We start from the raw sequence: 52,871 nt of genomic DNA, 5'->3' as shown, positions 1-52,871 counted from the left end.
GCCCATCAGGCCGGTGCCACCCTGCTCAACCTCATCACCCACCGCTTCCAGCCCCAGGGCGTCACCGGGCTGGCCCTGCTGGCCGAATCCCACATCTCCATCCACACCTGGCCCGAGTCGGGCTATGCCGCCGTGGATGTGTTCACCTGTGGCGATCACACCATGCCCGAGCGCGCCTGCGCCGTGCTCGCCGCTGAACTCGGGGCCGGCCGCCACCGGCTCACCAGCTTCCGCCGCGAAACCCCCAGCGCCATCGCCGGCGCCGAACGCACACCGGCGCTCAGATCTCGCGGTTGAGCTTGCCGCTCACCAGACCCTCCAGATCGAGGGCCACGGCACTGAAGCCCAGATTCAGGAAGGCGGCCACCAGTTCGGTCCTGGTTCCGGGCTCGGCCCAGCGGGTCAGGGCTTCCCCCAACTGGGCAGCGGGGAGCTCAATCCGGGCGGTCTGTCCCTGGCTGCGCACCCGCACCTCCGGCCAGCCCTGAGCCAGCAACCAGGCTTCGGCCGCCGCCACCAGCTGCAGTCGTTCCGCCGTGATCGGCTCGCCGTAGGGAACGCGGGAGGCCAGGCAGGGTTGGGCGGGCTTATCCCACCAGGGCAGCCCCAGGGCCCGCGAGAGCTGGCGAACGCCGGCCTTGTCGATGCCCAGCTCCGCCAGGGGCGAACGCACGCCAAACTCCCGGGCGGCCCGGATCCCCGGCCTGTGGTCCCCCAGATCGTCCTGGTTGACACCATCGAGCACCACCGCACCGGCGGCAGCCGCGGCGATCGGCGCCAGCAGGCTGTGCAGCTCGCGCTTGCAGGCATAGCAGCGCTCCTGGGGGTTGCTGGCGTAGGCCGGGTCGGCCAGCTCGGCCGTGGGAATCTCCCGGTGGCGGATGCCGAGCCAGCGAGCCTGCTGAACCGCCTCCCGGCGCAGGTGGGGCGCCAGGGCCGGAGACACGCCGGTGATGGCTTCGGCGGCCGGACCCCGCTGTTCCATGGCGATGGCCGCCACCAGGGCACTGTCCACACCGCCGGAATAGGCCACCAATACCCTGGGCAGCTGGGCGATCAGGGCGCGCAATTGATCCAGTCCACGCGCGAGGGGGGCGGACAGGGGGTCGAGCAGGGTGAAAGCCATCGGCGCTTCCGGCAGCAGCCGAGGCGATCCTGGCAGGGTGAGGGGAAGCCCTGCGGGGTGCTGGATCACCGGCCAGGCTGGGTAGCATCGGGGTCATCGATGCCGCGCCATGAGCTCCAGCAGCACCGGCACGCCGCAGCGGAGCAGCGTTCGCGGCACCGGTGGCGGGATCGGCATCCGCACAGCCGCCCGCAGCGACGAGCGCTCCCACGGCCAGCTGCACGTGTACGACGGTGACGGCAAGGGCAAGAGCCAGGCCGCGCTCGGTGTGGTGCTGCGCACCATCGGCCTGGGGATCTGCGAGCGGAAGCACACCCGGGTGCTGTTGCTGCGCTTCCTCAAGGGGCCCGGCCGTGCCTACGACGAAGACGGCGCCATCGAGGCTCTGCAGCAGGGGTTTCCCCATCTCATCGACCAGGTGCGCACCGGCCGCGGCGACTTCTTCACCGCCGAGGAGGTGACGCGCTTCGATCGCCAGGAGGCCCAGCGGGGCTGGGACATCGCCAAGGGAGCGATCGCCTCCGATCTCTACTCGGTGGTGGTGCTCGATGAACTCAACCCGGTGCTTGATCTGGGCCTGCTGGATGTCGAGGAGGTGTGTCGCACCCTGGCTGCCAAGCCAGGGGCGATGGAGGTGATCTGCACCGGCCGCGGGGCTCCGGCCCAACTGATCCAACTGGCCGATCTGCACTCGGAGATGAAGGGGCACCGGCGCCGGCTCGGGAACGGCGAGCGAGAGGCGGAGGGCAGCAGCGGGCTGCGCCTGGGGCTGGAGGGCATCGAGATCTACACGGGGGAGGGCAAGGGCAAGAGCACCAGTGCCCTGGGCAAGGCTCTGCAGGCCATCGGCCGCGGGATCAGCCAGGACAAGAGCCACCGGGTGCTGATTCTGCAGTGGCTCAAGGGCGGCAGCGGCTACACCGAAGACGCCGCCATCGCCGCCTTGCGCGAGAGCTATCCGCACCTGGTGGATCATCTGCGCTCCGGGCGCGACGCCATCGTGTGGCGGGGCCAGCAGCTGCCGATCGACTACGTGGAGGCGGAGCGCGCCTGGGAGATCGCCCGGGCGGCCATCGCCAGCGGTCTCTACAAGACCGTGATCCTCGATGAGATCAATCCCACCGTGGACCTTGAGCTGCTGCCGGTGGAGCCGATCGTGCAGACGCTGCTGCGCAAACCGGCGGACACCGAGGTGATCCTCACGGGCCGTTGCAAGAACCGTCCGGCCTATTTCGACCTGGCTGCGGTGCACTCGGAAATGGTGTGCCACAAGCACTACGCCGAGCGCGGCGTGGATCTCAAGCGCGGCGTGGATTACTGAGACAGCGGCCGTCAGCCCCTGCTCAGTAGCGCGGCACCTGCGGGTCCACGTGCTGACTCCAGGCATCGATACCGCCGCTCACATTCACGCCCTCGATGCCATGGCGCCCCAGGGCGATCAGGGCCTTGGCGCTGCGGCCCCCCAGCTTGCAGTGCACATAGAGCTGCTTGCCGGCGGCCAACTGGCGCACATCCTCGATCGCCTCGCCGCTCTCGATGCGATCCAGGGGCATCAGCACCGCACCCGGAATCACGGCGATGTCGGCCTCCTGGGGGTTGCGCACATCCAGCAGCAGGATGTCCTCAATCTCACCGTCGATCACCGTTTTCAGCTCGGCCACGGTGATGCTGGGCACAGAACCAGCCTCCTCCTGGCCCGGGGCGGTGCCACCCACACCGCAGAACTCCTGGTAATCGATGAGTTTCTCGATCACCGGCCGCTCGGGGCTGGGCCGCAGCTTGAGCTCGCGGAACTTCATGCCCAGGGCATCGAACAGCAGCAGCCGGCCGCTGAGGGTGGTGCCGATGCCGGTGATGATCTTCACCGCCTCGGTGGCCTGGATCACGCCGATGATGCCGGGCAGCACGCCCACCACACCCCCCTCCGCGCAGGAGGGCACCATGCCCGGCGGCGGCGGCTCGGGGAACAGGTCGCGGTAGTTGGGGCTGCCTGCATCGAGGTTGAACACCGTGGCCTGGCCCTCGAAGCGGAAGATCGAGCCGTACACGTTGGGCTTGCCCAGCAGCACGCAGGCGTCGTTCACCAGGTAGCGGGTGGGGAAGTTGTCGGTGCCGTCGCACACCAGGTCGTAGGGCTCGATGATCGCCAGGGCGTTCTCGCTGGTGAGCGCCGTCTCGTAGAGGTCCACCTGGCAGTGGGGGTTGATCTCGTGAATGCGGGCCTTCGCCGATTCGATCTTGGGCTTGCCCACCCAGCTGGTGCCGTGGATCACCTGGCGCTGCAGGTTGGAGTGATCCACCACATCGAAATCGACGATGCCGATGCGACCCACGCCGGCGGCGGCCAGGTAGAGCAGCAGGGGCGAGCCCAGCCCGCCTGTACCCACGCACAGCACCGAAGCGGCCTTGAGCCGCTTCTGGCCCTCCATGCCCACCTCCGGCAGGATCAGATGGCGGGAGAAGCGGGCCACCTCATCGGGGCTGAGCTGAACGCCGCTGGTGTCGAGAGCAAGCATGGTGGCAGTAGGGGAATGCCGTGGCCGCGGGCGCCGCGGGCCGGATCATCCGTCCATTCTCCACGGCACGGGCAGAACTGAAGGGCTGTCGTCGGCCAGCCACCAGAGGCGCTGCTCGCCCCGGGGGCCCTGGATCAGCATCAGCGCCGGCGTCACGCACAGACGCCGGTCGGTGGCCGAGGGCTCGGGAAGGCTGTGGGGGTGGCTGTGGGCATGGCCCAGCACCTCCAGGCCACGGGTCCGGCCCCAGCGCTGGGCCAGCAGCTGCTCGCGTGGATCGATCGCAAAGCGCCGTTGCCGCTCGGCCGGCTGAGGCCAGTCGTTGAGGCAGGGCCACAGCCCACGGAGCCGCCAGAGCCCTTCCGCCTCGGGCCTCTCGCCCAGGAGCAGAGCGCAACCCTCATCGGGAGCGGCCAGCGACAACAACCGCTGCAGCTGGTCACGCAGACCTGGCGGCGAGGCCACAGCAGTTGGCGCAAAGCGGGCCACCCCGATACCTTATGAACCATTGTCCAGTTCTGTGCGATCCGGGCCCATGAGCGACACCCCCTCCACCGCGGCCGAAAGCGCTGCCGAAACCGCTGCCGAAAGCAGTGTCGTCAGTGATGCGGCCGCCGCCGTGGAGGCCAGTCTCAGCCCCGGGCCCGGTGCGGATGCCGGTGCTGGCTTCAGCGAGCGCTACAGCGAAATCCTCGGCCGTGTGAACGAGCTGCTCGATCAGGTGGACTGGAGCCAGATGGGCCGCATCGGCAAGGTTCTGGGCATCCTGGTGGTGGTGATCGTGGCCCAGGTGCTGATCAAGGGCGTGCTCGACACCATCAACCTGCTGCCGATCGTGCCCGGGCTGCTGGAGTTGCTCGGTCTGGTGGTGGTGGGCCAGTGGAGCTGGAAGAATCTCACCACCGGCGAGAAGCGCCAGGCCGTGATGTCCCGCATCCAGAACCTGCGCTCTGACTATCTGGGCTGAACGCACGATTCGGGCTGAACGTCAACAGCACGCCCCACACGCCGCCGCTCAACCCGGCGGCCCTGCTCGCAGCAGGGCATCGAGGCTGGCCTGGCTCTGGCTCCAGTAGCTGCCCCCGAACAGATTGGCGTGGTTGAGCAGGTGGTAGAGGTTGTACAGGGGCAACCGCTGTGCGGCCCCGTGCGGCAGCGTCCAGACGTCCTCGTAGCCGGCGAAGAAAGCCTGCGGAAAGCCGCCGAACAGGCGAACCATGGCCAGGTCCACCTCGCGGTCGGCCCAGTGGCTGGCGGGATCAAACAGGGCGCCCCCGCCGCCTCCGGCCAGCAGGGCGGCGTTGCCGCTCCAGAGATCCCCGTGCACCAGCACAGGCTCACAGGCATGGCTGCCCAGCCAGGCCGGCAGCTCGGCCAGCAGCTGGGCAGCGCCGCGCAGGGGGCGACCCGCCGCGGCCGCGCGGCTGAACTGGGGAGCGAGGCGGCACGCGGCGAAGAACGGGGCCCACTCGGCGTGCCAGGCATTGGCCTGGGGCGCCGAGCCGATGAAGTTGTCGGCCTCGAATCCAAAGCCACGGTTCTGGCCCCCACGGCTGCACCGGTGCAGCTCCGCCAGAGCGCGCCCCAGCTGCCGCCAGTCGTCGGAGTGATCGCCAGCGCCGCCTTGGAGCTCCAGCCAGGGGAGCACCAGCACCGCCAGCGAGCCGGCCAGGCCAACGGCCAGGGGCATGGGCACCTGCAGGGGAGGCTGGGCCCAGCGGGCCAGGGCCCTCAGCCCGGCGGCCTCGGCCTCGAACATCGGCAGAGCTGAGGCCTGGTTGGTCTTGGCGAACAGCCTCTCACCGCCATCCAGCCGCAGACACCAGGCGCGATGGATGCAACCACCGCTCACAGTCGCGATGCCCTGGAGCGTCAGACCCAGCCGCTCGGCGAGCCAGGGGGCCAGCAGGTCGTGGGTGGAGGCAGTCACGACGCGCCCGCGGCGGAGGGCTTGCCAGCATGGCGGGATGCACAGATCAGTCTGCCCGTCGCCGCAGAGGCCAGGGGAGCGATGAGCGAGCTCCGCAATGGCGACCCCCGCGATGTGGTGGTGGTGGGAGCAGGCATCGGCGGCCTCACGGCGGCGGCGTTGCTGGCCCGCTCAGGCCTGGCGGTGGAGCTGCTGGAGGCCCACCACCAGAGCGGCGGTTGCGCCGGCACCTTCCGCCGCGGCCCCTACACCTTTGATGTGGGGGCCACCCAGGTGGCGGGGCTGGAGCCCGGGGGCAGCCACGCCCGCCTGTTCCGGCATCTGGGGGTGGCGCTGCCCTCCGCCACCCCCCTGGATCCAGCCTGCGTGGTGCACCTCGACGACGGCAGCGAGCCCGTGCATCTCTGGCGAGATCCCCGCCGCTGGCAGGAGGAGCGCCAGAAGCATTTTCCCGGCAGCGAACCGTTCTGGCGCCTCTGCGCCGCCCTGCACCGGGCCAACTGGCACTTTGCCGCCGGCGATCCGGTGCTGCCGCCCCGCACCCCCTGGGACCTGGCGCGGACGCTGAGGGCCCTGGGGCCGGCCAACCTGGCTTCGGGAGTGCTGGCCGCCGCCACCGTGGCCGACCTGCTGCACCTGTGCGGCTGCGCCGGCGACCGGCGGCTACGGCGCTTTCTGGATCTGCAGCTGCGGCTCTACTCCCAGGAACCGGCGGATCGCACCGCCGCCCTGTACGGCGCCACGGTGCTGGCCGTGGCCCAGGAGCCCCTGGGGCTGTGGCATCTGCACGGCTCGATGCAGGCCCTCAGCGATCAACTGGAGGTGGCGCTGGAACAGGCCGGAGGCCGGCTGCGGCTGCGGCACCGGCTCACCGGTCTGCGCCGGATCGCCTCCGGCCTCTGGGAACTGGCGGTGAACAGCGACCGCAACCGCCCCCCCAGCCGCCTCATCGCCCGCGACGTGGTGCTGGCCATCCCGCCCCAGAGCCTGCCGGAGCTGCTCGGCGAGGCCCTGCCTGAGGGCTACCGCCGCCGCCTGCAGGGGCTGGGGGATCCCTCCGGTGCCCTGGTGCTCTACGGGGCGGTGCCGCGGCCGGCGCTGCCGGACTCCGTGCCCACCCACCTGCAGTTCGACGGCACCAGTCCGGGCTCCCTGTTCGTGTCGGTGAGTCAGGAGGGTGACGGCCGGGCCCCGGCCGGCCAGGCCACGGTGATCGCCAGCGTGTTCACGCCAGCGCGGCCCTGGTTCGCCCACGAGCCCAGCGCCTACGACGCCGCCAAGGCCGAAGCCCGGCGCTCGATCCAGGCTGGTCTGGAGCGCGGCCTGGGCCTGCCTCCAGAGGCCTGGCTGCATGCCGAGCTGGCTACGCCACGGGGCTTTGCCCGCTGGACCAGCCGGCCCTTCGGCTTCGTGGGCGGACTGGGCCAGCGGCCGCGCTGCTTCGGCCCCTTCGGCCTGGCCAGCCGCACTCCCCTGGCGGGCCTGTGGCTCTGCGGCGATGCCATCTACCCCGGGGAGGGCACGGCGGGGGTGAGTCTCTCGGCCCTCACCGCCTGCCGCCAGCTGCTGGCGAGCCGGGGCCTGGAGCTGGAGCTGCGGCCCTGACCGCTAGCCCTCAGAGGAATTCCGGCCGCAGTTGCCGGCAGCGGCCGAGCTCCTCCTCCAGCCCTGGCCAGTCCTCCGCGGTCAGCAGCTGCTCGAGCCCATCAAGGCAGTGGCGGTAGCCGGCCAGGGCCTCGGCCACCGCCTCGCGGTTGCAGCGGGCCATCAGCACACCGAGTTCCGGGTTCCCTCCGCCCACCCGGGTGGTGTCGGCAAAGCCGCTGGAGGCCAGGGCACGCGCCAGCGCGGGAAGGTGCCACTCCGGCGGCCCGCCGGCGGCCCCCCGTTCGGCCGCCAGCAACAGAGCTGCACTGGCCAGCACCGGCAGATGGGAGATCAGGGCCACCGCCCGGTCGTGGGCAGCGGCATCACAGGTGAGCCAGCAGGCGCCCACCGCCTCGGCCAGCGCTTGAACGGCGGCCAGGGCGGCGAGATCGCCCCCGGCCTCCGGCGTAGCCACCCAGGGGCGCCCCCGGAACAGATCCGCCCGGCCAGCCTCCACCCCGGCCTCGGCGCTGCCGGCCATCGGGTGGCTGGCCACAAAGCGGGGATGCAGGCCGCGCCAGCGCTGCAGCACCGGCGCCTTCACCGAGCCCACGTCGGTCACCACCGCCTCGGGCGGCAGGGCGGCCAGCAGGCTGGGGGAGGGATCCAGCAGGCGGTCGAGGGGCAACGCCAGCACCACCAGCCGGCAGCCGGCCAGCACCGCGGCGTCGGTGTCCACCACCTGGGCCAGGCCGCGCTGCCGCGCCCGCTCGGCCGTGCCGGCACGGTGCACCAGGGCATGCACCTCGAGGCCGCAGCGCTGCAGATCAAGCCCCAGGGAACCGCCGATCAGGCCCAGGCCCACCAGGCCGATCGGGCCCTCCAGGCCAGCCAGGGCAAGGGACTGGGGGCCAGCCTGGGGAGGGGGTGTTGTCATCACTGCTGCAGTGCCCTGCGGCCAGCTTCCTACGATTCCCTCTCACCGGCTGACGGCGGATGCTCGAAGCCCGCGCCCACCACCAGCTCAAGGCCCTGCTGCAGCGGGAAGGATGCGAGCGCTGGCCCCATCACCTCACCCTCAGCCGCCTGGTGGGCCGCAGCCTGCGCCGCGGCGACCACACCCTGGTGCGCCTGGCCCCGGGCACTGATCCGAGCTGGCTGATCAGCCTGCTGGTGCCCCTGGCCCTCAGCGACAGCCGCCTGGCGGTGGTGGTGAGCGAACCCCTGCGCCAGCGGCTGCTGCAGCTGGAGCTGCCGCGGCTGATGGCAGCCGACCCAGGGCTGGCCCTGCCCTGCCTGGAGGGAGACGAACCCGGTGAGGCCAGGGTCTGGCTGCTCAGCCACCGCCAGCTGGTGGCGGCCTGGCAGCAACGGATCCTCGCGGACCGGCAGCTGGTGATCCCCGAGGTCGAGCAGCTCGATGGGCGACTCCGGGAGGCACTGGCGATCCGGCTGGAGCCCAACCACTGGGACCAGCTGCAGCGCGCCCAGCCGAGCGCGGCCGCCGCAGTGCTGGAGCTCCACACCAGGCTCAGTCGCCAGGTCCTGCGGCATCCGCCCAGCCCCGGCGGCCTGGTGCCCCTGGCGGAGGAGGACGAAGCCCCCCTGCGGCAGCTGCTGGCCCTGCTGGGGCCCCTGCCCCAGCCCTGGCCCCGCTGGCTGGCCAGCGGCAACCGGCGCTGGACCAGCTGGGCCCAGCGCGATTCCCGGCTGCTGCAGTGGACCCTGCATCGTCAGCCCCTGGAACCCCTGCAGGTGCTCCAGGGGCTGCTCGAGCACCGCGGCGCTGTGGTGATCGGCCAGCTCGGCCCGGCCCGCCAGGCGGGTCAGGAGCTAGGACTCAGCCCCCAGGTGTGTGTGGATCTGGGGGATCCGCCCCTGGCCGACCCCCTGCCCCTGTTCGCCCCGCTGAGGCAGCCGCTGCCCAACAGCCCCCACTTCGGCCAGCACCTTCTCGAGCAGTGCCGGCGTCTGGTGCTGGGACAGGCGGGACTGACCGTGATCCTGCTCGACGACGGGGCACTGCGCCGGGCCCTCACCAGTGGCCTGGCCGCCGAATTCGGCAGCCGGGTGGTGCAGGAGAGCACCGCACCGGAGGCCAACGGCGTGCTCTGCTGCCGCTGGAGCTGGTGGCTGGAGCAGCAGCAGCGTCTGCCCCTGCCCTGCCAGGTGGTGGTGGCCCTGTTACCGATTGCCAGCCTGGAGGATCCGCTCACGGCCGCCCAGGTGCAGGCCCTGCGGCGCCAGGGTCGCGACTGGTTCCGGGAGCGCCTGCTGCCCGATGGCCTCACCCGGCTGCAGCTGGCCGTGGCGGGTCTGCGCCGCGCAGGGGGGCGCCTGGCCATCCTCGATGGACGGCTGCGCGGCAGGAGCTGGGGCCGGCAGGTGCTCACCGCCCTTGATCCCTGGCTGAAGCTGAGCCGGCTGCTGCCGCACTGACAGCCCTAGGGCCGGACGCGCCAGGAGCCGCCCAGGAGGCTGACTAGCCTGCTCGCAGAGCACACGCGAATCCGATGGGCGAAGCCAGGCGGCGCAACATTCAGGGACTCCCCCCACGGCAGAGCCGCCCGAGCGCGGCGGCCAAGGTGGACGACTCCCCGCGGGTCGCCCCCTGGCTGCCGCTCACCCGCAACCAGGCTGATCGCTTCGTGGCCATCACCACCCGGGGGGCCTGGATCGGCATCGCCGCCCTGGCGATCTTCTGGGTCACGGTGCGGTTCATCGGTCCCGCGGTCGGATTGTGGACACTCGCCGACGGCTGAGCCAGCGCTGCGGCAGCCGAGAGCTCCCGCTCCCGATCGGCCGACATGGAACAGCCCGGTGTGGGGATGGGTATTTACACCCACAAGAATCTGAAGAAAAGCTTATTCTTCGGGAATATTCTGGCTTGATGCCCATGTTTCCTCGCCTGGCGGAGCAATACCGCTGTCTCGTTCACGATCTGGTGCTCAGTCTTGAAGCGCTGGCCGGCAGCCTCCAGAAGCGTGGCCTGGCCGCTACGTGCTACAGCTGCGGCGAGGGGCTCGAGGGATCTGGTGCCTCATTTGTGGCCAACCTGGGGACCAACCACATGGTTCGCTTCCTGGTGTCCGACTTCGGCATCAGCTGGGTGGAATCCCGCGATGGTCATGAGTTGGTGAAGCTTGAAGGCGCTGACGCCATTCAGGAACTTCAGCGCGTTGCCCAGGTGCTGCAGGAGCCCGCCCCGGCCTCCGCGGAGGCCCAGGGCGGCGTCGACAGCGTGGCGCACTCAGCCAAACCCCAGTCCTGAGACCGCCGTCCGGGATCAGTCGGCGGCGGCGGCCCGCACCTCGCCTGAACGGGCAGCAGCCACCAGTGGCTTCATCGAGTTGGCCGACACCTCAGAGCCCTCGGTGAGCTTCTGACGGGTGAGTTGCTCCACAACCGTGCACTGCTGCGGGTTCTGCTCCAGCCAGGTGATGGTGTTGTCCCGTCCCTGACCGATGTTGTCTCCGTCGTAGCTGTACCAGGCACCTTTACGCACCACCACTCCGGTTTCCTCGGCGAGGTCGAGCAGGCAGCCCAGCGTGCTGATGCCACGGCCGAAGAGGATGTCGAACTCAGCGATGCGGAAGGGCGGTGCCACTTTGTTCTTGGCCACCTTCACCTTGGCGCGGATGCCGTATTCCTCAGTGCCACGCTTGAGTGTCTGAATGCGGCGGATATCCAGACGCACCGAGGCGTAGAACTTCAGGGCGTTGCCGCCGGTGGTGGTTTCCGGGTTCCCGTAGGTCACGCCGATCTTCTGGCGCAGCTGGTTGAGGAAGATCACCGTGCAACCTGATTTGCCGATGTTGCCGGTGATCTTGCGCATCGCCTGGCTCATCAGACGGGCCTGGCTACCCACCGCCAGATCGCCCATCTCTCCTTCGATCTCCGCCCGCGGCGTGAGGGCGGCCACCGAATCGATCACAACGATGTCGACGGCGGCGGAACGCACCAGCTGGTCGACGATCTCCAGGGCCATCTCACCGGTGTCGGGCTGGGAGACCAGCAGGTTCTCGATGTCGACCCCGAGGGCCGCGGCGTACAACGGGTCGAGGGCATGCTCGGCGTCCACGAAGGCAGCGACACCGCCCCGGCGCTGCACCTCGGCGATGGCGTGCAGGGTGAGGGTGGTCTTACCGGAGCTCTCAGGCCCGTAGACCTCCACCACCCGGCCCTTGGGATAGCCCCCGCCCAGGGCCAGATCGAGGGTGAGGGCGCCGGTGGAGATGGTCTCCACCCGCATGCGGGAGGCGTCCCCCAGCCGCATGATCGAGCCCTTGCCGAAGTTGCGCTCGATCTGATTGAGCACCAGGCCCAGGGCCTTGTCGCGCTCGGCCGCGACCCGGGCATCGGCGGGGCTGCCAGCAGCGGCGGCGCTCCCGGCAGCTGCCGAAGAAGCTGCAGCGGCACTGGCGGTGTTACCGGTGGGGGCCATGGCGGAGTGGGGGGAGGGGTGGCGGTGGTGCGAACGGGGATCGCTGGAGCTGGCGGCCGTCGGGTCGGCGGGCATGGAGATGGCGCGATGGAACGGACCGCGGGCTGATCCTGCCGGAGCCAAGGAGGCCGGCACGGACCTGACGGTCCCAGCAAGCAAGTGCCACCGAAGGGGGCCTGCGTCTCAGCGGCGCTTAGTACACACGTACTTTATCTGATCCTGGCCACTGCGCCAGGGGCTGCTGGAACTGCGCCGGCTCCAGCCACTGGATCCTCTCCGGCAGGTCCTGGGCGTCCCCGGGTGCCAGGTATCCCCAGCTCACCAGAAAGCAGCGCACGGCCTGGAGCTGCGGTCGCTCGAGCACCTGCTCGAGCGTCGGCCGCCGGTCCTCCAGAAACCACAGCGGCCTGCCCTCGGCCAGCAAGCGCTCCAGCACCTCGGGCTTGCTGCCCTGCTCATGGCCGTAGACGGTGCGTGGCTCCAGCTCCGCCGCCTCAAGAATCCGGCGGGCGAAGGCACCTCCCTTGGTGGTGAGCACCAGCCACTCACTGTGCTCGCCGGCCAGCCGGCGCAGCCGCTCCACCACGCCGGGGAAGAAGCGATGCAGGGCCAGCCAGCCCGGCAGGTCGTGGGCCAGGGCCTGCCGGCGCACATCTTCGAGCGCAGTCTGGAGTTGCTCCGAGCCCCAGCCCCAGTCCTTGAGCACCCGGGGCAGGGCATCGTCGTAGGCGGCCAGCAGGCCCTCCAGATCCAGATCGGAGCGGGAGAGTTCCGCCGCCATCAGCACCATTTCCCAGCCCTGGTGCATCAGGGGCCGCAGACGGGCGAAGCCGGGGGGGGCCTGCTCGGGGAGAGCCAGGCCGGGCTGCAGCTGCAGGACCGCGCGACGGGCCGACCACCAGTACTCCGGCATGCCGTCCACGAGCACGCCGTCGAAGTCGCACACCAGCAACGGGGTGTCCGGCATGGTGTGGAAGCTCGAAAAACTGGGCCGCTAGGATTCGAACCTAGGAATGGCGGGACCAAAACCCGCTGCCTTACCACTTGGCGACGGCCCAACGGGGACACGCGGAACCGGGGTTCTCGCGGCCACTCCAGCACCGGCAGCACCGGATGCCTAGCCAGTTACCCACAGCGGCCTGCCCTTCGTCAACGGCCACCTGTCAGGCGGCCAATCCTCAGGCCGGGAACACCCGCAGGCGCTGCTGCTCCCCCCGGCCGAACACGGCTGTGCGCAGGTGGTAACGGCCGGCCAGCTCCGCCTGCATGCGGCGGATCTCCTCGCTGCGAGGCAACAACTCCACCGGCTGCCCCGTGGCCAGCACCACCTGCTCCACGGCCAGCCGGCACTCCTCCATGGCGCCGTGGGGATCGTCGCCGGCCAGGGGCTCAGAGACCGGCGGCGCGCCGTCGCGGCGGTGGCGCTCCAACAGCCGCTCAAGGGCGCGCTGCAGCTGGGGCAGCGCCGTGCTCTTGATCACCAGGATCGGCAGCCCCAACTCCTGGGCCTGGCGCCGCACCTGGGGATCGCGGCCCAGCTGCTGTCGCGCACTCAGCACCACATCGGCCTCCTCCAGGCTGGCCACCACCTGGGCGGGCAAGGAGCGGGAGCGCACCACCTGCTCCAGCAGGCGGGGGGCGATGCCGGCCCCGTACACCCGCAGGGGGGAGGGCTGCCGTGCGGGAATCTCCGGCGCTGCCGGCGCCCTTGCGAGCCGCTCAACGGCCGGAGTGAGGAAAGCCCCCTGACGGTGGGCCGGGGGGTGGGGCGCCGGCCGGGGGCGCGCCGGGGCAGGGGGCGCGGCGGCTGCAGAGGCAGAGACAGAGAGAGTGGCAGTGGCAGTGGGCGGGCGGCTGTCCGGGAAGTGCACGCGTCCGTCCTCGGCCAGTTCCCGCACCTGGGGCCGTGCCGCCTGGCCGCGCAGGAGGGCGTCCACCGTGGCCGCCACGTCGGCGTGCACCAGCCAGCGACGGCGACTGTGCATCTCCACCGCCAGGGGAAAGGTGGGCTCGGCCGCCCGCTCCAGCACCGTCTTCTGGGTGCGCCGGCGGCGGGCCTCGTCATCCCCCAGAGTCACCGATTGGATGCCCCCCACCAGATCGCTGAGGGTGGGGTTCTTGATCAGGTTGTCGAGCGCGTTGCCATGGGCGGTGGCCACCAGCACCACGCCCCGCTCGGCGATGGTGCGGGCTGCCAGGGCCTCCAGCTCGGTTCCGATCTCATCGATCACGATGACCTCGGGCATGTGGTTCTCCACGGCCTCGATCATCACCTGGTGCTGCAGCTCCGGCCGGGCCACCTGCATGCGCCTGGCGCGGCCGATCGCGGGATGGGGAATGTCGCCGTCGCCGGCGATTTCATTGCTGGTGTCGATCACCACCACCCGCTTGCCCAGCTCATCGGCCAGCACCCGGGCGATCTCACGCAGGGCCGTGGTCTTGCCCACCCCGGGCCGGCCCATCAGCAGCAGCGACTGGCCGGCATCAAGCAGGTCGCGCACCATCGCCACGGTGCCGAACACGGCCCGACCCACCCGGCAGGTGAGGCCCACGATCTCACCGGCGCGGTTGCGGATGGCGCTGATGCGGTGCAGCGTGCGCTCGATACCGGCCCGGTTGTCGCCGCCGAAGGCGCCCAGGCGTTCCACCACCGCGGCCAGGTCGCCGCGCTCGATGGGCCGATCACCCAGCTCCACCGCCCGGCCGGGGTAACGGGCTTCGGGCACCCGGCCCAGATCCAGCACCACCTCCAGCAGCTGGTCACGCTCCTGGCCGCTGGGCAGGGCCGCCGCCACCGCAGCCGGGAGCACCGCCAGCAGCCGATCGAGATCGTCGGTGATGCGCTGGGGTGACTGCTGCGTTGACACCGGGGGAACCCCTGGGTGGATCAGGTCCGTTCTAGCCAGGGCCGCAGCAGCGACCGTGCCAGTTCCAGGGCCCGGGGCTGCAGCTCGGAATCGTGGCGCAACGTCCCCCCGCGGTTCTGGCCCTGCAGCAGCAGCGGCTGCAGCAGGCGGCGCGCCACCCCACCGAAGGCCACGCCGGCGCAGGCACGGGCCAGGGCCGGCGTGGCCTCCAGCAGCGGCAGGCTGCGGGCGTTGGTGCCCCCGGCCAGCTGCAGCGGTCCTGGCGGCATGCGCTGCCGGCGCCGGGCCAGCAGGGCCACCGCCGCCCGGGCGGTGCCATCGCCCACATCTCCACTCATCGGCCTCCCGTCCAGCTGCCACAGCGGGCGCAAGCCGCGCGCGCGCAGGGCGGCAAAGCGCTGCCAGAGCTCCGCTGTGGACACCTCGGCGCCGGCGCTCACGGCCACCCGTCGCAGGGACAGGCCGCTGGCCAGCAGCTGATCAAGGCGCTGCTCGAAGGCCCGCTGGCGGCCAGGCCTGGTGTGCAGCTCCACCGCCTCGGGCCTCAGCTCGGCCAGCAGCGGAGCCACCGCCTCGGGTTCCAGCACCCGCGAGCGCTCCTCAATCAACCCCAGCGGGCAGGCGGGCAGGCAGCGGCCGCAGCCGTAGCAGCGCTCCGCCAACACCCCCGGCGCCCCGGCGGCCTGCTCACCGATGGCCAGGGCCGGACAGACCCGCTCACAGGGCCGCGGACAGCTGGGTGGACAGCGGGACGGATCGAACCAGGCCTTGCGGAAGTGGGGATCCTCGCCATCGCTGAGGCTCACCATCAGCCAGGGCCGCGCTGCCCCGTGGACCACAGCCCAGGCCACCCCCCGCCGCGCCGCCGCCACCGCCGCCGCATCGGCGGCCAGATCCAGACAGTGGGCGCCGGCGAGGGCATAGATCCCAGCCAGATCTTCGATTGCCGCCAGATCCTGGTTGCTGGCACCGGCAATCCACTTCACCCAGCGACCGCTGGCCAGGGCGGCCTCCGGTGGCAGCGGAGGGGCCGGAATCCGGCCCGGCAAGATCAAATCAGCTCGCTGAGGGGCTGCCAGCGCAAAGACCGGGCACCTCCCATTTCCACAACCACCCGCAGCCTGGGTTCCCGGCGGGTGAGGGCCACCAGCGAGGCCAGCTCAGCGGAGGAGAGCACCTGCCCCTCCAGCAGCCAGAGCAGCATCGGCTGATTGCCCTCCAGCAGGGCGCCGAGCTGGGGCATCACCCGGTAGGCCTCGCCCACGGCGGCACCGCGGCCCACGCTCTGGTGCCCCAGGTGGGGGGGACGCACCCCGTGCAGCTGAAACAGGAAGGCCTCCGGATCACCCAGCCCGCGGGCGGAGGTGAGCTGGGCCCGGTAGCCAGCGGCGCGCAAACGCCGCATCAGGCGGGTTTCGGCGCCGCCCTCAAGGGGGGCGAACAGGGCCAGGGCGCCGGCGCGCTCGAGCTCCTGGCGAAAGCCCCGGCCGGAGAGCAGCAGCGGCATCGTGTGCTGGATGGCTGGGTGAAGTCTGACAGCAGCAGCGCCAAGGCGAGCGAGGGGAGGGTGTACCCCCCATGGGGTACATTTATTCGCTGTGCCAGACATCTGTGCCCGTCCGCTAGCCGGGCCTCCAGATCCTGACACCAGATCACCAGTGGTGGTGATCTTCTCCGGCTACACGGGTTGGGCCTTCACTCGCCCCGTCGGGAAACTTCTTGAACGCGCCGCGTCCAGCGGTCCGGTCCAGGAAAGTCCCAGCCGCCGCTGAACGGGTCCTGATCCGTCTCGCTAGCTCCCTGGATTGCGCATCGGGCCTGACTGGTCAGTCCCATGCGGCCACCAAGGCCAAGCTCGACCATCACGACTGCTGCAGCCCTCCGGCTTCCCCCCGGAGCCCGGACCCGTCCGGGATTCGGGAACCACCGGATGTCCAGCTGGCGCTTCACCTCCCTCCCATGTCCATCGGCATTCTTGGGAAGAAACTGGGCATGTCCCAGTTCTTCGACGACGAGGGCAGGTCCATCCCGGTCACCCTGATCGAGGCGGGTCCCTGCCGCGTCACCCAGCTCAAATCCAGCAGCACCGACGGCTACACCGCCGTGCAACTTGGCTTCGGCGAAGTGCGCGAGAAGCTCGTCAACAAGCCCTCCCGCGGCCACCTGGCCAAGTCGGGCGATGAACTCCTGCGCCACTTCAAGGAGTATCGGGTCGAGAGCCTCGACGGTCTCGAGCTAGGCGCCCCCGTGACGGTGGGCGCGTTCGAGCCCGGCCAGAAGGTGGATGTGAGCGGCGACAGCATGGGTCGGGGTTTCTCCGGCTATCAGAAGCGCCACGGGTTCAGCCGCGGTCCGATGAGCCACGGCTCCAAGAACCACCGACTGCCGGGCTCCACCGGGGCCGGCACGACCCCCGGCCGCGTGTATCCCGGCAAGCGCATGGCCGGCCGCTATGGCGGCAAGCAGATCACCACCCGCGGCCTCACCATTCTCAAGGTGGATCCCGAGCGCAATCTGCTGGTGGTGAAGGGCTCGGTGCCCGGCAAGCCCGGCGCCCTGCTCAACATCTGCCCGGCAAACCGGGTGGGCGCCAAGAGCGGCAACTGAGGAGCAAAACCATGGCTACTTGTGACATCCGCGACTGGCAGGGCAAAGAGGCCGGCAAGACCGACCTCACCCTCAAAGTCGCCAAGGAGAGCTCCGCCGCCGACCTGGTGCAGCGGGCTGTTGTGCGGCAGCTGGCCAACGCCCGCCAGGGCACGGCCAGCACCCTCACCCGGGCGGAGGTGGCCGGCGGCGGCCGCAAGCCCTACAAACAGAAGGGCACCGGCCGCGCCCGCCAGGGCTCGATCCGCACACCCCTGCGGCCCGGCGGCGGGGTGATCTTCGGGCCCAAGCCGCGCGATTACAGCCTGGCGATGAACCGCAAGGAGCGTCGCCTGGCCCTGCGCACGGCCCTGATGAGCCGCGTCGACGCCATCACGGTGGTGAAGGACTTCGGCGCGTCCCTCGACAGCCCCAAAACCAAGGAAATCACCGCCGCCCTGGCCCGCTTCGGCATCGAAGCCGGCGCCAAGGTGCTGCTGGTGCTCGACAGTCCCAGCGAGGTGGTGCGCCGCTCGGTGCGCAACCTCGAGAAGGTGAAGTTGATCGCCGCTGATCAACTCAACGTGTTCGATCTGCTGCACGCCAACCACCTTGTGGTGAGCGAGCAGGCACTCGCGAAGATTCAGGAGGTCTACGGCGATGAGTGAGCGTTTTGCAGGGCGTCTCGCGGATGTCATCCGTCGGCCGCTGATCACCGAGAAGGCCACCCAGGCCCTCGAGCTCAACCAGTACACCTTCGAGGTAGACCACCGGGCCGCCAAGCCCGACATCAAGGCAGCCATCGAAGAACTCTTCGAGGTCAAGGTGGTGGGCGTCAGCACCATGAATCCACCGCGCCGCACCCGCCGCGTCGGCCGTTTCGCCGGCAAGCGCGCCCAGGTGAAAAAGGCCGTGGTGCGCCTGGCAGAAGGCGACGCCATCCAGCTGTTCCCCGAGTCCTGAGGGATCTGACATCACATGGCAATCCGCAACTACCGCCCCATCACCCCAGGCACCCGCACCCGCGTGGCCAGCAACTTTGCTGAGATCACCGGCCGCGATCGCGTCAAGGGTCTGGTGGTGGCCAAGCACCGCCGCAAGGGCCGCAACAACCGCGGCGTGATCACCTGCCGCCACCGCGGCGGCGGCCACAAGCGCCTCTACCGGGTGGTTGATTTCCGTCGCGACAAGCACGGCGTCGTGGCCAAGGTGGCCGCCATCCACTACGACCCCCACCGCAACGCGCGGCTGGCCCTGCTCTTCTACGGAGACGGCGAGAAGCGTTACATCCTCGCGCCTGCTGGCGTGGAGATCGGCCAGCAGGTGGTGGCCGGGCCCGAGGCGCCGATCGAAACCGGCAATGCCCTGCCGCTCTCGGCCATCCCCCTCGGTTCCAGTGTTCACAACGTGGAGCTCTACGCCGGTCGGGGTGGACAGATGGTGCGCACCGCCGGCGCCAGTGCCCAGGTGATGGCCAAGGAGGGCGACTACGTGGCCCTCAAGCTGCCGTCCACCGAGGTGCGTCTGGTGCGCCGGGAGTGCTACGCCACCCTCGGAGCAGTCGGCAACGCCGAAGTGCGCAACACCAGCCTCGGCAAGGCGGGCCGCAAGCGCTGGCTTGGCCGTCGTCCGGAGGTGCGCGGATCGGTGATGAACCCCTGCGACCACCCCCACGGTGGCGGTGAGGGCCGCGCCCCCATCGGCCGCTCCGGCCCGGTGACCCCCTGGGGCAAGCCGGCCCTCGGCCTCAAAACCCGCAAGCGGAACAAGCCCAGCAACCGTTTTGTGCTGCGCAAACGTCGCCGCACCTCCAAGCGGAGCCGTGGCGGACGCGATTCCTGATGACCCACACCGCTCTGCTCACCGCTTAATCCGCCATGGGACGTTCACTCAAAAAAGGTCCATTTGTTGCTGACAGCCTGCTGCGCAAGGTTGAAAAGCAGAATGTCGCCGACGACAAGTCGGTGATCAAGACTTGGTCACGAGCCTCCACCATCCTGCCGATGATGATCGGCCACACGATCGCTGTGCACAACGGCAGATCCCACGTTCCGGTTTACGTAACCGAGCAGATGGTGGGCCATAAATTAGGGGAATTCGCCCCCACGCGCACCTTCAAGGGCCACATCAAAGACAAAAAAGGAGGTCGCTGAATTCATGGCCAACATCACCCCCAGTCAGGCTGTGGCCCATGGCCGCTTCATCCGCGGCTCCGCCTCCAAGGTGCGCCGGGTGCTCGATCAGATCCGGGGCCGGAGCTACCGCGACGCCCTGATCCTGCTGGAGTTCATGCCCTATCGCTCCACCGGACCGATCACCAAGGTGCTGCGCAGTGCCGTGGCCAACGCCGAGCACAACCTCGGACTCGATCCGGCCACCTTGATGATCAGCCAGGCCCATGCCGACATGGGTCCGTCGCTGAAGCGCTTCCGGCCCCGCGCCCAGGGACGCGCCTACGCAATCAAGAAACAGACCTGCCACATCAGCATCGCTGTGGCTCCCACCACCTGAACCCCGAGGACACCGACCGATGGGACACAAGATCCATCCAACCGGCCTGCGCCTGGGGATCACCCAGGACCACCGCTCCCGCTGGTACGCCCCAAGCAAGACCTACCCGACCCTCCTTCAGGAGGACGATCGCATCCGCAAGTTCATCCACAAGAAATACGGTTCCGCCGGCATTTCCGATGTGCTGATCGCCCGCAAGGCCGACCAGCTCGAAGTGGAACTCAAAACCGCCCGTCCCGGGGTGCTGGTTGGCCGACAGGGCAGCGGCATCGAGGAGTTGCGCGCCGGAATTCAGAAGACCGTGGGCGACGCCCAGCGCCAGGTGCGCATCAATGTGGTGGAGGTGGAGCGTGTCGACGCCGATGCCTTCCTGCTGGGCGAGTACATCGCCCAGCAGCTGGAGAAGCGCGTGGCCTTCCGCCGCGTGATCCGCATGGCCGTGCAGCGCGCCCAGCGGGCTGGCGTGCTCGGCCTGAAAATCCAGGTGAGCGGACGGCTCAACGGCGCCGAGATCGCCCGCACAGAATGGACCCGGGAAGGCCGGGTGCCGCTGCACACCCTGCGGGCCGACATCGATTACGCCACCCGCGTGGCCACCACCACCTACGGGGTGCTGGGCATCAAGGTGTGGGTGTTCAAGGGCGAGGTGCTGCCTGGTCAGCAGGACCAGGCCCCCATGGGTGCCGCCCCCCGCCGCCGGGCAAGCCGGCAGCCCCAACAGTTCGAAGACCGCTCCAACCGCGAGTGATCAGGAGGCCTGAACCATGCTGAGTCCACGACGCGTCAAATTCCGCAAGCAACAGCGCGGCCGCATGCGCGGTATCGCCACCCGCGGCAACACCATTGCCTTCGGGCAATACGCCCTCCAGGCCCAGGAGTGCGGCTGGATCACCTCGCGCCAGATCGAGGCCTCCCGCCGCGCCATGACCCGCTATGTCAAGCGGGGCGGCAAGATCTGGATTCGGATTTTCCCCGACAAGCCCGTCACCATGCGCCCGGCCGAAACCCGCATGGGTTCCGGTAAGGGCAACCCCGAATTCTGGGTGGCCGTGATCAAGCCTGGCCGGATCCTGTTTGAGATGGGTGGGGTCGACATCACCCCCGAAATCGCCCAGGAGGCCATGCGACTGGCCCAGTACAAACTGCCGGTCAAGACCAAGTTCCTCACCCTGGCCGACCAAGAGGCCGCAGCCGCGGTCACCGCGTCCGAGGCCAGCGGCTCTGAGGCTGCCGCGCCCGCCGTTTCCCTGGAGTCCTGACCATGGCCCGTCCCGAGATCACCGATGTGCGCCAGCTCGCCGACAGCGAGCTCGATGAACGAATCAACGCCACCCGGCGTGAACTGTTCGATCTGCGCTTCCAGCAGGCGATACGCCGGCTGGAACATCCCCACCGCTTCAAGGCAGCCCGCATCAAGCTGGCCCACCTGCTGACGGTGCGCAACGAGCGTCAACGCTCCGGCAGCACCACTGCCACCTCGGCAGAAATCGCCTCCTGATTCCCCCCTCGATTCCCATGGCAACCAAGGAACGGGTCGGCACCGTCGTCAGCGACAAGATGGACAAGACGGTGGTGGTCGCGGTGGAAAACCGCTTCCCCCACCCCATCTACAAAAAGACGGTGAGCCGCACCAAGCGCTACAAAGTTCACGATGAAACCAACGGCTGCAAGGTTGGTGATCGGGTTCGCATCACCGAAACCCGTCCGCTCAGCCGCACCAAGCGGTGGACCGTGGCCGAGGTGATCACCACCACCAACGCCAACTGAGGAGGACCGAACAATGATTCAACAGGAAACGTTCCTCAACGTCGCCGACAACAGCGGCGCCAAGCGCATCCAGTGCATCCGCGTGCTGGGTAGCAACCGCCGTTACGCCCACGTTGGTGATGTGATCGTGGCCGCGGTCAAGGACGCCATGCCCAACATGGGCGTGAAGAAGTCCGATGTGGTCAAGGCCGTGGTGGTGCGCACGCGCGCCACCCTGCGACGCGAAACGGGCAATGCGATCCGTTTCGATGACAACGCCGCAGTGATTCTCGGCACCGAGAACAACCCCAAGGGCACCCGCGTCTTCGGGCCGGTTGCCCGGGAGCTGCGCGAGCGCAACTTCACCAAGATCGTGTCCCTCGCCCCGGAGGTGATCTGAGATGGCAACAGCAACCCCGAGGGCCAAAGCGGCCGTGCGCATCAAGCTGCGCATCAAGAAGGGCGACACCGTGCAGGTGATCGCCGGCAAGGACAAGGGCAAGACCGGTGAGGTCCTGCGCACCCTGCCCTATGAAAACCGGGTGGTGGTGCAGGGCATCAACCTGCGCACCCGCCATGTGAAGCCCACCCAGGAAGGCGAAACCGGTCGCATCGTCACCGAAGAGGCCTCACTGCATGCCTCCAACGTGATGCTCTACTCCACCACCAACAAGGTGGTCAGCCGAGTGGAGATCGTGGTCGACCAGGACGGCATGAAAAAGCGCCGCCTCAAGAAAACGGGAGAAGTGTTGGATTGAGCGCCGCCTCCGGCCTCCCCTCCAGCCCTCGTCCTCTGTCCTCCTCTTCGATCTCCGCCCGCCTTCTGACCCCGACCAGAAGCGCATCCCCCCTCCCCCGTCATGTCCCTGAAACAGCGCTATCGGGAGACGATTCAGCCCAAACTCCTCAAGGATCTGAATCTCTCCAACATCCACGAGGTCCCCAAGGTGGTGAAAGTCACCGTCAATCGTGGTCTCGGCGAAGCGGCGCAGAACGCCAAGGCCCTCGAGGCCTCCATCGTGGAACTCGCCACCATCACCGGACAGAAGGTGGTGGTGACCCGGGCCAAAAAGGCGATCGCCGGTTTCAAGATCCGCCAGGGCATGCCGATCGGGGTCGTCACCACCCTGCGAGGTGAGCGCATGTACGCCTTCCTGGAGCGCCTGATCCACCTGGCTCTGCCCCGCATCCGCGACTTCCGCGGTGTGAGCCCCAAGAGCTTCGATGGACGCGGCAACTACACCCTGGGAATCCGCGAACAGATCATCTTCCCTGAAATCTCCTTCGACAAGATCGATGCGATTCGTGGCATGGACGTCACGATCGTGACCACTGCCCGTAACGACGAAGAGGGCCGGGCCCTCCTCCGCGAGATGGGAATGCCGTTCCGCAGCAACTGAGCCCTCTTCGGACCTGATCCATGGCCAATCACGACCCCATTTCCGACATGCTCACCCGCATCCGCAATGCGAGTGAGAAGCGGCACGAAACAACCAGCATCCCCGCCTCTAGGCTGCTCCGCAGTATCGCCGATGTGCTCCAGCAGGAGGGCTTCATCGCTGGCATCAGCGAGGAAGGCGAAGGCATCCGGCGCCAGATGGTGCTTGAGCTGAAGTACAGCGGCAAGCACCGCCAGCCCACCATCCGCTCGGTGCAGCGCGTCAGCAAGCCCGGCCTGCGCATCTACAAGAACAACCGCCAGCTGCCGAAGGTGCTCGGCGGCCTCGGAGTGGCGATCATCTCCACCTCCAGGGGTGTGATGAGCGACCGCGACGCCCGCAAGCAGCGCGTGGGCGGTGAAGTGCTGTGCTACGTCTACTGATCAGGAGAACGATCCATGTCACGTATCGGTAAAGCACCCATCCCTGTCCCCGACAAGGTGAGCGTCAGCCTCAACGGCCTCGACGTCACTGTCAAGGGGCCCAAAGGGGAACTCAGCCGCACCCTGCCCGAGGGGGTGAGCATCAGCCATGAGGGCACCACCCTGGTGGTGGCACCGGTCAGCAGCAGCCGCCGCTGCCGCGAGCGCCACGGTCTCTGCCGCACCCTGGTGGCCAACATGGTCGAAGGGGTGAGCCAGGGCTTCAGCCGCAAGCTCGAGATCACCGGTGTGGGCTACCGGGCCGCCGTGCAGGGCAAGAAGCTGGTGGTGAGCGCCGGCTACAGCCATCCGGTGGAACTCACCCCGCCCGATGGCATCAGCTTCGCGGTGGAGGGCAACACCACCGTGGTGGTGTCGGGTGCCAACAAGGAACTCGTGGGCAATGAGGCCGCCAAGGTACGGGCGATCCGCCCGCCCGAGCCCTACAAGGGCAAGGGCATCAAGTACGAGGGCGAACGCATCCTGCGCAAGGCCGGTAAGACCGGCAAGAAATGAGGTCTGTCTGAGCGCCTTTACCCTGTTTTCCCATGTCTTCCCTTTCCCGCAAACAGCAGACCCAGAAACGTCATCGCCGGCTGCGCCGCCATCTCGGCGGCACCGCCGTGCGTCCACGTCTGGCCGTGTTTCGCTCCAACAACCACATCTATGCCCAGGTGATCGACGACGACGCCCAGAGCACCCTCTGCTCGGCATCCACCGTCGACAAGGAGCTCCGCTCCAACCTCAAGGGCCCTGCCAGCTGCGATGCATCGCTGGCCGTGGGCCAGCTGGTGGCGCAGCGAGCCCTCGCCAAGGGCATCTCCCAGGTGGTCTTCGATCGCGGCGGCAACCTGTACCACGGCCGGGTCAAGGCCCTGGCTGATGCCGCCCGGGAAGCGGGCCTTCAGTTCTGATCCCTGCTCTCACCATGACCGAAACCAACGATCAAGTTCAGACCAGCAACGTCCCGGCGGCAGCCGATGTGCCGGCGGCAGCTGGTGGCCAGCAGGAGCGCCGCGGACGCAGTGAAGGCCGGGGCGGCGGCGACCGCCGCGGCGGTCGTGGACGCGATGGCCGCCGCGGCCAGGAGCGCGATTCCGAATGGCAGGAGCGGGTGGTGCAGATCCGTCGCGTCTCCAAGACGGTGAAGGGCGGCAAGAAGATGAGCTTCCGGGCCATCGTCGTCGTGGGCAATGAAAAGGGCCAGGTGGGCGTCGGCGTCGGCAAGGCCGGCGATGTGATCGGCGCCGTGCGCAAGGGCGTGGCCGATGGCAAGAAGCACCTGGTGAAGGTGCCCCTCACCCGTCACAGCTCCATCCCCACCCTCAGCAATGGTCACGACGGTGCCGCCAGTGTGCTGATCCGCCCCGCCGCACCGGGCACCGGGGTGATCGCCGGCGGTTCGATCCGCACGGTGCTGGAGCTGGCCGGCATCAAGAACGTCCTGGCCAAGCGTCTGGGCTCCAAGACCCCCCTCAACAACGCCCGCGCAGCCATCGACGCCCTGGGATTGCTGCGCACCCACAAGGAGACCGCCCAGGAGCGGGGCATCTCCCTCGAGCAGATCTATTCCTGAGGCCTCGCCATGAGCATCACTCTCCAGTCCCTCAAATCCAACCCCGGGGCCCGGCGTCGCAAGCTGCGCAAGGGTCGCGGCATCGCCGCCGGTCAGGGCGCCAGCTGCGGCTTCGGCATGCGCGGCCAGAAGTCCCGCTCCGGCCGTCCCACCCGTCCCGGGTTCGAGGGTGGTCAGATGCCCCTCTACCGGCGCATCCCCAAGCTCAAGCACTTTGAGCTGGTGAACCCCAAGTCCTTCACCGTCCTCAATGTGGGCAAGCTCGCCGACTGCCCGGCGGGCAGCACGGTGACGCTCGAGTCCCTGGTCGAGGCCGGCATTGTCACCAGCCCCAAGCACCCTCTGAAAATCCTCGGTGATGGCGAGCTGACGGCGACGCTCACGGTGCAGGCAGCCGCCTTCACGGCCAGTGCCCGCACCAAGATCGAGGCCGCCGGCGGCAGCTGCGAGCTGATCTGAGTGCACGTCCTGCCTGAGGTCCTCCCCCGAGGCCCTAGGGTCTGAGCCGTCCGACCGGTCGTCCGGCGGGCGGCTTTTTGCGAACCACCGTTCCTCCCACACGCCCCAGTCACCATGCTCGTCAGTCGGGGACGCAATCCCAGTGCCGGCGAAATTCTCGGCCAGCTGATCCAGTCCAAGGGACTGCGCGACCGGGTGCTCACCACCCTCGGCCTGCTTCTGGTGGTGCGTCTGGGCATCTACATCCCGGTGCCCGGAATCGACCGGGTGGCCTTTCAGGAGTTCCTGGCCCGCGGCGGTCAGCTGATCGGCTTCCTCGACATCTTCACCGGCGGGGGCCTCTCCACCCTGGGCGTGTTCGCGCTGGGGATCCTGCCGTTCATCAACGCCTCGATCATCATCCAGCTGCTCACGGCGGCCATTCCCCAGCTTGAGGACCTGCAGAAGAACGAGGGTGAGGCCGGCCGGCGCAAGATCGCCCAGATCACCCGCTACGTGGCCCTGGGCTGGGGGATTCTGCAGAGCATCGTCTTCGCCCTGATCCTGCGCCAGTACGCCACCCAGGGGTTGTCGGAACCCGTGTTCGTGATCCAGACCGCCCTGGCGCTGGTGACCGGCTCGATGGTGGTGATGTGGATCAGCGAAGTGATCACCGAGCGGGGGATCGGTCAGGGCGCCTCGCTGGTGATCTTCGTGAACATCGTGGCCACCCTGCCCAGAGCCCTGGGTTCCACCATCGAGCTGGCCCAGAGCGGGGATCGCAGCACCGTGGGCGGCATCGTCGTGCTGGTGCTGGTGTTCCTGGTCACGATCGTGGGCATCATCTTCGTGCAGGAGGGCAACCGCCGCATCCCGATCGTGAGTGCCAAGCGCCAGGTGGGTGGGGCCGGGGTGCTGGCCGCTCGCCAGAGCTACCTGCCCCTGAAGCTCAACGCCGGCGGGGTGATGCCGATCATCTTTGCCTCGGCTGTGGTGTTCCTGCCGCTCACCATCGCCAACCTCACCGGAGCCCCCTGGCTGATCCAGCTGGCTGGCTACCTCAACCCCAACAGCAGCACCCCCTGGCTGTACGCCCTGCTGTTCTTCGCCCTGATCTGCGGCTTTTCCTTCTTCTACGCCTCCCTCACGGTCAACCCCGTGGACATCGCCACCAACCTCAAGCGGGGCGGCGTGGCCATCCCCGGGGTGCGGCCGGGGTCCGCCACCGCCAACTACCTCAGTGGAGTGCAGAATCGGCTCACCCTGCTCGGTGGTCTGTTCCTCGGGGCTGTGGCAATCATTCCCTCCGCCGTGGAGGGAGCCACCCAGGTGCGCACCTTCCAGGGCCTCGGCGCCACCTCGCTGCTGATCCTGGTGGGCGTGGCCATCGACACGGCCAAGCAGGTGCAGACCTACGTGATCTCCCAGCGCTATGAGGGCATGGTGCGTCAGTGATCGGGGAGGCTTGCCTTCAGGTCCCGCAACCACCCACCCACGTTTTCAGGCTCCGCCCGCGATGAAGCACCGTCTCCTGTTCCTCGGCCCTCCCGGCGCCGGCAAAGGCACCCAGGCCCAGCTGCTGGCCAGCACCCATGGCTTGCTGCACCTCTCCACCGGCGACCTGCTGCGGGCCGAAGTGGCCGCCGGCAGCCCCCTGGGCCAGGAGGCCGAAGCGGTGATGGCCCGCGGTGAACTGGTGAGCGATGCCCTGGTGTTGGCCATCGTGCGGCAGCGGCTCCAGGGGCAGGCCGAAGGTGGCGGCTGGCTGCTCGATGGTTTCCCGCGCAACCTGCCCCAGGCGGAGGCCCTGGCGGCCCTGCTCGCTGAGCTGGGCCAGCCGATCGAGCTGGTGGTGCTCCTGGAACTCGACGATGCGGTGCTGATCCAGCGCCTGCTCAGCCGTGGCCGTGCCGACGACAACGAGGATGTCATCCGCCACCGTCTGGAGGTGTACCGCGAGCAGACCGCGCCTCTGATCCACTACTACCGGGAGCAAGGCCTGCTCAAGCCGGTGGAAGCCCACGGAACCGTGGAGCAGATCGGCGCGCGCATCACCGCCCTGCTGGAGTGAGATGGCAGGGTTGACCGCTGTGATAGGTTGTCGGTTTGCAAAATTGGAGAGCACACTGCCATGAAGGTGCGTGCCTCAGTCAAGAAGATGTGCGATAAGTGCCGGGTGATCCGTCGCCACGGCCGGGTAATGGTGATCTGCACCAACCCCAAGCACAAGCAGCGCCAGGGCTGAGAGCTCTGGCCCATGGCCCCCAGGGGCCACCCTTGCCCACCCTTGCGGTGTGCTTTTTCTGCCCTTCACTTGTTTGCCCGTGGCTCGGATTGCCGGCGTCGATATCCCCCGCGACAAGCGGGTTGAGATTGCCCTCACCTATGTGTATGGGATCGGTCTCACCCGCGCCCAGAAGATTCTCGCCAAAGCCGGCGTGAACCCGGACATCCGGGTGAAGGATCTCAGCGACGGCGACGTGCAGAAGCTGCGCGGTGCCGCCGACAGCTTCACGCTCGAGGGAGACCTCCGCCGCCAGGAGGGCATGGCCCTCAAGCGCCTGCAGGACATCGGCTGCCTGCGCGGCCGTCGCCATCGCCTCGGGCTGCCCGTGCGCGGCCAGCGCACCCGCACCAATGCCCGCACCCGCCGCGGGGCGCGCAAGACCGTGGCGGGCAAGAAGAAGTAACCCCACGGCCCCCACGCGCTGGGGCCTCCCCCCACCACCCCCGGGCTCTGCCGGCCATCCCCTGCTTGGGGCTCTCGGTCTGCTGATGGTCCCGATTCCTCAACCGACCGCAAGACCCCACCGCTGTGGGTATCCGTTTGCGGGTGGGCCATGGATCGGGCCTCCAGTTGTCACCGCCGCGCCGTCACCAGAACCTCCGTCTCTACCCGAACACCTCCCTGCACCAGCAGGTTTCTCCCATGGCCAAGCCTCCCCAGAAGTCCGGTCCCAAGAAGACCAAGCGCAACGTTCCCAACGGCGTGGCCCACATCCAGAGCACCTTCAACAACACGATCGTGTCGATCACCGACACGGCCGGTGAAGTGATCGCCTGGAGTTCAGCCGGTGCCAGCGGCTTCAAGGGAGCCCGCAAGGGCACCCCCTTCGCCGCCCAGACCGCCGCTGAAGCCGCCGCCCGCCGGGCCCTCGACCAGGGCATGCGCCAGATCGAGGTGCTGGTACGTGGCCCGGGCTCCGGCAGGGAAACAGCCATCCGCGCCCTCCAGGTGGCAGGCCTGGAAATCACCCTGATCCGCGACGTCACGCCGCTGCCCCACAACGGCTGCCGCCGTGCCAAGCGTCGTCGCGTCTGAGCCTCCCCTCCCCCTCTGCGGGACGCCCACCAACCCTCCGAGCCTTCAGCCGTGCTGCACTACCAAATTGACCGGATCGAGCATCAGGTCGACGACGACCGCTCGCAGACCGGGGTCTTCCTGATTGGTCCGCTCGACCGCGGACAGGCCACCACCCTCGGCAATGCCCTGCGTCGGGTGCTGATCGGTGCCCTCGAGGGCAGCGCCATCACCGCTGTGCGCATCGCCGGGGTGAACCATGAGTACGCCACCGTTCCGGGGGTGCGCGAGGACGTGCTCGACATCCTGCTGAACTGCAAGCAGATCGCCGTCAACAGCCGCAGCCGCGAGCTGGAGATCGGCCGTCTGGTGGCCACGGGGCCAGCCACCGTCACCGCTGCTGATCTGCAGTTCTCCTCCCAGGTCCAGGTGATCGATTCCAGCCGCCTGATCGCCACGGTGGCCGATGGTCACAGCCTGGAACTGGAGGTGCATGTGGAGCGGGGTGTGGGCTACAGGCCCGTCGACCGCCACACCGAGGACACCAGCGCCATCGATCTGCTTCAGATCGACGCCGTCTTCAAGCCCGTCCAGAGGGTGAACTACACGGTGGATGAAACCGCGGTGGGTGAGGGTGGCTCAGCGCGCGAGCGGCTGCGGCTGGAGATCGAGACCGACGGCAGCCTCAGCCCCGATGACGCCATGGCCCAGGCGGCCAATCAACTGATCGCCCTGTTCCAGCCCCTGGCCAGCCTCACCGCCGAGGAAGAGCCTGGCCAGGAACCGGAGCCTTCAGCCGAAGCCCAGATCCCCCTGGAAGAACTCAATCTTTCGGTGCGCGCCTACAACTGTCTCAAGCGCGCCCAGGTGAACTCGGTGAGCGACTTGATGGGCTTCAGCTATGAAGATCTGCTCGAGATCAAGAACTTCGGCTCCAAGTCAGCCGATGAAGTGATCGAAGCGCTTGAGCGCATCGGCATCACCCTGCCCCAGAGCCGCACCAGCGCCTGATCGGCGGCCTTCGACCCCCTCCCGACCCAAGCACCATGCGACACCAATGCCGAGTCCCCCAGCTGGGACGCCCCGCCGACCAACGCAAGGCCATGCTGCGCGGCCTCACCACGCAGCTGATCCGCGAAGGGCGGGTCACCACCACCAAGGCCCGCGCCAAGGCTCTGCGGGATGAGGCCGAGCGCATGATCACCCTGGCCAAGGACGGCAGCCTCGCCGCCCGCCGCCGCGCCATTGGCTACATCTACGACAAACAGCTCGTGCACGCCCTGTTCGACAAGGCCCAAGACCGCTACGGCGACCGCAGCGGTGGCTACACCCGCATCCTGCGCACGGTGCCGCGCCGTGGCGACAACGCCGAGATGGCGATCATCGAACTGGTCTGAGACCCACCAGGCACCTTTCCAGGTGCCCCAGCAGCACCATGCTGCCCTGATGTCCAGCCCCGGGCTGCGTCGCGTCGCGCTCTGCCTGCAATACGACGGCAGCGCCTTCCATGGCTGGCAGCGCCAGCAGAACGCCTCCAGCGTGCAGGCCACGCTGGAGGATGCGCTCGCTGCACTCGATCCCCAGGGATCGGGTCGCTGTGTGGCTGCGGGTCGCACCGACACGGGGGTCCATGCTGCCGCCCAGGTGGTGCACTTCGATTGCGCCGGACCGATCCCGGCTCAGCGCTGGCCCAAGGCGCTCAATGGCCGGTTGCCGCAGACCGTGCGCGTGCGCGCCGCCACCACGGTGCCGCCCGACTGGCATGCGCGCTTCTCGGCCAGCTATCGCCGCTACCGCTACACCATCTACAACGGCGCCCGGCCCAACCTGTTCCTGGCGCCGTGGAGCTGGCACCGCTACCAACGGCCGATCGCCGAGGCCGCCATGGACGCGGCCCTGGCGCCGATGCTGGGCGAGCACGACTTCGCGGCCTTCCAGCGCTCCGGCAGTCGCCGCCGTCACAGCCGCACCTGCCTCCAGGACGCTCGGGTGCTGCGCCAGGGAGATCTGATCACCGTGGAACTGCAGGCCAGCGGCTTCCTCTACGGCATGGTGCGGCTGCTGATGGGGCAGTTGGTGGCCCTGGGGGAGGGGCGGCTGCAGGCCGACGACTTTGAGCGGCGCTGGCGCCAGGGGCAGCGGGCGGCGGTGAAGGAAGCCGCTCCCCCCCAGGGACTGTGCCTGCTGCGCGTGGGCTATCCGCAGCCCGTGTTCCCACAGGCCGCCTGGTATGATTGCCAGCCGCGGTATCAGCTGGATCCATGTGATCCACCGGGCTGCGATCCACTGGCCTGTGGGCCGTCAGGTCTCCGGCCACCGGAACACCTCCGGGATCCCGGCACATCAGGCCCAAGCCTGGATGCCGAGCCAGTTGATCCGCCCCGCTGACACTCTCCACACCGGAGATGCCCACCAGCTGTGGCTGCTGCATCGCAGCCCTGCTGCCCCAACCGCCGAGCCGCAGAGCCCCCAGGGGCCAAGCGGTAGGTTGAGGACAACGCGAGCAACGCCGCTCCGCCCCCTACGGCCTGCCGGTGCCCGACCAGGCGCTATGAACAAAACTCCCCTCCCCTCCATCGATTCGATTGACCGCCAGTGGTATCTGGTGGACGCAGCGGATCAGACGCTCGGCCGTCTGGCCAGCGAGGTGGCCTCCGTGCTCCGGGGCAAGACCAAGCCCTGCTACACCCCCCACCTCGACACCGGCGATTTCGTCGTGATCATCAATGCCGAGCGGATCCGGGTGAGCGGCAACAAGCCCACCCAGAAGCTGTATCGGCGTCACTCCGGCCGCCCCGGGGGCATGAAGACCGAAACCTTCGCCCACCTCCAGGCCCGGATTCCCGAGCGCATCGTGGAGAAGGCCGTGAAGGGCATGCTCCCCCACAACACCCTGGGCCGCCAGCTGTTCCGCAAGCTGAAGGTCTACAAGGGCAGCGACCATCCCCACGCTGCCCAGAATCCCCAGGTTCTCGCCCTCGATCCCGCCGCTGCTGCCCGATGAGCTCCTCCAACGTCGTCTACTGGGGTACCGGTCGCCGCAAGACCGCCGTGGCCCGCGTGCGGGTGGTGCCTGGCAGTGGATCGGTCACCATCAACGGTCGCCCCGGGGACAACTACCTCAACTACAACCCCGTCTATCTGGCGGCCGTCAAGGCCCCCCTGCAGACCCTGGGTCTGGAGGGCGCGTACGACCTGCTGGTGAACGTGCGCGGAGGCGGCCTCACCGGTCAGGCAGACGCCATCAAGCAGGGGGCGGCCCGTGCCCTGTGTGACCTCTCCCCTGAGAACCGTGGCCCCCTCAAAACCGAGGGCCATCTCAGTCGCGACCCCCGCGCCAAGGAACGTCGCAAGTACGGTTTGAAGAAAGCCCGCAAAGCTCCCCAGTTCTCCAAGCGCTGACCATGCCCAAGGCCGATATCCATCCCACCTGGTATCCCGACGCCAAGGTGATCTGCAATGGGGAGGTGGTGATGACCACCGGCTCCACCCATCCCGAAATCCACGTCGACGTGTGGAGTGGGAACCATCCCTTCTATACCGGCACCCAGAAGATCCTCGATACCGAAGGTCGGGTGGATCGCTTCATGCGCAAATACGGCATGGCCGGCCCCAGCAGCGCCAGCCCAGAGGCCAAGCCCAGCGAGGGCAACGCTTCGAAGGCCAGCTCCTCCGAGGCCAACCCCTCTGAGGCCGAGGCCTGAGCGCAACTTTCTGAGCGCCACTGCCTGAGTCGCCTCGCCCTTGGGGGCTGTCAACGGCCGGATGCCACCAGGTATCCGGCTTTGTGCTGATCTGCCGCAGCGGACGCTGCCAGGATCCCGATATGGACCCTTCCCTGCTGCACGAGCGCCTGGAGACGGCCCGCCGCACCTTCGCAACGCTGGAGCGGCAGCTGGCCGATCCCGATGTGGCCTCAAACCCGGCCCAGTTGCAGCGGATTGCCCGCGAGCGCTCCCGGCTTGAACCCCTGGTGCTCGACCAGCAGCGCCTGCAGCAACTGGAGCAGGAGCACCGCCAGGCCGGCGACCTGCTGCGTGAGCAGCGCGACGACGCGGCCATGGCCGCCCTGGCCGCTGAGGAACTGATCCAGCTGGATCGGGAGATTGCAGCGCTGCGGCAGCGACTCACCCTCGCCCTGCTGCCCAGCGACCCCCGCGACGCCCGCAGCGTGATGCTGGAGATCCGTGCCGGGGCGGGGGGAGATGAGGCGGCGATCTGGGCCGGCGACCTGGCCCGCATGTACGAGCGCTTCGCCCAGAGCACGGGCTGGCGGGTGGATCCGGTGAGCGCTTCGGAGGCCGAGCTGGGGGGCTACCGGGAGTTGATCCTGGCCGTTCGGGGCGAGGGGGTGTTCAGCCAGCTCAAGTTCGAGGCCGGCGTCCATCGGGTGCAGCGGGTGCCGGCCACCGAATCCCAGGGCCGGGTGCACACCTCCACGGCCACGGTGGCGGTGATGCCCGAGGCCGATCCGGTGGAGGTGCGGATCGAGCCCGGCGATCTGGAGATCAGCACCGCCCGCTCCGGCGGCGCAGGCGGCCAGAACGTGAACAAGGTGGAGACGGCCGTGGACCTGTTCCACCGCCCCAGCGGCATCCGCATCTTCTGCACCCAGCAGCGCTCCCAGCTGCAGAACCGCGAGCTGGCCCTGGAGATCCTGCGGGCCAAGCTCTACGAGCGCGAGCTGGCCCAGGCCCATGCCCGCGAACGCTCAGCCCGCCTGGCCCAGGTGGGCAGCGGCGACCGCAGCGAGAAGATCCGCACCTACAACTACAAGGACAACCGGGTCACTGACCACAGGCTGGGCCGCAATTTCACCCTCGAGCCAGTGCTCAACGGCGAGCTGAGTGACTTAATCGGCGCCTGCATCGCCGCCGACCAGGCGCAGCAGCTGGAGGAGCTGACCGCCACCTAGGCCACCAGGCGGATGCCGTCTCCGGTGTCGGCGTCAAGCACCTCAAGGCCGATCACATATTTGGCCCACTCACGATGCAACCCGGCGCGCACCAGCCGGGAGGCCTCAAAGCCGGGGCCACTGAGGGGGCGGTGGGGGCGCCGCGCCAGGGCCATGGCTGCCTCGCGGGGCGTGCGATTGCCCTTGCGCACGTTGCAGGGAAGGCAGGCAGTGGTCACGTTCTCCCAGCTGTCGGGTCCGCCACGGCTGCGGGGAAGGATGTGGTCAATCGAAAGCCGTTCACCGCTGTAGCCGCAGTACTGGCAGCGATGACCATCGCGCTGGAAGAGATTGCGGCGCGTCAGCGGCAGCGGTTTGTAGGGCACACGCACAAACTGACGCAGGCGAATCACCGTGGGCAGCAGCAGGTCTTCACGAATCACCCGGGCCGGATCGTGCTCGAGGCCTTCGGCCTTGCCCTTGAGCAACATCACCATGGCGCGCCGCCAGCTGGTGATATTCAGCGGTTCGTAGGACGCATTCAGGACGAGAACATGGCCCATCTCAGCACCGGCCCACGCCAGGGAGGCAGCTAGGGGCGATGCTAGATGGAATCCAGATGCCACTCCGTGACCCAGGCCACCAAGCCAGGCCGGCTGGCCGGCAGCGAGCCGTCACCCCAGCCGCCGGAGACCTCCGGGCTGGAGCGCCAACGCGCCTGGGTAGAGGTGGATGCGGCGGCGATCGAGGCCAACGCCAGGTCCCTGCGTCGCCATCTCGCCACCAGTGAACTGATGGCTGTGGTCAAGGCCGATGGCTATGGCCATGGGGCCCTCACCGTGGCCCGCGCGGCGCTTGCCGGCGGGGCCTCCAGTTTGGGGGTGGCCACTCTGGCCGAGGGCATCGAACTGCGCCGCTCCGGCATCGAGGCTCCGGTGCTCGTGCTCGGCGGTCTCTGCCATGAGCAGGAACTGCGCTCCTGCCTGCACTGGCGCCTGATGCCCACCATCAGCGGCCGGCGGGAGGCCCTGCTCTGCCACAACCTGGCCAGCGGCCAGGGCCGCCGGATGGCGCTGCAGCTGAAGCTGGACACGGGCATGGCGCGCCTGGGGGTGGACTGGGAGCAGGGCCCCCAGCTGGTGGCGGCGATCGCGGAGCTCGAGGCGGTGCAGCTGGCCGGCGTATACACCCACCTGGCCAGCGCCGATCTCCCCCCCGGCGAGGACGATGGCCTCACCAGGCAGCAACAACAGCGCTTTGAGACCGTACTCACCAGCCTTCAGCAGCAGGGCCTCGATCCGGTGTGCCGCCATCTGGCCAATTCCGCCGGCGCCCTCAGCAACCCCGGCCTGCACTACGACCTGGCGCGGGTGGGGCTGGCCCTCTACGGGCACCCGCCGGCGACCCACCTGAGCGGGGTGGTGGCGCTTCAGCCGGCGATGCGCCTGCGTGCCCGCGTCAGCCTCATCCGTGAGCTGGCGGCGGGGGTGGGGGTGAGCTACGGCCACCGCTTCCGCACCCAGCGGCCGAGCCGACTGGCCGTGCTGGCGATCGGCTACGCCGATGGGGTGCCGCGGGCCCTGAGCAACCAGCTGGAGGTGCTGTTCCGCGGGCAGCGGCTGCCCCAGGTGGGTGCGATCACGATGGATCAGCTGATCGTGGATGCCACCGATTGCCCGGCCCTGGAGGTGGGAGCGGTGGTCACCCTGCTCGGCGGCGATGGTGACCAGGAGATCACCCCGAGTGAGTGGAGCGCTCGCTGCGACACCATCCCCTGGGAGATCCTCTGCGGCTTCAAGCACCGGCTGCCCAGGCTGGCCTGCGGCGGTGGATCCACGGCGCGCTGATAAGCTCTTCGAGCCCCTGGAGAGGTGGCTGAGTGGTTGAAAGCGGCTCCCTGCTAAGGAGTTACAGGAGGCAACTTCTGTCGAGGGTTCGAATCCCTCCCTCTCCGTTGTTACTCACGCGATCCTGCAGGCGGCGCTGAGCCTGCGGCCGATCTCGGGCAGCAGGGTGGTGTCGGCCGCACAGGCCTCACCTTCGCTGAATGCCACCAGCACAAAAGGGGCATGGCCATCCACCTCCACATAGGCCGCATCGTGGCGCGCCTGGCTCATCCAGCCGGCCTTGCTCCACAACCGCGCCCCCGGCGGCAGCCCCTCGCCGAGAAAACCATCCACCTGGTTCTCCGGATCGGCCGCCCGCTGCCCGGGGTCGAGGCTGCGGGCCAGCAGGGCCTGCATCCGCCCACAGGCCGGGGGCGACACCAGCGCTGAAGCCATCACCGCCTGCAGCAGCCTGGCGGTGACATCGCTGCTGAGGCGGTTGCGGTTCTCCAGGCTGGACCCGTAGAACTCCCGCTCCCGACCGAAGGGCCCGTCGCCCCAGGTTTTCTGGCAGGCATTCACGCCCTCGAGCTCAGGCCAGCCCAGCGCGGCCAGCCACTGGTTCACCAGTTGCCGCTGCTCGATCCAGCTGGCCATCGCCGCCGCCGGCAGCGCCGGCCCGCTGGTGGTGCCACTGAGCAGATCCACCACCAGCCCGGTGGCGTCGTTGCTGGAGTCCTGGATCATGGCCGCCAGGGCACGGCGCAGCTCGGGGTCGTCCACCAGCAGATCGTCCTGCAGCCAGGCCTCGGCGGCGATCAGATACACCAACTTCACCACGCTGGCCGGGTAGAGCTGACGGTTGCCGCCCCAGCTCGCCCCCTGGGCCGCAGCAGGGGGGGTAGCGAGGCCGTCGGCAGCTCCGCAAGCCAGCAGGGAGGCCGGATAGCGCACCCAGGTGATCGAGAGCCTCTGGGCCAGGCCGGAGCGACCCTGCAGTTCCAGCGCCCGCACCAGATCTGCCAGGGTCTGGCCCATGGCCGCACTGGAGCTGTAGAACGCCATCACTTCCGGCAACCGTTGCGGCGAGATTAGGCATGCCCTCCCTGCCCCTCGAGTCAGCCGATACAGCGCCGGGCGCCGGCACGCCGGTGGCGGGAGAGCTGCTGCGGCCCGGCAGCATCTGGGAATTGCGCGCCGCCCTCAACCTGCATGCCCGGCCCAGCGGCGACGGCCTGGCGACCCAGGCCGCCCGAGGGCGGCGGCTGCAGGTGCTCAGCCCAGGGCCGGCCTGCGGCCCGCTGGTGGAGCCGAGGCGGCTGCGGGTGCGGCTGCTGGAGGATGGCTACCCAGGCTGGGTGAACCCGGCGGCGCTGCTTGGAATCGCCGTGGCCTCCACCAGACCCCGGCCGCGGCTGCTGCAGCGCTGCGCCATTCAGCCATTGCTGCCCCAGGTGCTCGCCTGGGCCCTGGCGGCGGCGGAGCGCCCCAACATCTATCAATGGGGGGGCACCGTGGGCCCAAACTTCGACTGCTCCGGAGTGGTGCAGGCCGCCTTCGCCAGCGTGGGCATCTGGCTTCCCCGCGACGCCTACCTGCAGGAGCGCTTCTGCCAGCCGGTGGCCGTGCGTCCCGGCCAGAGCCAACTGCTGGAGCCGGGTGATCTGATCTTCTTCGGCAGCCCGCAGCGCTGCACCCATGTGGGGCTGCATCTGGGCGGGGGGCGCTATCTGCACAGCTCGGGTCGTGCCCACGGCCGCAACGGTCTCGGGATCGACAACCTCAGCCCCCGCAACGCGCACCCGGTGGCTCAGCACTACCGCCGGGAACTGCGCGGTGCCGGGCGGGTGATGCGCTGCCACGATGGCAGCCCCCTGCCCGCGTAGGTTCCCCCCAGCTGCGGCGGCGCCTTGGAACTCTCGGTGGTGGTACCGCTCTACAACGAAGCGCAGAGCCTGCCGCTGCTGGTGAGCGCCCTGCTCAGCGCCCTGCGTCCCCTGGGACTGGGCTTCGAGCTGGTGCTGGTGGATGACGGCTCGGGCGATGGCACGCCGGCAGTGCTGCGGCAGCTGCAGGCTGCCACTCCGGAGCTGGTGGCGGTGCTGCTCCGCCGCAACTACGGCCAGACGGCCGCCATGGCCGCCGGCTTCGACACCAGCCGGGGGGATGTGATCGTCACCCTCGACGGCGATCTGCAGAACGACCCCCGCGACATCCCCCTGTTGCTGCGGCGCCTTGAAGAGGGTTACGACCTGGTGAGCGGCTGGCGCCACCAGCGCCAGGACGCTGCCCTCAGCCGCCTGCTGCCCAGCACACTCGCCAATCGCCTGATCGGGCGCGTCACCGGCCTGCGTCTGCACGACTACGGCTGCTCCCTGAAGGCCTACCGACGCGAGGTGATCGCCGACCTCAACCTCTACGGCGAGCTGCATCGCTTCCTGCCCGCCCTGGCGGCGATCGAGGGAGCCCGCATCGCCGAGGTGCAGGTGAACCACCAGCCCCGCCGCTTCGGCAGCAGCAACTACGGCATCGATCGCACCTACCGGGTGCTGATGGACCTGCTCACGGTGTGGTTCATGAAGCGCTTCCTCACCCGACCCATGCACGTGTTCGGCGGGGGCGGGCTGGCGGCGATGGGCGCGGGGCTGCTGATCAGCCTCTGGCTGGTGGGCGAGAAGCTGATTCTGGGGGTTGATCTGGGGGATCGGCCACTGCTGCTGATGGCCCTGATCAGCTTCCTCACCGGCGTGCAGCTGTTCTGCTTCGGCTTGCTGGCCGAGCTGCAGATGCGCACGTATCACGAGAGCCAGGGTCGACCGATCTACCGCGTGCGCGAGACGTTGCGGGGCAGCGGCAGCTGAGGGCGCGCGCGGGCGGCGGAGCAGGGGCAGCAGCGGAAGCGCTCCAGGCCGCGAGCCGCCTCCCGCACAACCCGGGGATCCACATCGCGCAGGCCCCGGCGCAGCACCGACAGCACGTCCGGCTGTCCCCAGCGCCGAGCGATGCCCATGGCCTGCAGGCGCTGCTGGCCATCCCCGCGCAGCTGCTGCTCGAGGCGGGCCTTGAGCTGGGCGCGCTGGCGCGCGTCGGCGGTGGGCGGAATGACGCCATCGGCGATCTCATTGGCAGTCCGTTGAGCCGCAACGCCAGCCGAGGGGGCGGTGCCGGTGGCCTGCGCTCCGTCGCTGCGGCCGGGGCCAGTACGCAGCAGGGTGATCTGGGCCCGGTTGAGGGCGGCGATGGCGCTGGCGTCGGTGGAGCGCAGCAGCGCCGGCGGGGTGCGGCGACGCAAACTCCAGGTGAGGAACAGCAACAGGGCAGCGGCCCCAGCAAGGATCGACGGTGCCATGGGTTGAACTTTTATGTCGCCAGCGGGGCGGCCAAAAGGCGCACCCAACGGCGATCTTTACAGTACAGATGGTAAGTATCGGCCATTGTCATGACTGGAGATTTCGCTGCCGCCTGGATGCCTTCCGTGCTGGTTCCCCTCGTGGGCATCCTCGGCGCAGCTGTGGCCATGGCCCTGCTGTTCAACGTGATCGAAGCCACCGAGTGAGGCAGCCCCTCCATCCAGCCCTACTCAGTCCAGCCCTTTTCCACCACCCCATGACTGTGACCCCCGTGGCCGACCCCTGCGTCGGCAATCTGGCCACTCCTGTGAACAGCAGCTACTTCAGCAAGGCCTTTCTGAACGCGCTGCCCGCCTATCGCCCCTCCCTGTCACCGAACCGCCGGGGCCTTGAGGTGGGCATGGCCCATGGCTACCTGCTGTATGGGCCGTTCGCCTTCACCGGCCCCCTGCGCATGACCGACTACGCGAGCACCGCCGGCCTGTTGGGCGCGATCGGGCTGGTGTCGATCCTCACCGTCTGCCTGTCGATCTACAGCACTGCGGGGAGCGGTCCCAACGTGCAACCCGCCGATGCCACCATCGACAATCCTCCCGCCGACCTGTTCACCAAGGCCGGCTGGGCTGAATTCGCCAGCGGCTTCTGGCTCGGTGGCTGCGGCGGCGCCGCCTTCGCCTGGTTCCTGGCCAGCATTGCCCTCTCCAGCCCCCTGGCTCACCTGGGCGGCGTCTGGAGCGCAGGCTGAGGGCTCCGCAACCCCAGCCAATCCATCACTCCCACCCATCACCAGCCCCGCTCAGCGGGGCTTTTTTCATGCACACTCCAGAGCTGATCCGCCAACGCTGCAACGACAGCCCTAACAACCACAGCCCTCACCACCACAGTCTTCGCCAGCACAAGCAAGGCAGGCAGCGGCGCTGGGCGGGAGCCTGCCTGGGCGGCCTGCTCCCGCTCGGCGTGGCGTTGGCCGGCTGCGACGCCAGGTTCAACGAAGCCCTGATGCGCCAGGGGCATCAGGCCATGGTGGAGTGCCAGCACGGCGAGCGGGCCATCACCGATGGCGATGAGCTGCGCTGCGAAGACTGGGGCTACGTGCGCAGCAACTATCTGGAGGCGAGCAAAAGCCAGCCCCAGGAGCCAGGGGCTGGAAGCTGAGGCACGAACGGGGGCCAAGCATGAAAAAACCCCGGCCTTGGCCGGGGTGGCGTTGTCCCTCGAGGGGGTGGTCAGGGTCGGGTGAAGGTCAGCCGAACTTGCCAGCCGTTGAGGCGATCAGGAAGGCGGCATAGGTGAGGAAGTAGCCCACCGTGAAGTGAGCCAGACCCACCACACGGGCCTGAACGATCGAGAGAGCCACGGGCTTGTCACGCCAGCCCACCAGGTTGGCGAGCGGAGTGCGCTGGTGCGCCCAGACGATGGTTTCGATCAGTTCCTGCCAGTAGCCCCGCCAGGAGATCAGGAACATGAAGCCGGTAGCCCACACCAGGTGACCGAACAGGAACATCCAGGCCCAGACGGCCAGGTTGTTGGTGCCGGCCGGGTTGTAGCCGTTGATCAGCTGGGAACTGTTGAGCCAGAGGTAGTCGCGGAACCAGCCCATCAGATAGGTGCTGGATTCGTTGAACTGGGCCACGTTGCCCTGCCAGATGGCGAGGTGCTTCCAGTGCCAGTAGAAGGTGACCCAACCCACGGTGTTCAGGGCCCAGAAGACAGCCAGATAGAAGGCGTCCCAGGCGCTGATGTCGCAGGTGCCGCCACGGCCGGGGCCGTCGCAGGGGAAGGAGTAGCCGAAGTCCTTCTTGTCGGGCATCAGCTTCGAACCCCTGGCATCCAGGGCACCCTTCACCAGGATCAGGGTGGTGGTGTGGAGACCCAGCGCGATGGCGTGGTGCACCAGGAAGTCACCAGGACCGATCTGGAGGAACAGGGAGTTGGTGCCGGAGTTGATGCTGTCCAGCCAACCGGGCAGCCAGACGGCGCCGGCCGTGGAGGAGATGCTCTCTGAGTTGGAGAGCAGCACGTCCATGCCGTAGAGGGCCTTACCGGAGGAGGCCTGCACGAACTGGGCGAACACCGGCTCCACCAGGATCTGCTTCTCGGGGGTACCGAAGGCCACAACCACGTCGTTATGGACGTAGAGACCCAGGGTGTGGAAGCCGAGGAACAGAGACACCCAGCTCAGGTGGCTGATGATCGCTTCCTTGTGCTCGAGCATCCTGGCCAGAACATTGTTCTTGTTGGCCTCGGGGTCGTAGTCACGGATGAAGAAGATCGCACCGTGGGCGAAGGCACCGCACATCAGGAAGATGGCGATGTACTGGTGATGGGTGTAAAGAGCTGCCTGCGTGGTGTAGTCCTTGGCAATGAATGCATAGGACGGCAGCGCATACATGTGCTGCGCCACCAGGCTGGTGGCCACCCCAAGGCTGGCCAGGGCCAGACCGAGTTGGAAGTGCAGTGAATTGTTGACGGTGTCGTAGAGACCCTTGTGCCCAGCTCCGAGGGCGCCGCCGAAAGGCGTGCCTTTGGGGGGATTGTGGGCTTCGAGAATCTCGCGGATCGAGTGGCCGATACCGAAGTTGGTGCGGTACATGTGGCCGGCGATCACGAAGATCACACCAATCGCCAGGTGGTGATGGGCGATGTCAGTGAGCCAGAGCGCTTCGGTCTGGGGATGGAAGCCACCCAGGAAGGTGAGGATGGCTGTACCGGAACCTTCAGTCGTGCCGAACAGCTGATACTGGGTATCAGGGTTCTGGGCATAGACCCCCCAGTTGCCGGTGAAGAAGGGCCCCAGACCTGCCGGGTGAGGCGACACCGAGAGGAAGTTGTCCCAGCCCACGTGCTGGCCGCGGGACTCGGGGATGGCCACGTGAACCAGGTGACCGGTCCAGGCGATGGAGCTGAAGCCGAACAGAACCGCCAGGTGATGGTTGAGTCGTGATTCAGCGTTCTTGAACCAGGCCAGGGAAGGCCGGAACTTGGGCTGGAGGTGGAGCCAGCCGGCGAAGAGAGCCCACGCCGACAGGATCATCATGAAGATGGCGCCCTGGTACAGCTCGGCATTGGTGGTCATGCCGATCGTGTACCACCAGTGGTAGAGGCCTGAGTAGGCCACATTCACCGGAGAGGAGGCACCGGCTTGGGTGAAGGCGTTGATGGCCCCTTCACCGAAGTGGGGATCCCAGATCGCGTGAGCGATGGGACGGACATTCAGCGGATCGGCGACCCACTGTTCAAAGTTGCCCTGCCAGGCGATATGGAACAGGTTGCCCGAAACCCAGAGGCCGATAACGGCCAGGTGTCCGAAGTGGGTGGAGAACAGCTTCTGGTAAAGCCGCTCCTCGGTCATGCCGTCGTGGCTCTCGAAGTCGTGAGCCGTGGCAATCCCGTACCAAATTCGGCGGGTTGTCGGGTCCTGCGCCAGACCCCGGCTGAACGAAGGAAATTTCGTTGCCATTGGGAAAGGTCAGAAAGGTCAGCCGACCGCAATCATGCGGGCCAGGAAGAAGGACCAAGTGGTCGCGATGCCGCCCAGAAGGTAATGAGCGACACCCACGGCACGGCCCTGAGTGATGGAGAGCGCACGGGGCTGAATGGCCGGCGCCACCTTCAGTTTGTTGTGAGCCCAGACGATGGACTCAATCAGCTCCTGCCAGTAGCCGCGGCCGCTGAACAGGAACATCAGGCTGAAGGCCCAGATGAAGTGGGAACCCAGGAACATCAGGCCATAGGCACTGGAGCTGGAGCCATAGCTGTTGATCACCTGTGCGGCCTGGGCCCACAGGAAATCACGCAGCCAGCCATTGATGGTGATGGCGCTCTGAGCGAAGTTGCCGTTGGTGATGTGCTGGACGCTGCCATCTGCATTGACGGTGCCCCACACGTCGCTCTGCATCTTCCAGGAGAAGTGGAAGATCACGATCGACAGGGAGTTGTACATCCAGAACAGACCCAGGAACACATGGTCCCAGGCTGAGACCTGGCAGGTCCCGCCACGGCCGGGGCCGTCGCAGGGGAAGCGGAAGCCGAGGTTCGCCTTGTCGGGGACGAGGCGGGAGCTGCGGGCATAGAGCACACCCTTCAGCAGGATCAGCACGGTGACGTGGATCGTGAAGGCGTGGATGTGGTGGACCATGAAGTCCGCCGTGCCCAGGGGAATCGGGCCAGCCGCAACCTTGCCACCCACAGCCACCACGGAGCCGTTGAACACCTCGCTCACACCCGCGAGGGCATTGGGAGCGGTGGTGCCGGCGGCGGCGGCATGGAGACCCTGGATCCACTGCGCGAAGATTGGCTTCAGAGCAATGGCGGAGTCACTGAACATGTCCTGGGGACGTCCCAGGGCACGCATGGTGTCGTTGTGGATGTAGAGGCCGAAGCTGTGGAAGCCCAGGAAAATGCACACCCAGTTGAGGTGGCTGATCAGGGCATCACGGGCTTTCAGCACCCGATCCAGAACGTTGTCGATGTTCTTGGCCGGGTCGTAGTCGCGGATGAGTGCGATGGCCGAGTGGGCACCGGCTCCGACGATCAGGAAGCCGCCGATCCACATGTGGTGGGTGAATAGCGACACCTGGGTGGGGTAATCGATCCCAATGTAGGGATAGGGCGGCATCGCATACATGTGATGCGCCACGATGATGGTGAGCGAGCCGAACAGAGCCAGGTTCACACCCAGTTGGGCATGCCAGCTGGTGGTCATGAACTCGAACAGGCCGTCGTGCCCATTGGTGGCAGGGAACAGCAGGGGATCACCCTTCTGACCTTCCAGGATTTCCTTGATGCTGTGGCCGATGCCCCAGTTGGTCCGGTACATGTGACCGGCAACGATGAACAGCACCGCGATCGCCAAGTGGTGGTGGGCGATATCGGTCATCCATAGGCTTCCAGTGACGGGGTTGAGGCCGCCCTTGAAGGTGAGGAAGTCGCTGTAAGCCGCCCAGTTGCCGGTGAAGAAGGCAGAAATGCCGGCACCGAAACCTGGATACAGCTGGGAAATGACGTCCTGGTTGAGGAACTCGTGGGGGAGCGGAATATCGCCATAGGAGGCGATGGTCTGGCCGTTGATGGCCAGGGGCTCACCGGCATCGATGGCATCCATCAGGGCCGTGGTGGGCAGGGACACGTGCAGGAGGTGTCCTGTCCAGGAGAGGGAGCCCAGACCCAGCAGGCCAGCCAGGTGGTGGTTGAGCATGGACTCAACGTTCTGGAACCACTCCAGCTTCGGGGCGGCTCTGTGGTAATGGAAGACCCCGGCGTTGAGCATCAGGCCAGCCATTACCAGTGCGCCGATGGCGGTGACGAGCAGCTGGTACTCGTTGGTGAAGCCCCATGCCCTCCAGACATGGAAGAGACCGGAGGTGATCTGAATGCCGTTGAACCCGGCACCCACATCGCCGTTGAGAATTTCCTGGCCAAAGATCGGCCAGACCACCTGAGCTGAAGGCTTGACGTGCAGGGGGTCAGCCAGCCAGCCGGTGTAATTGGAGAAGCGGGCACCGTGATAGAAGGCGCCGCTCAGCCAGATGAAAATGACGGCCAGATGGCCGAAGTGAGCCGAGAAGATCTTGCGAGAGACCTCTTCGAGGTCGCTCGTGTGGCTGTCGAAGTCGTGAGCGTTGGCGTGGAGGTTCCAAATCCAGGTTGTGGTTTTGGGACCTTTGGCCAGGCTGCGGTCGAAATGCCCGGGCTTTTCAAAAAGCTCGAACGTGGCCGGAACGCGGTTCCGGTCGACCATGGCCTCAGCCTTTTTCCCACGCTCTGGTGGGCTGATGGTCATCGAGTGTTTCCTCGAGGGACAGAGTCGAGGTGGGGGTCCCCACCCCTGGGGAGCGAGGCCTCATCCGCTGGAAACCAGGAACTGGAAACCAGCGAGGGAGGCGCCGTGATCGGGCCCCATGGACGGACCGGGCGAACCGGGGCCGTCCATGGGCTCCAGCCGCAGCGGCTTCAGCGAGGGCTCGCCAAAGGCGAGGATTCGCAAAACCGCTGTGGAGGCTGGGGCCAGGCCCCAGATAGGGGACCGCTCGGCGCAGCATAAGAGCCACGCTCAAGATGCTTCTGGGCTCAGTAACAAAGGTTCAATACCCCCGATCCCCAGTGCACGACTGGCACCTGAAGGAAAGAAAGCTATATCGACTAGTCTTCATTCGCGTCATTTGAATCATATCCCTACCGTTACTGGTGCGGTTGACGGCCGGACTGGAGGCAAGCCGTCCGGGCCAGCAGAATGCCTCCAGATCCATGGGGACAGGGCGGGTGAGGGTGGTGCGGGCCGGCGGAGCTGGCAAACAATGGCGCCGGCTGCTGCGGGTGCTGCTCAGCGGAGCCCTGCTGCTGGTGCTGCTGGCGCCCTCCGGCTGCTCCCGGCTCAGCCGCAACAGCGGCGCCCCTGAGCCCCTGCCCCTGGGCGCGGCCGGAGCGGCCGGCCGCCTGCAGGAGGTGGCGCCACCGCCGCCGGTGCAGCAGCTGCGGCAAGCCCTCGATCAGCACAGGCCGCAGCTGGCCATCACCGCCCCTGAGGACGGCAGCCTGCTCCCTGCCGGGAGCTGGACCCTGCGTATCCGCGGCAGCGACTGGCCACTCACCGATGCCGGCCCGCTTGGCCTTGGGGCCCATCTGGCCGTGCAGGTGGATGACGAACCGCCCCTGCGCCTCACAGGAGACGGCGCCACCGCCGAGCGCTTCGATCTGGCCGTGCCGATGGACCCTTTGGCCCCGGGCAGCCACCGCATCACCGTCACGGCCGTTCGGCCCTGGGGGGAGGTGGTGAAGAACCCGGGGGCTTCCGCCCAGATCCGGCTGCACCGGGTGGCCATCAATCCGCTGGGCGTGCCGGCACCGGGCACGCCGCAGCTGATCGTGGCCAGTCCAGCGGAGCTGGCAGGCGCCGAGCCGGTGCTGCTCGACTGGTTGCTGCAGGATGCGCCCCTGCAGGGACTGCGCGAGGGGGACGCCCGCTGGCGGCTGCGGGTGACGATCAACGGCGACAGTTTCCTGGTGGACCAGAACGCCCCGCTGTGGCTCAAGGGCTGGCGCACCGGCAGCAACAGCCTCTTGATGGAACTGGTGGATGAGCGCGGCGAGCCTCTCAATCCCCCGTTCAACACGCTGGTGCGGGAGGTGACCCTGGGGGCCGCCGGCCCGCGGCCCCGCTGGCTGGGGGGAGCGTTGAGCGAGGAGGAACTGGCGCAGGTGCTGGGCACGGCCCCGGCTGCAGACCCCGAGGCCGCCACCGCTGAGGAGCCTGCGCAAGAGGAGCCTGCAGAACCGGCCGAACCAGCCGCTGCAGAGACTGCGCCCGCAGCCGCTGCGCAAGCCGATGCCGAGCCACGCGGGCATGGGGATGGGCCTGATCCGGCGGAAGCGCTGCCCACCGAGGAGGCGCCCCAGGAGAGCGAGGGCACCAGCGTGAACGGGCTGTCCCCGAACGGGCAGCCGGAGTCGGCGGCATGAGCAACAACGGCGGCCTCTGGGGGCTCAGCTTCAGTGCCGGGGGGGAGGCTCTGCTGATGCCCCTGCTGCAGGCGGGGCTGCTGACAGCGCCGCCGGTTCTCTGCGGCGATCCCCCCCTGCCTGGCTGGCTTCGGGAGCACTGGACGGGCGCGCGGGGATTTGTGGTGGTGGGTGCCTGCGGACTGGTGGTGCGGCTGGTGGCCCCGTTGCTGGCGGGCAAGCACCGGGATCCGGCCGTGGTGGTGCTCGATCCCCAGGGGCGCTTTGTGATCCCGCTGCTGGGGGGCCATCAGGCCGGGGCCGAAGCGCTCGGCCAGCAGGTGGCCGCCGTGCTGGGAGCCCAGCTGGTGAGCACCGGCAGCAGCGGCGGTCGGCAACGGCTGGCGCTGGACAGCTTCGGCCGGGCCTGGGGCTGGCGGCGGGGCTCGGGCGGCGACTGGACGGCACTGATGAAACGGGCGGCCCAGGCTGAGACGGCACCGCGGGCGGCCCCGGTGGTGAGCCAGAGCGCCGGCAACCGGCGCTGGCAGCAGCTGCAGGCCGCCACCGGGCTGAGCCTGCGGGCGTGCAGCGATCCGCACAGCGAGGGTGAGGCGGATCTGCTGATCACCATCCACGCCGGACCCGGCTGCCGTTGGCACCCCCCCGGGCTGTGGTTGGGGCTCGGCTGTGAGCGCCACACCTGCCTAGAGCTGCTGGAGCGGCTGGTGGACGGGCGACTGGAGCAGCTGCAGCTGGCCCCCGAGGCCGTGGCAGGGCTGGCCAGCATCGATCGCAAGGCCGACGAACCCGCCCTGCTGGAGCTGGCCCGGCGCCGCCACTGGCCCCTGCGCTGGTTCTCAGCCGCCCACCTGGACGCGGTATCGGTGCCCAACCCCTCAGCGGTGGTGGCGGCCGAGATGGGCACGGCCAGCGTGGCCGAGGCGGCCGCGCTGCTGGCGGCCGGTCCCAAGGCAGGGCTGCTGGCGGGGAAGCAGGTGCTCCATGGCGCAGGCGGGGAGCAGGGCGCCGCCACCCTGGCGATTGCCCAGGCCGATGGGCAGTGGGCTCCGCAGCGCGGACATCTGCACCTGGTGGGCAGCGGCCCGGGGCGGCTCGATCTGCTCACCCCCGATGCCCGCAGGGCCCTCGCTGAAGCCACGGTGTGGGTGGGCTACGGGCTCTATCTCGATCTGCTGGAGCCCCTGCGCCGGCCCGACCAGCTGCGCTGCGACGGCCAGCTCACCGAAGAGCGGGCGCGCTGCGAGCTGGCGCTGGAGCTGGCGAGCCAGGGGCTGAACGTGGCCCTGGTGTCCTCGGGAGACAGCGGCATCTACGCCATGGCGGGCCTGGCCCTGGAGCTGTGGCTCCAGCAACCCGGCGATGGCCGGCCCGGTTTCACGGTGCACCCCGGCATCTCCGCGCTGCAGCTGGCGGCCGCCCGGGTGGGCGCTCCGCTGATGCACGACTTCTGCACCATCAGCCTCAGCGACAGGCTCACCCCCTGGGCCGTGATCGAACAACGGCTGCGGGCGGCCGCGGCGGGCGATTTCGTGGTGGCGCTCTACAACCCGCGCTCGCGGGATCGCCACTGGCAGCTGGAGCGGGCCCGAGAGATCCTGCTGGGCGAACGTCCCGGTTCCACCCCGGTGGTGCTGGCCCGGCAGCTGGGACGGGACGCCGAGCGGGTGAGCGTGCACCGACTGGATGCTCTGCCGCTCGACCAGGTGGACATGCTCACCCTGGTGCTGATGGGCAACAGCAGCACCAGAGAGCAGGAGGGCTGGGTGGTGACACCAAGGGGTTACCCGGGTGCCGAGCTCACTGACAAGTCGGGATGACAGGATTCGAACCTGCGGCCCCTTCGTCCCGAACGAAGTGCGCTACCAAGCTGCGCTACATCCCGATGGCTGGACTTTAGGGGATGGCCCGCAAGGAGAAGCCTGGAGCCGCCTCCCCCCCCCTGAAACTGGGCTGGTCGCAGACCATGCCTGGCGTGATATTTCTAAAGTCAGCTCCTGCCCTCCCGCCGGCCCGATCCGGGTCCCTGCCGCCGTGTTGAAACCCGACTGGCTGCGCGTCAAGGCCCCCCAGCGGGAGCGCATCGGGGCGGTGGCCGACCTGCTGGCGGACCTCAAGCTGAACACGGTGTGCCAGGAGGCCAGCTGCCCCAACATCGGCGAGTGCTTCGCCGGCGGCACCGCTACCTTTTTGATCATGGGGCCCGGCTGCACCCGGGCCTGCCCCTACTGCGACATCGACTTCGACAAAAGCGTGCGGGCCCTCGATTCCACCGAGCCCCAGAGGCTGGGGGAAGCGGTGGAGCGCCTGGGCCTGCGCCACGTGGTGATCACCGCCGTGAACCGCGACGACTTGGCCGACGGCGGCGCCAGCCAGTTCGTGGCCTGCATCGAGGCGGTGCGCCGCCGCTCGCCGGACACCACGATCGAACTGTTGATCCCCGACTTCTGCGGCAACTGGGACGCCCTGGCCGCCGTGATGGAGGCAGCGCCCCACGTGTTCAACCACAACATCGAAACAGTGCCCAGGCTCTACAGGCGGGCCCGGCCTCAGGCCATCTATGAACGGTCGCTGGAGCTGCTGCAGCGGGTGCGCGAGGGTTGGCCACGCGCCTTCACCAAGTCCGGGCTGATGGTGGGGCTAGGAGAGAGCGATGAGGAGGTGCTGGAGGTGATGGCTGACCTGCGGCGTCACGCCGTGGACATCGTGACCATCGGTCAGTACCTCTCGCCCGGCCCGAAGCACCTGCCGGTGGACCGCTTCGTGACGCCGGAGCAGTTCGAAGGCTACCGCCGGCATGGGGAGCAGGAAATGGGCTTTCTGCAGGTGGTGAGCTCACCGCTGACGCGCAGCAGCTACCACGCTGGGGAGGTGAGGCGGCTGATGAGAGAGAATCCGAGACCTGTTGTGCCGCCCCGGAGATTTCCGAGAAAGGTAGCTGGCTTTTCTGATTGAATGCGCCGTGGCCGTCTAGTTGAAGGGGGACGCCCCCGTGCCTCGCCTCCGCGGGGGCGGGGCTGGCACCCCACCGATCTCCATCACCAGCAACCCCGTAAACGGATAACTTGACAGAAGATTTCTGACCATTAAATGTGGATCAATATGGCGATTCATCGCCTCGGGAATGATTGCCCGTCACTCCACCCTGTTCGCTCTCAAGCTCAGAGCACTCAAGCCTCTTTCCCCACCAGTCAAGATAGCCACCCCGAGCAACCTTTGAAATGACAGTTTTTGTTGGCCTATTAATCGGAAACGAAACATGGGAGCTTCAGGAAAGAAGCGTCAAGTCAATTCGATCCGCCCACCCAGAGCAGGCTATCGTCATTTACTATTCCCTTGACAAGGACAGCATTCTATCAACACTGTCCGGACTTGGAGTGGAAGCTGTTGATTTAGGCAGGCCAGAGATGCTTAACGCGATCTCACCGTCGAAATATTCGCTTTACAACTCGTTTGACTTCAACATCAAGTCGTCCTTCAAGTGGATTGCTTTGCTTGAAGCGATGAAATCGAAATCAGATGATGCGATCTTTATTGATGCCGATATCAAAGTACTATCGGCCATCCCATTGGCATCGTTTGGCAAGATATGGAAGGCTTATGACATATTGGTTCAAGATGAAGGCAGTCACATATTTCCCAAGCATCCATGCACCGGGTTTATGGGGTTCAAATACTGCGAGACCAATATCACGCTACTTGAAACATTGCATAAAGAGCAATGTGCCGCCATAATCTCAGGGGAGGGCCAGCACGATCAAGCCACCTTCTATAAGCATATATCAGGTTGTATCGACGTTTACAAAAAGGTTTATTTCTTGTCTCAGGTCATGTTTCCAGTGGGTTACATGGGGCCTATCTACGCAAGATTCAAGCCGGCTACTGAAGCCACAAAGAGGAAAAGAGATCCTATCCTCTTCCACGCTAATTGGACTATTGGCATAAAAGCCAAGGCCGCACTTATGGATGCTTTTCATGAAGCTGAGTCCGGTCAATAAGCATCTGACCCTGGACGGCCTCCCTGGGTATAGGAGTATGAATTATGCGCCCCCGGCCAAAAAGATCTGCAGATGTTAGCCAATGATGGCACAACTCTTCTCAGATAAAAGGACAGAAATGTATAGATGCACGACAATCGGCTGTATACGGCGATTGGAGCAGGTCCCCGCCAAAGCTCACCAAGCATAAGAAGAAGTGCACGATGTGAGCTTTTTGATCGATAGTTTTGCCTGCCGACATCGTCAACCCTGCACGACAGGAACAGCGTTCGGTCTTGGTGTAGATCCGATGTGGAGTTCTGCCTCCCACTGCACTATGGGGCTCCTGCATTGTTCTGCCTCTACAGAAGGAGGGCAGGGCTGATCTCAGCTTCACGGCCACCGATGTTGGCGCGAAGGCACATCGCTACTAGGCTCTGCCTAGAAGTCTGGTTACCCCCGATTTCGTGGATAGCGGTCAGGGTTCATAGGCCTAAATGCAAAGGCAGCAAAGAACTTCAGCTTGTAGAGGATTTTGCTAACGCAATCGATCAATGAGTGCCGTAATTTTCGATTGGAATAAGCCTCAATCCAGCAGGCCAGATCCTGCTACAGTTGCAGAGGACTTATGGGCACTCAAGGAGTGTCATTGAGCTGCAGTTCCAGATTCAGAGTAGGAAAAAGCTCTCCACCGCCGAGTTGTCACAGCAGCAGTCCTTAGCGGACATGCTGCAAACAATCTTCTGCTCCCTGAGCAGATCTCGGTAGTCAGTGGCCCGGTACAGGCTGCCCTGATCCACGTGCCGGAGCAGCTGCTCCGGTTCCACCAGACGGTGAGCGAGGGGACTGTGGAGGGCCTCGACCACCAGAGCGGCATCCTTCCGCTGATCCAGCGTCCAGCCGACGACACGACGGCTGAACAGGTCGATCCAGACAGCCAGGTATCGCCAGCCCGCTGTGGTGCGAAGGTAGGTGATGTCGCTGTCCCAGCAGTGGTTGTCCCGTGTCAGTCAGGTTGAACAGTATTCAATCAGATTGTCCACAGACATTGCAGAGCCTGTTGAGTTCAGCGCGCTCCTCGCTGCTAAGCAGACCTTGGTGGCGGGGACCGGCCTGGCCGAGGTCGATGCGGGCCTGGCGCACCAAGCGGGAAAGGCTGCTGGAGTGAAGCCCAAGACGCTGGGCCTTTACATTGTAAGGGCCTCCTCCAGTCGCGAACGAGCAGTAAGAGGAACACTATCGCGTGCCTACAGCGATGGCTGGGATGCTGAAATCAGCCTGGCCCGCTTCCTGTGGAGGTCTTTCATGTAAGACAGTACAGTGTAAAGGGAGGGCAGGCATCCAAGTGAGGTCTACATTGAGGCTGAACACTGTTCCTTCCGTCCAGGGTTAAGGAAGCTCTGGGCAACAAGGGCTTGAGCGTCTCCTGAGATCAGACATCGCCGGATTGCTCCACCAGATGTTCTCAGAGATTGATCTGTGCCCAATCAAGGTGATCTTATGCCCCTTGTCGCTACCTTGCACCCAGGGCTGATTCAAAGTTTCAGCATGGGTTGGGCTGCGGCAACCAGAACCGAAACCAGGCCGAGACTTTGAATCAGCCCTGGGCCTTGGCGGCAGTGGTGACGATGGTGTTGATCAGGCCCGTGTCCTTGTCCACGCCCGCATGGATCTTCATCCCGAAATACCACTGGTTGCCCTTTTTGGTCTGGTGCATCTCCGGATCCCGGTCATGAGCCTTGTTCTTTGTGGAACTGGGCGCGGCGATCAAGGTGGTATCGATGATCGTGGCCTGCTTCATGGCCATCCCTCGGTCCTTGAGATGGCCCTTGACCGTTTCAAAGATCTGCTCGCCCAGTTTGTTCTTCTCCAGCAGGTGCCGGAACGCCAGGATCGTCGTCTCATCGGGGATCCGATTGCTGAGCATGTCGATGCCCGCAAACCACCGCATCGTCGGCACCTCGATCAAGGCATCCTCCATCGCTGGATCGCTCAGCGAGTACCGCTGCTGCATCAGGTGGACCCGCAGCATGGTGGCCAGCGGGTAGGGCGGCTGGCCGCCTTTGCTGCCGGTCTTGGGGTAGTGGGGCTCGATCAATTCGATCAGTGCTCCCCAGGGCACCACCTGGTCCATCTCAGCCAGGAACTTCTCCCGATTGGTGCGCTTCTTGGCGGTGGTCTGCTCGTAATCGCCAAATCCCAGCTGCTTACGCCCCATCACCCCAGTCCTGGCGTGTGATCACAGCACCATTGTCCCGTGGTCAGGCTGGGTTTTCCAGGGTCTCCCTAGTGTGCCGTCCCGGAAATAACAGCTTGAATCAGGAGTGTCACCTGAGGTGCTCCGTGGCGCTTGGACGTCCGATGCCACCGCTGGTTCTCAGCGACGACGAGGTTCAGCAGCTCCAGGCCCTCGCCAGCTCCCGTTCACTGCCTCACTCCATTGTTCAGCGTGCCCAGATCGTGCTGGCCTGCGCTGCTGGCGAAACCAACACGGCCATCGCCAAGCGAATGGGGCTGACGGGGATGACGGTCGGCAAGTGGCGCAAGCGGTATCGGGAGCTGGGCCTGGAAGGGCTGCACGACGAACTCAGACCCGGCCGACCGCGCACCTACGAGGACGACACCGTGGCTGAGGTGATCAACCGGACCCTCCAGACCAAGCCCGCCGATGGCGGTACCCAGTGGAGTGCCCGCTCTCTGGCTGCGGCGACTGGCATCTCAAAAACCACCGTCCATCGCTGGTTGCAGACCTTCTCAGTGCAGCCCCACAGGCAGAAGCATTTCAAGCTCTCCACCGACCCGTTCTTTGTGGAGAAGGTCCGCGACATCCTCGGTCTCTACCTGAACCCACCGGACAAGGCAATGGTGCTCTGCGTC

General features: G+C 67.4%; 65 protein-coding genes, 3 tRNA genes and 1 pseudogene (1 of these 69 running past the window's edge). 50 read left to right on the top strand and 19 right to left on the bottom strand.

The window, feature by feature from the left end; genetic code table 11:
* Positions 1-297, top strand: partial view of an adenosylmethionine decarboxylase gene (gene speD, locus KBY96_RS08310; protein WP_254978900.1) — the 3' portion only. It extends 159 nt beyond the left edge of the window; the window shows 297 of its 456 coding nt (coding positions 160-456); its start codon lies beyond the left edge, outside the window; its stop codon occupies positions 295-297.
* Here the strand turns inward: speD and larE are convergent.
* Positions 281-1,126 carry an ATP-dependent sacrificial sulfur transferase LarE gene (gene larE, locus KBY96_RS08305; protein ID WP_254978899.1) on the bottom strand — a complete coding sequence of 282 codons (846 nt, stop codon included), beginning with the start codon at positions 1,124-1,126 and terminating at the stop codon, positions 281-283. The genes speD and larE overlap by 17 nt on opposite strands.
* A 109-nt stretch (positions 1,127-1,235) precedes the next feature.
* Between larE and KBY96_RS08300 the strand changes: the two genes are divergently transcribed.
* Positions 1,236-2,447 (top strand): cob(I)yrinic acid a,c-diamide adenosyltransferase, encoded by a 1,212-nt coding sequence (locus tag KBY96_RS08300; protein WP_254978898.1) that lies wholly within the window; start codon positions 1,236-1,238, stop codon positions 2,445-2,447.
* A gap of 22 nt (positions 2,448-2,469) precedes the next feature.
* Here the strand turns inward: KBY96_RS08300 and moeB are convergent, their stop codons facing one another.
* Both moeB and KBY96_RS08290 read right to left on the bottom strand, forming a co-directional pair.
* Complete coding sequence (moeB, locus tag KBY96_RS08295; RefSeq protein WP_254978897.1) at positions 2,470-3,642, bottom strand: molybdopterin-synthase adenylyltransferase MoeB; 1,173 nt, start codon at positions 3,640-3,642, stop codon at positions 2,470-2,472.
* A 45-nt stretch (positions 3,643-3,687) separates the two neighbouring features.
* Positions 3,688-4,107 carry a M67 family metallopeptidase gene (locus KBY96_RS08290; protein WP_254978896.1) on the bottom strand — a complete coding sequence of 140 codons (420 nt, stop codon included), beginning with the start codon at positions 4,105-4,107 and terminating at the stop codon, positions 3,688-3,690.
* Between the two features lie 70 nt (positions 4,108-4,177).
* On the opposite strand from KBY96_RS08290, the gene KBY96_RS08285 reads away from it, so the two are divergent.
* Positions 4,178-4,609 carry a CAAD domain-containing protein gene (locus KBY96_RS08285; RefSeq protein ID WP_254978895.1) on the top strand — a complete coding sequence of 144 codons (432 nt, stop codon included), beginning with the start codon at positions 4,178-4,180 and terminating at the stop codon, positions 4,607-4,609.
* 48 nt (positions 4,610-4,657) lie between these two features.
* Here KBY96_RS08285 and KBY96_RS08280 read toward each other — a convergent pair whose 3' ends face one another.
* Complete coding sequence (locus KBY96_RS08280; protein ID WP_254978894.1) at positions 4,658-5,572, bottom strand: fructosamine kinase family protein; 915 nt, start codon at positions 5,570-5,572, stop codon at positions 4,658-4,660.
* Positions 5,573-5,653: 81 nt separating this feature from the next.
* Between KBY96_RS08280 and crtD the strand changes: the two genes are divergently transcribed.
* A complete protein-coding gene (crtD, locus tag KBY96_RS08275; RefSeq protein ID WP_254978893.1) occupies positions 5,654-7,177 on the top strand; it encodes a C-3',4' desaturase CrtD in 1,524 nt (507 codons plus the stop codon).
* A 10-nt stretch (positions 7,178-7,187) separates the two neighbouring features.
* On the opposite strand, the gene KBY96_RS08270 is transcribed toward crtD, so the two are convergent.
* Entirely contained in the window at positions 7,188-8,096 is a 909-nt protein-coding gene (locus KBY96_RS08270) for a prephenate/arogenate dehydrogenase (protein ID WP_254978892.1), read from the bottom strand.
* A 59-nt stretch (positions 8,097-8,155) separates the two neighbouring features.
* Between KBY96_RS08270 and KBY96_RS08265 the strand changes: the two genes are divergently transcribed.
* The 3 genes from KBY96_RS08265 to KBY96_RS08255 all read left to right on the top strand — a co-directional run bounded on the left by KBY96_RS08265 (position 8,156) and on the right by KBY96_RS08255 (position 10,430).
* Entirely contained in the window at positions 8,156-9,598 is a 1,443-nt protein-coding gene (locus KBY96_RS08265; protein ID WP_254978891.1) for a helicase, read from the top strand.
* Between the two features lie 74 nt (positions 9,599-9,672).
* Entirely contained in the window at positions 9,673-9,921 is a 249-nt protein-coding gene (locus tag KBY96_RS08260; RefSeq protein WP_254978890.1) for a DUF2839 domain-containing protein, read from the top strand.
* Positions 9,922-10,055: 134 nt separating this feature from the next.
* The gene (locus KBY96_RS08255; RefSeq protein ID WP_254978982.1) at positions 10,056-10,430 is read left to right on the top strand and encodes a DUF1815 family protein; all 375 of its coding nucleotides are present in this window, start codon (positions 10,056-10,058) and stop codon (positions 10,428-10,430) included.
* Positions 10,431-10,445: 15 nt separating this feature from the next.
* Here KBY96_RS08255 and recA read toward each other — a convergent pair whose 3' ends face one another.
* The 6 genes from recA to KBY96_RS08225 form a co-directional block, all read right to left on the bottom strand.
* Complete coding sequence (gene recA, locus KBY96_RS08250; protein WP_254978981.1) at positions 10,446-11,603, bottom strand: recombinase RecA; 1,158 nt, start codon at positions 11,601-11,603, stop codon at positions 10,446-10,448.
* A gap of 193 nt (positions 11,604-11,796) precedes the next feature.
* Positions 11,797-12,570, bottom strand: a complete 774-nt coding sequence (locus tag KBY96_RS08245; protein ID WP_254978889.1) for an HAD family hydrolase — start codon at positions 12,568-12,570, stop codon at positions 11,797-11,799.
* Between the two features lie 19 nt (positions 12,571-12,589).
* Positions 12,590-12,661, bottom strand: a tRNA-Gln gene (locus KBY96_RS08240).
* A gap of 120 nt (positions 12,662-12,781) precedes the next feature.
* Positions 12,782-14,470, bottom strand: a complete 1,689-nt coding sequence (locus tag KBY96_RS08235) for an AAA family ATPase (protein ID WP_254978888.1) — start codon at positions 14,468-14,470, stop codon at positions 12,782-12,784.
* 20 nt (positions 14,471-14,490) lie between these two features.
* The gene (locus tag KBY96_RS08230; protein WP_254978887.1) at positions 14,491-15,519 is read right to left on the bottom strand and encodes an LdpA C-terminal domain-containing domain; all 1,029 of its coding nucleotides are present in this window, start codon (positions 15,517-15,519) and stop codon (positions 14,491-14,493) included.
* Between the two features lie 2 nt (positions 15,520-15,521).
* Entirely contained in the window at positions 15,522-15,977 is a 456-nt protein-coding gene (locus tag KBY96_RS08225) for an NAD(P)H-quinone oxidoreductase subunit N (protein ID WP_254978886.1), read from the bottom strand.
* 452 nt (positions 15,978-16,429) lie between these two features.
* On the opposite strand from KBY96_RS08225, the gene rplC reads away from it, so the two are divergent.
* The 30 genes from rplC to prfA all read left to right on the top strand — a co-directional run bounded on the left by rplC (position 16,430) and on the right by prfA (position 33,404).
* Positions 16,430-17,077: a 50S ribosomal protein L3 gene (gene rplC, locus KBY96_RS08220; RefSeq protein ID WP_254978885.1), complete on the top strand. Its 648-nt coding sequence runs from the start codon at positions 16,430-16,432 to the stop codon at positions 17,075-17,077.
* Between the two features lie 11 nt (positions 17,078-17,088).
* Positions 17,089-17,724, top strand: coding sequence for a 50S ribosomal protein L4 (rplD, locus tag KBY96_RS08215; RefSeq protein ID WP_254978884.1), 636 nt, complete (start codon positions 17,089-17,091; stop codon positions 17,722-17,724).
* Positions 17,717-18,019: a 50S ribosomal protein L23 gene (locus tag KBY96_RS08210; protein WP_254978883.1), complete on the top strand. Its 303-nt coding sequence runs from the start codon at positions 17,717-17,719 to the stop codon at positions 18,017-18,019. The genes rplD and KBY96_RS08210 overlap by 8 nt, the downstream gene beginning before the upstream one ends.
* 15 nt (positions 18,020-18,034) lie before the next feature.
* Positions 18,035-18,898 carry a 50S ribosomal protein L2 gene (gene rplB, locus KBY96_RS08205; RefSeq protein ID WP_254978882.1) on the top strand — a complete coding sequence of 288 codons (864 nt, stop codon included), beginning with the start codon at positions 18,035-18,037 and terminating at the stop codon, positions 18,896-18,898.
* Positions 18,899-18,933: 35 nt separating this feature from the next.
* Complete coding sequence (rpsS, locus tag KBY96_RS08200; RefSeq protein ID WP_254978881.1) at positions 18,934-19,209, top strand: 30S ribosomal protein S19; 276 nt, start codon at positions 18,934-18,936, stop codon at positions 19,207-19,209.
* 4 nt (positions 19,210-19,213) lie between these two features.
* Entirely contained in the window at positions 19,214-19,567 is a 354-nt protein-coding gene (gene rplV, locus KBY96_RS08195) for a 50S ribosomal protein L22 (protein ID WP_254978880.1), read from the top strand.
* A gap of 19 nt (positions 19,568-19,586) precedes the next feature.
* Positions 19,587-20,315: a 30S ribosomal protein S3 gene (gene rpsC / locus KBY96_RS08190; protein ID WP_254978879.1), complete on the top strand. Its 729-nt coding sequence runs from the start codon at positions 19,587-19,589 to the stop codon at positions 20,313-20,315.
* A 16-nt stretch (positions 20,316-20,331) separates the two neighbouring features.
* On the top strand, positions 20,332-20,826 hold the full coding sequence (rplP, locus tag KBY96_RS08185; RefSeq protein WP_254978878.1) for a 50S ribosomal protein L16: 495 nt from the start codon (positions 20,332-20,334) through the stop codon (positions 20,824-20,826).
* Positions 20,827-20,828: 2 nt separating this feature from the next.
* A complete protein-coding gene (rpmC, locus tag KBY96_RS08180; protein ID WP_254978877.1) occupies positions 20,829-21,065 on the top strand; it encodes a 50S ribosomal protein L29 in 237 nt (78 codons plus the stop codon).
* Positions 21,066-21,082: 17 nt separating this feature from the next.
* On the top strand, positions 21,083-21,334 hold the full coding sequence (gene rpsQ / locus KBY96_RS08175) for a 30S ribosomal protein S17 (protein WP_254978876.1): 252 nt from the start codon (positions 21,083-21,085) through the stop codon (positions 21,332-21,334).
* A 13-nt stretch (positions 21,335-21,347) separates the two neighbouring features.
* Positions 21,348-21,713, top strand: a complete 366-nt coding sequence (gene rplN, locus KBY96_RS08170; protein ID WP_254978875.1) for a 50S ribosomal protein L14 — start codon at positions 21,348-21,350, stop codon at positions 21,711-21,713.
* Position 21,714: 1 nt separating this feature from the next.
* Positions 21,715-22,071 (top strand): 50S ribosomal protein L24, encoded by a 357-nt coding sequence (gene rplX, locus KBY96_RS08165; protein WP_254978874.1) that lies wholly within the window; start codon positions 21,715-21,717, stop codon positions 22,069-22,071.
* A 102-nt stretch (positions 22,072-22,173) separates the two neighbouring features.
* Positions 22,174-22,713: a 50S ribosomal protein L5 gene (gene rplE / locus KBY96_RS08160; protein WP_254978873.1), complete on the top strand. Its 540-nt coding sequence runs from the start codon at positions 22,174-22,176 to the stop codon at positions 22,711-22,713.
* 20 nt (positions 22,714-22,733) lie between these two features.
* Entirely contained in the window at positions 22,734-23,135 is a 402-nt protein-coding gene (gene rpsH / locus KBY96_RS08155; RefSeq protein ID WP_254978872.1) for a 30S ribosomal protein S8, read from the top strand.
* 15 nt (positions 23,136-23,150) lie between these two features.
* Positions 23,151-23,690 carry a 50S ribosomal protein L6 gene (gene rplF / locus KBY96_RS08150; protein ID WP_254978871.1) on the top strand — a complete coding sequence of 180 codons (540 nt, stop codon included), beginning with the start codon at positions 23,151-23,153 and terminating at the stop codon, positions 23,688-23,690.
* A 32-nt stretch (positions 23,691-23,722) separates the two neighbouring features.
* Positions 23,723-24,088: a 50S ribosomal protein L18 gene (gene rplR / locus KBY96_RS08145; RefSeq protein WP_254978870.1), complete on the top strand. Its 366-nt coding sequence runs from the start codon at positions 23,723-23,725 to the stop codon at positions 24,086-24,088.
* A 14-nt stretch (positions 24,089-24,102) separates the two neighbouring features.
* Positions 24,103-24,750 (top strand): 30S ribosomal protein S5, encoded by a 648-nt coding sequence (gene rpsE, locus KBY96_RS08140; protein ID WP_254978869.1) that lies wholly within the window; start codon positions 24,103-24,105, stop codon positions 24,748-24,750.
* Between the two features lie 9 nt (positions 24,751-24,759).
* On the top strand, positions 24,760-25,209 hold the full coding sequence (rplO, locus tag KBY96_RS08135; protein WP_254978868.1) for a 50S ribosomal protein L15: 450 nt from the start codon (positions 24,760-24,762) through the stop codon (positions 25,207-25,209).
* A gap of 114 nt (positions 25,210-25,323) precedes the next feature.
* Positions 25,324-26,643 (top strand): preprotein translocase subunit SecY, encoded by a 1,320-nt coding sequence (gene secY, locus KBY96_RS08130; protein WP_254978867.1) that lies wholly within the window; start codon positions 25,324-25,326, stop codon positions 26,641-26,643.
* 61 nt (positions 26,644-26,704) lie between these two features.
* Positions 26,705-27,259: an adenylate kinase gene (locus KBY96_RS08125; RefSeq protein ID WP_254978866.1), complete on the top strand. Its 555-nt coding sequence runs from the start codon at positions 26,705-26,707 to the stop codon at positions 27,257-27,259.
* A 60-nt stretch (positions 27,260-27,319) separates the two neighbouring features.
* Positions 27,320-27,433 (top strand): 50S ribosomal protein L36, encoded by a 114-nt coding sequence (rpmJ, locus tag KBY96_RS08120; RefSeq protein WP_006173336.1) that lies wholly within the window; start codon positions 27,320-27,322, stop codon positions 27,431-27,433.
* Between the two features lie 79 nt (positions 27,434-27,512).
* Positions 27,513-27,878, top strand: coding sequence for a 30S ribosomal protein S13 (rpsM, locus tag KBY96_RS08115; RefSeq protein ID WP_254978865.1), 366 nt, complete (start codon positions 27,513-27,515; stop codon positions 27,876-27,878).
* 239 nt (positions 27,879-28,117) lie between these two features.
* Entirely contained in the window at positions 28,118-28,510 is a 393-nt protein-coding gene (gene rpsK / locus KBY96_RS08110; RefSeq protein ID WP_254978864.1) for a 30S ribosomal protein S11, read from the top strand.
* A 51-nt stretch (positions 28,511-28,561) separates the two neighbouring features.
* A complete protein-coding gene (locus tag KBY96_RS08105) occupies positions 28,562-29,500 on the top strand; it encodes a DNA-directed RNA polymerase subunit alpha (protein ID WP_254978863.1) in 939 nt (312 codons plus the stop codon).
* 35 nt (positions 29,501-29,535) lie between these two features.
* A complete protein-coding gene (gene rplQ, locus KBY96_RS08100) occupies positions 29,536-29,886 on the top strand; it encodes a 50S ribosomal protein L17 (RefSeq protein WP_254978862.1) in 351 nt (116 codons plus the stop codon).
* Between the two features lie 49 nt (positions 29,887-29,935).
* Positions 29,936-30,877 carry a tRNA pseudouridine(38-40) synthase TruA gene (truA, locus tag KBY96_RS08095; protein ID WP_254978861.1) on the top strand — a complete coding sequence of 314 codons (942 nt, stop codon included), beginning with the start codon at positions 29,936-29,938 and terminating at the stop codon, positions 30,875-30,877.
* 163 nt (positions 30,878-31,040) lie between these two features.
* Positions 31,041-31,493, top strand: a complete 453-nt coding sequence (rplM, locus tag KBY96_RS08090; RefSeq protein WP_254978860.1) for a 50S ribosomal protein L13 — start codon at positions 31,041-31,043, stop codon at positions 31,491-31,493.
* The gene (gene rpsI / locus KBY96_RS08085) at positions 31,490-31,891 is read left to right on the top strand and encodes a 30S ribosomal protein S9 (RefSeq protein WP_254978859.1); all 402 of its coding nucleotides are present in this window, start codon (positions 31,490-31,492) and stop codon (positions 31,889-31,891) included. Before rplM ends, rpsI begins: the two co-directional genes overlap by 4 nt.
* Before the next feature lie 2 nt (positions 31,892-31,893).
* On the top strand, positions 31,894-32,193 hold the full coding sequence (gene rpmE / locus KBY96_RS08080) for a 50S ribosomal protein L31 (protein WP_254978858.1): 300 nt from the start codon (positions 31,894-31,896) through the stop codon (positions 32,191-32,193).
* Positions 32,194-32,315: 122 nt separating this feature from the next.
* A complete protein-coding gene (gene prfA, locus KBY96_RS08075) occupies positions 32,316-33,404 on the top strand; it encodes a peptide chain release factor 1 (RefSeq protein ID WP_254978857.1) in 1,089 nt (362 codons plus the stop codon).
* Here the strand turns inward: prfA and KBY96_RS08070 are convergent.
* The gene (locus tag KBY96_RS08070; protein WP_254978856.1) at positions 33,401-33,946 is read right to left on the bottom strand and encodes an HNH endonuclease; all 546 of its coding nucleotides are present in this window, start codon (positions 33,944-33,946) and stop codon (positions 33,401-33,403) included. The two genes, prfA and KBY96_RS08070, sit on opposite strands and share 4 nt — an antisense overlap.
* Positions 33,947-34,039: 93 nt before the next feature.
* Here KBY96_RS08070 and alr point away from each other — a divergent pair, with 93 nt between their 5' ends.
* Positions 34,040-35,230, top strand: coding sequence for an alanine racemase (gene alr / locus KBY96_RS08065; RefSeq protein ID WP_254978980.1), 1,191 nt, complete (start codon positions 34,040-34,042; stop codon positions 35,228-35,230).
* A gap of 18 nt (positions 35,231-35,248) precedes the next feature.
* A tRNA-Ser gene (locus KBY96_RS08060) sits at positions 35,249-35,337 on the top strand.
* 7 nt (positions 35,338-35,344) lie between these two features.
* On the opposite strand, the gene KBY96_RS08055 is transcribed toward KBY96_RS08060, so the two are convergent.
* Complete coding sequence (locus KBY96_RS08055; protein WP_254978855.1) at positions 35,345-36,274, bottom strand: serine hydrolase; 930 nt, start codon at positions 36,272-36,274, stop codon at positions 35,345-35,347.
* Between the two features lie 32 nt (positions 36,275-36,306).
* On the opposite strand from KBY96_RS08055, the gene KBY96_RS08050 reads away from it, so the two are divergent.
* Entirely contained in the window at positions 36,307-37,095 is a 789-nt protein-coding gene (locus KBY96_RS08050; RefSeq protein WP_254978854.1) for a C40 family peptidase, read from the top strand.
* A 24-nt stretch (positions 37,096-37,119) separates the two neighbouring features.
* Positions 37,120-38,070: a glycosyltransferase family 2 protein gene (locus tag KBY96_RS08045; RefSeq protein ID WP_254978853.1), complete on the top strand. Its 951-nt coding sequence runs from the start codon at positions 37,120-37,122 to the stop codon at positions 38,068-38,070.
* On the opposite strand, the gene KBY96_RS08040 is transcribed toward KBY96_RS08045, so the two are convergent.
* Positions 38,031-38,558, bottom strand: coding sequence for a hypothetical protein (locus KBY96_RS08040; protein WP_254978852.1), 528 nt, complete (start codon positions 38,556-38,558; stop codon positions 38,031-38,033). The genes KBY96_RS08045 and KBY96_RS08040 overlap by 40 nt on opposite strands.
* A 90-nt stretch (positions 38,559-38,648) precedes the next feature.
* On the opposite strand from KBY96_RS08040, the gene KBY96_RS08035 reads away from it, so the two are divergent.
* The 3 genes from KBY96_RS08035 to KBY96_RS08025 all read left to right on the top strand — a co-directional run bounded on the left by KBY96_RS08035 (position 38,649) and on the right by KBY96_RS08025 (position 39,714).
* The gene (locus tag KBY96_RS08035; RefSeq protein WP_254978851.1) at positions 38,649-38,765 is read left to right on the top strand and encodes a photosystem I reaction center subunit VIII; all 117 of its coding nucleotides are present in this window, start codon (positions 38,649-38,651) and stop codon (positions 38,763-38,765) included.
* Positions 38,766-38,815: 50 nt separating this feature from the next.
* Positions 38,816-39,304 (top strand): photosystem I reaction center subunit XI, encoded by a 489-nt coding sequence (locus KBY96_RS08030; protein ID WP_254978850.1) that lies wholly within the window; start codon positions 38,816-38,818, stop codon positions 39,302-39,304.
* A gap of 68 nt (positions 39,305-39,372) precedes the next feature.
* Complete coding sequence (locus tag KBY96_RS08025; RefSeq protein ID WP_254978849.1) at positions 39,373-39,714, top strand: hypothetical protein; 342 nt, start codon at positions 39,373-39,375, stop codon at positions 39,712-39,714.
* Positions 39,715-39,802: 88 nt separating this feature from the next.
* Here the strand turns inward: KBY96_RS08025 and psaB are convergent, their stop codons facing one another.
* Complete coding sequence (gene psaB, locus KBY96_RS08020) at positions 39,803-42,019, bottom strand: photosystem I core protein PsaB (protein WP_254978848.1); 2,217 nt, start codon at positions 42,017-42,019, stop codon at positions 39,803-39,805.
* Positions 42,020-42,037: 18 nt separating this feature from the next.
* Entirely contained in the window at positions 42,038-44,341 is a 2,304-nt protein-coding gene (psaA, locus tag KBY96_RS08015) for a photosystem I core protein PsaA (protein WP_254978847.1), read from the bottom strand.
* A gap of 464 nt (positions 44,342-44,805) precedes the next feature.
* On the opposite strand from psaA, the gene KBY96_RS08010 reads away from it, so the two are divergent.
* The gene (locus KBY96_RS08010; RefSeq protein WP_254978846.1) at positions 44,806-46,017 is read left to right on the top strand and encodes a hypothetical protein; all 1,212 of its coding nucleotides are present in this window, start codon (positions 44,806-44,808) and stop codon (positions 46,015-46,017) included.
* Positions 46,014-47,837 carry a precorrin-3B C(17)-methyltransferase gene (gene cobJ / locus KBY96_RS08005; protein WP_254978845.1) on the top strand — a complete coding sequence of 608 codons (1,824 nt, stop codon included), beginning with the start codon at positions 46,014-46,016 and terminating at the stop codon, positions 47,835-47,837. Before KBY96_RS08010 ends, cobJ begins: the two co-directional genes overlap by 4 nt.
* Here cobJ and KBY96_RS08000 read toward each other — a convergent pair.
* Positions 47,829-47,902 (bottom strand) — tRNA-Pro (locus KBY96_RS08000). The two genes, cobJ and KBY96_RS08000, sit on opposite strands and share 9 nt — an antisense overlap.
* A gap of 149 nt (positions 47,903-48,051) precedes the next feature.
* Here KBY96_RS08000 and lipA point away from each other — a divergent pair.
* On the top strand, positions 48,052-48,972 hold the full coding sequence (gene lipA / locus KBY96_RS07995; RefSeq protein WP_254978844.1) for a lipoyl synthase: 921 nt from the start codon (positions 48,052-48,054) through the stop codon (positions 48,970-48,972).
* A gap of 266 nt (positions 48,973-49,238) precedes the next feature.
* A complete protein-coding gene (locus KBY96_RS07990; RefSeq protein ID WP_254978843.1) occupies positions 49,239-50,015 on the top strand; it encodes a putative nucleotide-diphospho-sugar transferase in 777 nt (258 codons plus the stop codon).
* A gap of 647 nt (positions 50,016-50,662) precedes the next feature.
* Here KBY96_RS07990 and KBY96_RS16530 read toward each other — a convergent pair.
* Positions 50,663-50,971, bottom strand: a complete 309-nt coding sequence (locus KBY96_RS16530) for a DDE-type integrase/transposase/recombinase (protein ID WP_396122300.1) — start codon at positions 50,969-50,971, stop codon at positions 50,663-50,665.
* On the opposite strand from KBY96_RS16530, the gene KBY96_RS07985 reads away from it, so the two are divergent.
* Positions 50,970-51,305 (top strand): hypothetical protein, encoded by a 336-nt coding sequence (locus KBY96_RS07985; protein WP_254978842.1) that lies wholly within the window; start codon positions 50,970-50,972, stop codon positions 51,303-51,305. The genes KBY96_RS16530 and KBY96_RS07985 overlap by 2 nt on opposite strands.
* Before the next feature lie 301 nt (positions 51,306-51,606).
* Here the strand turns inward: KBY96_RS07985 and KBY96_RS07980 are convergent.
* A pseudogene (locus KBY96_RS07980) lies at positions 51,607-52,212 on the bottom strand (IS5 family transposase); the annotation flags it as partial.
* Positions 52,213-52,355: 143 nt separating this feature from the next.
* Between KBY96_RS07980 and KBY96_RS07975 the strand changes: the two are divergent.
* Positions 52,356-52,871: IS630 family transposase (locus KBY96_RS07975; protein WP_254978841.1), on the top strand; the 516-nt coding region annotated here is incomplete at its 3' end.

This window comes from Cyanobium sp. ATX 6A2 (assembly GCF_024346355.1).
Classification (GTDB): Bacteria; Cyanobacteriota; Cyanobacteriia; order PCC-6307; family Cyanobiaceae; genus NIES-981.
This window is presented reverse-complemented; position numbering and strand designations above follow the sequence as displayed.

What these genes read in the sequence shown, in the direction of transcription:
- KBY96_RS08050 (WP_254978854.1), top strand. Translation starts at nt 36,307, where the DNA reads ATGCCCTCCCTGCCCCTCGAGTCAGCCGATACAGCGCCGGGCGCCGGC.
- rpsE (WP_254978869.1), top strand. Translation starts at nt 24,103, where the DNA reads ATGACCGAAACCAACGATCAAGTTCAGACCAGCAACGTCCCGGCGGCA.
- KBY96_RS08035 (WP_254978851.1), top strand. Translation starts at nt 38,649, where the DNA reads ATGACTGGAGATTTCGCTGCCGCCTGGATGCCTTCCGTGCTGGTTCCC.
- KBY96_RS08025 (WP_254978849.1), top strand. Translation starts at nt 39,373, where the DNA reads ATGCACACTCCAGAGCTGATCCGCCAACGCTGCAACGACAGCCCTAAC.
- rplC (WP_254978885.1), top strand. Translation starts at nt 16,430, where the DNA reads ATGTCCATCGGCATTCTTGGGAAGAAACTGGGCATGTCCCAGTTCTTC.
- rpmJ (WP_006173336.1), top strand. Translation starts at nt 27,320, where the DNA reads ATGAAGGTGCGTGCCTCAGTCAAGAAGATGTGCGATAAGTGCCGGGTG.
- rpsI (WP_254978859.1), top strand. Translation starts at nt 31,490, where the DNA reads ATGAGCTCCTCCAACGTCGTCTACTGGGGTACCGGTCGCCGCAAGACC.
- KBY96_RS08055 (WP_254978855.1), bottom strand. Translation starts at nt 36,274, where the DNA reads ATGGCGTTCTACAGCTCCAGTGCGGCCATGGGCCAGACCCTGGCAGAT.
- rplV (WP_254978880.1), top strand. Translation starts at nt 19,214, where the DNA reads ATGGCCAACATCACCCCCAGTCAGGCTGTGGCCCATGGCCGCTTCATC.
- KBY96_RS08270 (WP_254978892.1), bottom strand. Translation starts at nt 8,096, where the DNA reads ATGACAACACCCCCTCCCCAGGCTGGCCCCCAGTCCCTTGCCCTGGCT.
- psaB (WP_254978848.1), bottom strand. Translation starts at nt 42,019, where the DNA reads ATGGCAACGAAATTTCCTTCGTTCAGCCGGGGTCTGGCGCAGGACCCG.
- moeB (WP_254978897.1), bottom strand. Translation starts at nt 3,642, where the DNA reads ATGCTTGCTCTCGACACCAGCGGCGTTCAGCTCAGCCCCGATGAGGTG.
- rpsS (WP_254978881.1), top strand. Translation starts at nt 18,934, where the DNA reads ATGGGACGTTCACTCAAAAAAGGTCCATTTGTTGCTGACAGCCTGCTG.
- rpsK (WP_254978864.1), top strand. Translation starts at nt 28,118, where the DNA reads ATGGCCAAGCCTCCCCAGAAGTCCGGTCCCAAGAAGACCAAGCGCAAC.
- rplM (WP_254978860.1), top strand. Translation starts at nt 31,041, where the DNA reads ATGAACAAAACTCCCCTCCCCTCCATCGATTCGATTGACCGCCAGTGG.
- KBY96_RS08245 (WP_254978889.1), bottom strand. Translation starts at nt 12,570, where the DNA reads ATGCCGGACACCCCGTTGCTGGTGTGCGACTTCGACGGCGTGCTCGTG.
- rplE (WP_254978873.1), top strand. Translation starts at nt 22,174, where the DNA reads ATGTCCCTGAAACAGCGCTATCGGGAGACGATTCAGCCCAAACTCCTC.
- rplB (WP_254978882.1), top strand. Translation starts at nt 18,035, where the DNA reads ATGGCAATCCGCAACTACCGCCCCATCACCCCAGGCACCCGCACCCGC.
- psaA (WP_254978847.1), bottom strand. Translation starts at nt 44,341, where the DNA reads ATGACCATCAGCCCACCAGAGCGTGGGAAAAAGGCTGAGGCCATGGTC.
- KBY96_RS08300 (WP_254978898.1), top strand. Translation starts at nt 1,236, where the DNA reads ATGAGCTCCAGCAGCACCGGCACGCCGCAGCGGAGCAGCGTTCGCGGC.
- rplD (WP_254978884.1), top strand. Translation starts at nt 17,089, where the DNA reads ATGGCTACTTGTGACATCCGCGACTGGCAGGGCAAAGAGGCCGGCAAG.
- cobJ (WP_254978845.1), top strand. Translation starts at nt 46,014, where the DNA reads ATGAGCAACAACGGCGGCCTCTGGGGGCTCAGCTTCAGTGCCGGGGGG.
- rplR (WP_254978870.1), top strand. Translation starts at nt 23,723, where the DNA reads ATGTCTTCCCTTTCCCGCAAACAGCAGACCCAGAAACGTCATCGCCGG.
- KBY96_RS08260 (WP_254978890.1), top strand. Translation starts at nt 9,673, where the DNA reads ATGGGCGAAGCCAGGCGGCGCAACATTCAGGGACTCCCCCCACGGCAG.
- truA (WP_254978861.1), top strand. Translation starts at nt 29,936, where the DNA reads ATGTCCAGCCCCGGGCTGCGTCGCGTCGCGCTCTGCCTGCAATACGAC.
- KBY96_RS08265 (WP_254978891.1), top strand. Translation starts at nt 8,156, where the DNA reads ATGCTCGAAGCCCGCGCCCACCACCAGCTCAAGGCCCTGCTGCAGCGG.
- rpmC (WP_254978877.1), top strand. Translation starts at nt 20,829, where the DNA reads ATGGCCCGTCCCGAGATCACCGATGTGCGCCAGCTCGCCGACAGCGAG.
- KBY96_RS08210 (WP_254978883.1), top strand. Translation starts at nt 17,717, where the DNA reads ATGAGTGAGCGTTTTGCAGGGCGTCTCGCGGATGTCATCCGTCGGCCG.
- rpsC (WP_254978879.1), top strand. Translation starts at nt 19,587, where the DNA reads ATGGGACACAAGATCCATCCAACCGGCCTGCGCCTGGGGATCACCCAG.
- KBY96_RS08225 (WP_254978886.1), bottom strand. Translation starts at nt 15,977, where the DNA reads ATGCCGCTGCTGCTCTCCGGCCGGGGCTTTCGCCAGGAGCTCGAGCGC.
- KBY96_RS07985 (WP_254978842.1), top strand. Translation starts at nt 50,970, where the DNA reads ATGTCGCTGTCCCAGCAGTGGTTGTCCCGTGTCAGTCAGGTTGAACAG.
- rpsH (WP_254978872.1), top strand. Translation starts at nt 22,734, where the DNA reads ATGGCCAATCACGACCCCATTTCCGACATGCTCACCCGCATCCGCAAT.
- rplF (WP_254978871.1), top strand. Translation starts at nt 23,151, where the DNA reads ATGTCACGTATCGGTAAAGCACCCATCCCTGTCCCCGACAAGGTGAGC.
- KBY96_RS08030 (WP_254978850.1), top strand. Translation starts at nt 38,816, where the DNA reads ATGACTGTGACCCCCGTGGCCGACCCCTGCGTCGGCAATCTGGCCACT.
- KBY96_RS08070 (WP_254978856.1), bottom strand. Translation starts at nt 33,946, where the DNA reads ATGGGCCATGTTCTCGTCCTGAATGCGTCCTACGAACCGCTGAATATC.
- rpsQ (WP_254978876.1), top strand. Translation starts at nt 21,083, where the DNA reads ATGGCAACCAAGGAACGGGTCGGCACCGTCGTCAGCGACAAGATGGAC.
- rpmE (WP_254978858.1), top strand. Translation starts at nt 31,894, where the DNA reads ATGCCCAAGGCCGATATCCATCCCACCTGGTATCCCGACGCCAAGGTG.
- KBY96_RS08255 (WP_254978982.1), top strand. Translation starts at nt 10,056, where the DNA reads ATGTTTCCTCGCCTGGCGGAGCAATACCGCTGTCTCGTTCACGATCTG.
- rplN (WP_254978875.1), top strand. Translation starts at nt 21,348, where the DNA reads ATGATTCAACAGGAAACGTTCCTCAACGTCGCCGACAACAGCGGCGCC.
- KBY96_RS08125 (WP_254978866.1), top strand. Translation starts at nt 26,705, where the DNA reads ATGAAGCACCGTCTCCTGTTCCTCGGCCCTCCCGGCGCCGGCAAAGGC.
- crtD (WP_254978893.1), top strand. Translation starts at nt 5,654, where the DNA reads ATGAGCGAGCTCCGCAATGGCGACCCCCGCGATGTGGTGGTGGTGGGA.
- prfA (WP_254978857.1), top strand. Translation starts at nt 32,316, where the DNA reads ATGGACCCTTCCCTGCTGCACGAGCGCCTGGAGACGGCCCGCCGCACC.
- KBY96_RS08285 (WP_254978895.1), top strand. Translation starts at nt 4,178, where the DNA reads ATGAGCGACACCCCCTCCACCGCGGCCGAAAGCGCTGCCGAAACCGCT.
- larE (WP_254978899.1), bottom strand. Translation starts at nt 1,126, where the DNA reads ATGGCTTTCACCCTGCTCGACCCCCTGTCCGCCCCCCTCGCGCGTGGA.
- rplX (WP_254978874.1), top strand. Translation starts at nt 21,715, where the DNA reads ATGGCAACAGCAACCCCGAGGGCCAAAGCGGCCGTGCGCATCAAGCTG.
- rplQ (WP_254978862.1), top strand. Translation starts at nt 29,536, where the DNA reads ATGCGACACCAATGCCGAGTCCCCCAGCTGGGACGCCCCGCCGACCAA.
- KBY96_RS07990 (WP_254978843.1), top strand. Translation starts at nt 49,239, where the DNA reads ATGACAGTTTTTGTTGGCCTATTAATCGGAAACGAAACATGGGAGCTT.
- secY (WP_254978867.1), top strand. Translation starts at nt 25,324, where the DNA reads ATGCTCGTCAGTCGGGGACGCAATCCCAGTGCCGGCGAAATTCTCGGC.
- rplO (WP_254978868.1), top strand. Translation starts at nt 24,760, where the DNA reads ATGAGCATCACTCTCCAGTCCCTCAAATCCAACCCCGGGGCCCGGCGT.
- KBY96_RS08010 (WP_254978846.1), top strand. Translation starts at nt 44,806, where the DNA reads ATGGGGACAGGGCGGGTGAGGGTGGTGCGGGCCGGCGGAGCTGGCAAA.
- rplP (WP_254978878.1), top strand. Translation starts at nt 20,332, where the DNA reads ATGCTGAGTCCACGACGCGTCAAATTCCGCAAGCAACAGCGCGGCCGC.
- recA (WP_254978981.1), bottom strand. Translation starts at nt 11,603, where the DNA reads ATGGCCCCCACCGGTAACACCGCCAGTGCCGCTGCAGCTTCTTCGGCA.
- KBY96_RS08040 (WP_254978852.1), bottom strand. Translation starts at nt 38,558, where the DNA reads ATGGCACCGTCGATCCTTGCTGGGGCCGCTGCCCTGTTGCTGTTCCTC.